The sequence below is a fragment of the Tolypothrix campylonemoides VB511288_2 genome (assembly GCF_045999855.1).
GTDB classification, from domain to species: Bacteria; Cyanobacteriota; Cyanobacteriia; order Cyanobacteriales; family Nostocaceae; genus Scytonema; species Scytonema bouteillei_A.
Genome location: NZ_JBFPMW010000015.1, coordinates 210716 through 268386, shown reverse-complemented (window position 1 = coordinate 268386; position 57671 = coordinate 210716). Strand labels below are relative to the sequence as shown.

Annotated in this window: 47 protein-coding genes and 2 tRNA genes (2 of these 49 running past the window's edge); 30 read left to right on the top strand and 19 right to left on the bottom strand. The window is 42.1% G+C overall.

The features are described from left to right. From AB0756_RS33975 to murI, 3 genes are all read left to right on the top strand, one after another. A protein-coding gene (locus tag AB0756_RS33975; protein WP_038109533.1) for an N-acetylmuramoyl-L-alanine amidase crosses the window boundary here: on the top strand, positions 1–1869 show its 3' portion. 78 nt of this gene lie to the left of the window's left edge; only the last 1869 of its 1947 coding nucleotides appear in the window; its start codon lies off the left edge, out of view; it ends in the stop codon at positions 1867–1869. A gap of 672 nt (positions 1870–2541) precedes the next feature. After that, entirely contained in the window at positions 2542–4575 is a 2034-nt protein-coding gene (locus AB0756_RS33970) for an N-acetylmuramoyl-L-alanine amidase (protein ID WP_038109530.1), read from the top strand. Positions 4576–4953: 378 nt separating this feature from the next. Further along, the gene (gene murI, locus AB0756_RS33965; protein WP_202048637.1) at positions 4954–5793 is read left to right on the top strand and encodes a glutamate racemase; all 840 of its coding nucleotides are present in this window, start codon (positions 4954–4956) and stop codon (positions 5791–5793) included. Between the two features lie 85 nt (positions 5794–5878). Here murI and AB0756_RS33960 read toward each other — a convergent pair whose 3' ends face one another. After that, on the bottom strand, positions 5879–6073 hold the full coding sequence (locus AB0756_RS33960) for a hypothetical protein (RefSeq protein WP_050045312.1): 195 nt from the start codon (positions 6071–6073) through the stop codon (positions 5879–5881). Between the two features lie 1074 nt (positions 6074–7147). Here AB0756_RS33960 and sds point away from each other — a divergent pair. Next, positions 7148–8119, top strand: a complete 972-nt coding sequence (gene sds / locus AB0756_RS33955; RefSeq protein WP_038079800.1) for a solanesyl diphosphate synthase — start codon at positions 7148–7150, stop codon at positions 8117–8119. Positions 8120–8342: 223 nt separating this feature from the next. On the opposite strand, the gene AB0756_RS33950 is transcribed toward sds, so the two are convergent. Beyond that, a complete protein-coding gene (locus AB0756_RS33950) occupies positions 8343–8816 on the bottom strand; it encodes a hypothetical protein (RefSeq protein WP_038079862.1) in 474 nt (157 codons plus the stop codon). 190 nt (positions 8817–9006) lie between these two features. On the opposite strand from AB0756_RS33950, the gene hetZ reads away from it, so the two are divergent. The 3 genes from hetZ to AB0756_RS33935 all read left to right on the top strand — a co-directional run bounded on the left by hetZ (position 9007) and on the right by AB0756_RS33935 (position 13730). Then, positions 9007–10197, top strand: coding sequence for a heterocyst differentiation protein HetZ (gene hetZ, locus AB0756_RS33945; RefSeq protein WP_038079798.1), 1191 nt, complete (start codon positions 9007–9009; stop codon positions 10195–10197). Next, complete coding sequence (locus AB0756_RS33940; protein ID WP_038079796.1) at positions 10190–11173, top strand: hypothetical protein; 984 nt, start codon at positions 10190–10192, stop codon at positions 11171–11173. Before hetZ ends, AB0756_RS33940 begins: the two co-directional genes overlap by 8 nt. A gap of 250 nt (positions 11174–11423) precedes the next feature. Further along, positions 11424–13730, top strand: coding sequence for a transglutaminase TgpA family protein (locus tag AB0756_RS33935; protein ID WP_038079795.1), 2307 nt, complete (start codon positions 11424–11426; stop codon positions 13728–13730). 101 nt (positions 13731–13831) lie between these two features. Here AB0756_RS33935 and AB0756_RS33930 read toward each other — a convergent pair whose 3' ends face one another. Next, positions 13832–14044, bottom strand: coding sequence for a hypothetical protein (locus AB0756_RS33930; RefSeq protein ID WP_038079860.1), 213 nt, complete (start codon positions 14042–14044; stop codon positions 13832–13834). A 341-nt stretch (positions 14045–14385) separates the two neighbouring features. Here AB0756_RS33930 and remA point away from each other — a divergent pair, with 341 nt between their 5' ends. Beyond that, on the top strand, positions 14386–14652 hold the full coding sequence (gene remA, locus AB0756_RS33925; protein WP_038079793.1) for an extracellular matrix/biofilm regulator RemA: 267 nt from the start codon (positions 14386–14388) through the stop codon (positions 14650–14652). A 176-nt stretch (positions 14653–14828) separates the two neighbouring features. Further along, on the top strand, positions 14829–15428 hold the full coding sequence (gene gmk / locus AB0756_RS33920) for a guanylate kinase (protein WP_038079857.1): 600 nt from the start codon (positions 14829–14831) through the stop codon (positions 15426–15428). Between the two features lie 66 nt (positions 15429–15494). Here gmk and AB0756_RS33915 read toward each other — a convergent pair whose 3' ends face one another. From AB0756_RS33915 to AB0756_RS33905, 3 genes are all read right to left on the bottom strand, one after another. Next, positions 15495–16013 carry a photosystem I reaction center protein subunit XI gene (locus AB0756_RS33915; protein WP_038079853.1) on the bottom strand — a complete coding sequence of 173 codons (519 nt, stop codon included), beginning with the start codon at positions 16011–16013 and terminating at the stop codon, positions 15495–15497. A 490-nt stretch (positions 16014–16503) separates the two neighbouring features. Continuing rightward, the gene (locus tag AB0756_RS33910) at positions 16504–16635 is read right to left on the bottom strand and encodes a Photosystem I reaction center subunit IX (protein WP_072040711.1); all 132 of its coding nucleotides are present in this window, start codon (positions 16633–16635) and stop codon (positions 16504–16506) included. Between the two features lie 114 nt (positions 16636–16749). Beyond that, positions 16750–17247, bottom strand: coding sequence for a Photosystem I reaction center subunit III (locus AB0756_RS33905; protein WP_038079791.1), 498 nt, complete (start codon positions 17245–17247; stop codon positions 16750–16752). Between the two features lie 283 nt (positions 17248–17530). Between AB0756_RS33905 and tsaD the strand changes: the two genes are divergently transcribed. Next, positions 17531–18571 carry a tRNA (adenosine(37)-N6)-threonylcarbamoyltransferase complex transferase subunit TsaD gene (tsaD, locus tag AB0756_RS33900; protein WP_038079789.1) on the top strand — a complete coding sequence of 347 codons (1041 nt, stop codon included), beginning with the start codon at positions 17531–17533 and terminating at the stop codon, positions 18569–18571. Between the two features lie 37 nt (positions 18572–18608). Here tsaD and AB0756_RS33895 read toward each other — a convergent pair whose 3' ends face one another. Together AB0756_RS33895 and AB0756_RS33890 are read right to left on the bottom strand one after the other, a co-directional pair. Further along, on the bottom strand, positions 18609–19559 hold the full coding sequence (locus tag AB0756_RS33895) for an alpha/beta fold hydrolase (protein ID WP_050045313.1): 951 nt from the start codon (positions 19557–19559) through the stop codon (positions 18609–18611). A gap of 132 nt (positions 19560–19691) precedes the next feature. Then, the gene (locus tag AB0756_RS33890) at positions 19692–20411 is read right to left on the bottom strand and encodes a hypothetical protein (RefSeq protein WP_038105829.1); all 720 of its coding nucleotides are present in this window, start codon (positions 20409–20411) and stop codon (positions 19692–19694) included. Between the two features lie 427 nt (positions 20412–20838). Here AB0756_RS33890 and AB0756_RS33885 point away from each other — a divergent pair, with 427 nt between their 5' ends. From AB0756_RS33885 to AB0756_RS33860, 6 genes are all read left to right on the top strand, one after another. Next, on the top strand, positions 20839–21390 hold the full coding sequence (locus AB0756_RS33885) for a GNAT family N-acetyltransferase (RefSeq protein WP_038105828.1): 552 nt from the start codon (positions 20839–20841) through the stop codon (positions 21388–21390). Positions 21391–21494: 104 nt separating this feature from the next. Beyond that, positions 21495–21568, top strand: a tRNA-Pro gene (locus tag AB0756_RS33880). 469 nt (positions 21569–22037) lie between these two features. Then, positions 22038–22847, top strand: coding sequence for a Tic22 family protein (locus tag AB0756_RS33875; protein ID WP_050045314.1), 810 nt, complete (start codon positions 22038–22040; stop codon positions 22845–22847). A gap of 27 nt (positions 22848–22874) precedes the next feature. Then, positions 22875–23786, top strand: a complete 912-nt coding sequence (gene prmC, locus AB0756_RS33870; protein WP_038091757.1) for a peptide chain release factor N(5)-glutamine methyltransferase — start codon at positions 22875–22877, stop codon at positions 23784–23786. Positions 23787–23845: 59 nt separating this feature from the next. Next, positions 23846–24475: an L-threonylcarbamoyladenylate synthase gene (locus tag AB0756_RS33865; protein WP_038091769.1), complete on the top strand. Its 630-nt coding sequence runs from the start codon at positions 23846–23848 to the stop codon at positions 24473–24475. Positions 24476–24607: 132 nt separating this feature from the next. Beyond that, entirely contained in the window at positions 24608–25528 is a 921-nt protein-coding gene (locus AB0756_RS33860; protein WP_038091771.1) for a sensor histidine kinase, read from the top strand. Here the strand turns inward: AB0756_RS33860 and AB0756_RS33855 are convergent. From AB0756_RS33855 to AB0756_RS33820, 8 genes are all read right to left on the bottom strand, one after another. Next, complete coding sequence (locus AB0756_RS33855) at positions 25488–25958, bottom strand: GNAT family N-acetyltransferase (protein WP_038091760.1); 471 nt, start codon at positions 25956–25958, stop codon at positions 25488–25490. The genes AB0756_RS33860 and AB0756_RS33855 overlap by 41 nt on opposite strands. Positions 25959–26064: 106 nt before the next feature. Continuing rightward, the gene (locus AB0756_RS33850; protein ID WP_038091764.1) at positions 26065–26439 is read right to left on the bottom strand and encodes a hypothetical protein; all 375 of its coding nucleotides are present in this window, start codon (positions 26437–26439) and stop codon (positions 26065–26067) included. Positions 26440–26781: 342 nt separating this feature from the next. Next, the gene (gene secF / locus AB0756_RS33845; protein WP_038091766.1) at positions 26782–27762 is read right to left on the bottom strand and encodes a protein translocase subunit SecF; all 981 of its coding nucleotides are present in this window, start codon (positions 27760–27762) and stop codon (positions 26782–26784) included. After that, entirely contained in the window at positions 27759–29171 is a 1413-nt protein-coding gene (gene secD / locus AB0756_RS33840) for a protein translocase subunit SecD (protein ID WP_050045315.1), read from the bottom strand. The genes secF and secD overlap by 4 nt, the downstream gene beginning before the upstream one ends. 129 nt (positions 29172–29300) lie before the next feature. Beyond that, complete coding sequence (locus tag AB0756_RS33835) at positions 29301–30284, bottom strand: alpha-ketoacid dehydrogenase subunit beta (RefSeq protein WP_038093425.1); 984 nt, start codon at positions 30282–30284, stop codon at positions 29301–29303. 143 nt (positions 30285–30427) lie between these two features. Further along, complete coding sequence (locus AB0756_RS33830; protein ID WP_038093422.1) at positions 30428–30739, bottom strand: helix-turn-helix domain-containing protein; 312 nt, start codon at positions 30737–30739, stop codon at positions 30428–30430. Positions 30740–31127: 388 nt separating this feature from the next. After that, positions 31128–32111, bottom strand: coding sequence for a porphobilinogen synthase (gene hemB, locus AB0756_RS33825; protein WP_038093417.1), 984 nt, complete (start codon positions 32109–32111; stop codon positions 31128–31130). Positions 32112–32549: 438 nt separating this feature from the next. Next, positions 32550–32891, bottom strand: coding sequence for a DUF4870 domain-containing protein (locus tag AB0756_RS33820; protein WP_038093414.1), 342 nt, complete (start codon positions 32889–32891; stop codon positions 32550–32552). Between the two features lie 258 nt (positions 32892–33149). Here AB0756_RS33820 and prfC point away from each other — a divergent pair, with 258 nt between their 5' ends. Beyond that, on the top strand, positions 33150–34778 hold the full coding sequence (prfC, locus tag AB0756_RS33815) for a peptide chain release factor 3 (protein ID WP_038093411.1): 1629 nt from the start codon (positions 33150–33152) through the stop codon (positions 34776–34778). On the opposite strand, the gene AB0756_RS33810 is transcribed toward prfC, so the two are convergent. Continuing rightward, complete coding sequence (locus tag AB0756_RS33810; protein WP_153021561.1) at positions 34775–34951, bottom strand: hypothetical protein; 177 nt, start codon at positions 34949–34951, stop codon at positions 34775–34777. The two genes, prfC and AB0756_RS33810, sit on opposite strands and share 4 nt — an antisense overlap. A 91-nt stretch (positions 34952–35042) precedes the next feature. Between AB0756_RS33810 and AB0756_RS33805 the strand changes: the two genes are divergently transcribed. The 5 genes from AB0756_RS33805 to AB0756_RS33785 all read left to right on the top strand — a co-directional run bounded on the left by AB0756_RS33805 (position 35043) and on the right by AB0756_RS33785 (position 43571). Further along, complete coding sequence (locus tag AB0756_RS33805; protein WP_050045316.1) at positions 35043–37178, top strand: M48 family metalloprotease; 2136 nt, start codon at positions 35043–35045, stop codon at positions 37176–37178. Between the two features lie 648 nt (positions 37179–37826). Continuing rightward, positions 37827–38342, top strand: coding sequence for an RNA recognition motif domain-containing protein (locus AB0756_RS33800; RefSeq protein WP_038104876.1), 516 nt, complete (start codon positions 37827–37829; stop codon positions 38340–38342). A 1430-nt stretch (positions 38343–39772) separates the two neighbouring features. Continuing rightward, a complete protein-coding gene (locus AB0756_RS33795; protein WP_038104881.1) occupies positions 39773–41074 on the top strand; it encodes a glycosyltransferase family 4 protein in 1302 nt (433 codons plus the stop codon). 760 nt (positions 41075–41834) lie between these two features. Next, positions 41835–42617: a PEP-CTERM sorting domain-containing protein gene (locus AB0756_RS33790; protein WP_038079807.1), complete on the top strand. Its 783-nt coding sequence runs from the start codon at positions 41835–41837 to the stop codon at positions 42615–42617. Positions 42618–42851: 234 nt separating this feature from the next. Continuing rightward, positions 42852–43571: a choice-of-anchor W domain-containing protein gene (locus AB0756_RS33785; RefSeq protein ID WP_038079810.1), complete on the top strand. Its 720-nt coding sequence runs from the start codon at positions 42852–42854 to the stop codon at positions 43569–43571. A 52-nt stretch (positions 43572–43623) separates the two neighbouring features. Here the strand turns inward: AB0756_RS33785 and AB0756_RS33780 are convergent, their stop codons facing one another. After that, positions 43624–44988: a protein kinase domain-containing protein gene (locus tag AB0756_RS33780; protein WP_038079818.1), complete on the bottom strand. Its 1365-nt coding sequence runs from the start codon at positions 44986–44988 to the stop codon at positions 43624–43626. Positions 44989–45292: 304 nt separating this feature from the next. On the opposite strand from AB0756_RS33780, the gene AB0756_RS33775 reads away from it, so the two are divergent. Continuing rightward, entirely contained in the window at positions 45293–47023 is a 1731-nt protein-coding gene (locus AB0756_RS33775) for an Rqc2 family fibronectin-binding protein (RefSeq protein ID WP_038079865.1), read from the top strand. A gap of 345 nt (positions 47024–47368) precedes the next feature. Here AB0756_RS33775 and AB0756_RS33770 read toward each other — a convergent pair whose 3' ends face one another. Continuing rightward, the gene (locus AB0756_RS33770; RefSeq protein WP_038079868.1) at positions 47369–48997 is read right to left on the bottom strand and encodes an iron uptake porin; all 1629 of its coding nucleotides are present in this window, start codon (positions 48995–48997) and stop codon (positions 47369–47371) included. Positions 48998–49539: 542 nt separating this feature from the next. Between AB0756_RS33770 and AB0756_RS33765 the strand changes: the two genes are divergently transcribed. The 7 genes from AB0756_RS33765 to AB0756_RS33735 form a co-directional block, all read left to right on the top strand. Further along, positions 49540–50487 (top strand): metal ABC transporter substrate-binding protein, encoded by a 948-nt coding sequence (locus AB0756_RS33765; RefSeq protein WP_082051627.1) that lies wholly within the window; start codon positions 49540–49542, stop codon positions 50485–50487. Positions 50488–50605: 118 nt separating this feature from the next. Continuing rightward, positions 50606–51385 (top strand): metal ABC transporter ATP-binding protein, encoded by a 780-nt coding sequence (locus AB0756_RS33760; RefSeq protein WP_038079824.1) that lies wholly within the window; start codon positions 50606–50608, stop codon positions 51383–51385. Between the two features lie 70 nt (positions 51386–51455). After that, a complete protein-coding gene (locus AB0756_RS33755; protein WP_038079827.1) occupies positions 51456–52289 on the top strand; it encodes a metal ABC transporter permease in 834 nt (277 codons plus the stop codon). 84 nt (positions 52290–52373) lie between these two features. Further along, positions 52374–52446 (top strand) — tRNA-Phe (locus tag AB0756_RS33750). Between the two features lie 209 nt (positions 52447–52655). Beyond that, positions 52656–52859 (top strand): hypothetical protein, encoded by a 204-nt coding sequence (locus tag AB0756_RS33745; protein WP_038079829.1) that lies wholly within the window; start codon positions 52656–52658, stop codon positions 52857–52859. Between the two features lie 93 nt (positions 52860–52952). Continuing rightward, positions 52953–53618 carry a Uma2 family endonuclease gene (locus AB0756_RS33740; protein ID WP_038079831.1) on the top strand — a complete coding sequence of 222 codons (666 nt, stop codon included), beginning with the start codon at positions 52953–52955 and terminating at the stop codon, positions 53616–53618. A gap of 859 nt (positions 53619–54477) precedes the next feature. Then, on the top strand, positions 54478–57671 hold the 5' portion of the coding sequence (locus tag AB0756_RS33735; RefSeq protein ID WP_038079833.1) for an EAL domain-containing protein. 2974 nt of this gene lie beyond the right edge of the window; 3194 of the gene's 6168 nt are visible here — the first part of the coding sequence; the start codon lies at positions 54478–54480; the stop codon falls past the right edge of the window.

Genomic DNA, 57671 nt, shown 5'->3' with positions numbered 1-57671 from the left:
AAGTTACAGTCTTGGCGTTTTGATGCCAATCAAAATAGATTGGAAATCAATACCGAAGGTGCTGTTCAACCTCAGGCGCAGCTAGTTTTTAACCCCACGCGCTTGGTTATCGATTTGCCAGGAATAGAATTTGGGCGTCCGCAGTTAACTCAGTCAGTGGGTGGTGCTGTTCGCTCTGTTCGGATCGGTCAATTTGATAAAGCAATAACTCGTGTTGTTGTCGAATTGAGTCCGGGTTATACTCTCGATCCAAAGCAAGTGAAATTTGAGGGAAAAACTGCCAGTCGCTGGATAGTACAATTACCAACGCCGCAAACTGAGCAAATAGGAACCTCAAACGAAAGCGAGGAAGTTAAAATCGCAGCTTCAAGAAATGTTTCACCTCCTAGAAACGCTTCATCTGTGAATAACGTTTATAGCGTTGTCACGGTAGACGCGCAAGAAAACAAACCAGAGTTTTCAAAGCAGGTTGTGACTATCCCTGAAGCTACAACTCAAATTCAGAGCTTGCAAGTTACAGGGGATGGTTTATTTGTCCGTACAAATGGAGAAATACCCAAATTTCAAATTATTCGCAGTCGCGATCGCTCTACTATTTTTGTTGATATCCCCAGCGCTACCCTCGCGTCAAATTTTTCACAGCAGGATTCCAAAGCTAACCAGTATGGGATAAACCGCATTGAATTTAACCAACTGCGAACAACCAGACCAACTGTGAGATTGACCTTACGAGTCGATCGAGATAGCCCGGACTGGCGGGTCACTACTAATAATGTTGGTAGTAGTAGTGGTTTGGTACTGTTACCCAATCGTTTTGCGACTAACTCCTCGAGAGAAAATAATTCAAGTAACTTAACTTCTCCAAGAGAGAGTCAATCCATCCCTTTGCCAGCGCTATCAAGCAACGACTCCATTGCGACAATTCAGTCGGTAGATGTTGTTGGTACGCAACTGCTAATTAGAGGCGATCGGACTTTATCATCCGCCAGCACGGGTTGGGATAGGTCATCTGGTTTCTACCGAATTACTATTCCCAATGCTAAGTTAGCTCCTTCCGTCAAAGGTCCAAGCTTTAGTGCTAGCAGCCCCATTTTGCGAGTTCGCTTGCAACAGCAAGACCAAAGGACAGTGGTTGTACTCGTTCAACCCGCATCAGGCGTGCAATTTGGACAGATCGATCGCTCCAACGATCGACAGCTATCTCTGGAACTCGAACGCACCCGTACAGTATTGCCTCCCGTAAATTTACCACCTATCTCGCGCACCAACCCACAACCCCTACCACCGAGATCGATTCCCTCTCCCGTTCAAAGTCCTCGCGTCCCCAAAGGAAAAGTTATTATTGTTGTTGACCCCGGACATGGCGGTCAAGATCCAGGAGCATTAGGTATTGGTGGGATTCAAGAGAAGGACGTTATTTTACCCATCAGCTCGAGAATAGCAGAACTGTTGCAGCAAAAAGGCGTACAAGCAGTATTGACCCGAAATTCGGACTACTTTGTAACTCTCCAAGGACGGGTTGACATGGCAGAAAAGGTAAATGCTGATGTGTTTGTTAGTATCCATGCTAACTCAGCAGGAGCCGGTCGTCCAGATGTGAGTGGTTTGGAAACATATTATTACGATAGCGGTTTAGGTCTAGCTAAAGTTGTTCACAACAGTATTCTCCGCAGTGTCAATGTCAGAGACCGAGGAGTCCGGAAAGCAAGATTCTATGTCCTTAGAAAAAGTTCTATGCCTTCGATTCTTGTGGAAACTGGTTATTTAACCGGTCGTGAGGATGCTGCTAAGCTAGGTAATCGGTTGTACCAAAATCAAATGGCAGAGGCGATCGCTAATGGTATTGTTGAGTACCTCAGGCAGAGATAACAGAATCTAGAAACTCTCTACTTTGTCTAAGAATAAGTTCTCATTGGGCTGTTACCCTAGCACGATTGCAGGCAACAGCCCATATTCTTTTAAATATATTGTGGAAAAAGTGTTTATTTAGACTTCAAACTGGGAATAATGTGTGACATCACACTTAACTTACCTGATGGTGATGGATATGAGTACGGTTATAAGACCCTGGATTGCCAAAAAATCCCATAACTTCTTGCCTTTGTCACCTTAAAGATAGGACTATAAAAAGAAGAAATAGGTAATTGACCCTTTGAGATAAACTTTGTAATGGTAACATTTTCCATAATTTCTAGTGACTGATAGGGGTTTTCGCTAGCTCAACCCAAGCATCTATATTTTTTTAGTTATACGTTAAGTGGGGTCTGTGAGTCCGTACCATATCAGTCAACCGTATCAAGTATATGAAGTGTGAAGTATGAAATATGAGTAAATTCCACCAAAAAATCGAGAATTTGTACCGAGTTATACTACTTTTTTCATTCTTTATCCTTCATCCTTATAAACTTCATCCGCCAAGAATCAAGCGCAAGCTTTACTTCTAAAGTGACTTTCTTCTAATACTGAGCGGTGACGGTGTGAGTCCTTGCCAAAGCTTTGGCATTTTGACAGCTCTTATAAATACGAATCTGGAGAAAAACTGTGAAAATCAACTGGCTGTTACCTGGTGCTATTGCAACAAGTGCTTTGTTCGTAGCTTCGTCGCCAGCGCAAGCAGCAAAACTGCAATCCTGGCGATATGATGTCAATCAAAACCGATTGGAGTTCCGTACTGAAGGACCTGTTCAACCCCAGGCGCAACTCGTCTTTAACCCCACTCGCCTGGTGATCGATTTGCCTGGTGTAGAATTGGGACGCCGACAGCTCGTACAGCAAGTCAATGGTGCTATTCGCCTTATCCGTATAGGACAATTAGACGAACACACAACTCGCCTTGTTGTAGAACTCAGTCCGGGTTATACCCTTGACCCAAAGCAAGTGAAATTTGAGGGGAGAACTCCCAGTAGTTGGTTCGTACAATTACCGACGCCAGAAGCCGAACAAGGAGTTCCTTCTTCATTAAATGTGTATAGTGTTGTCAAGCCTAACCCCAACACAGTACAAAGACAGGAATCAAATGCTAATGTCTACAGCGAACCTATCCCCAGTACGAACGTCGCGCCACTTGCAAGACGAACAATTATTAGCAGTCGTGCTAATAACAGCAATCTTGCTGATGGTATCGCTCAAATTGAGAACTTACGTGTTACGGGCGATGGGTTGTTTGTCCGTACCAGTGGTAGCGTTCCCAAGGTGAAGATGTTCCGCAGCAAGGACAAGAGTGCTATTAATATTGATATTTCTAGCGCTGCTTTATCATCGGATTTTGCAATGCGGGATGTAACTGTTAACAAACACGGTGTTAGACACGTAGAATTTACCGAACTTAGAACTGAGCCACCAGGTGTCCGGATGACGTTATGGGTAGAGAAAGATGGTCCGGACTGGGGTACAAACGTTAACTCTAATGGAAGTTTGGTAATTTTGCCAAACAGTAATGGCGTGAGAGTACTAGAGAACAACGGTAGGGGTGGTGAAGATAGCAACTCAAATCGTTACTCAGACAATAACTTTAGGAACAATGATGATAGCAACCCCAGTCGTTACTCAGACAATAACCCACGTTCTTACGAAAGAGCCAACGACTCACTTTCTACAATTGAATCTATAGAATTAGGTAGTGCTGGCGCACAACTATTTATTAAAGCTGATGGTACTTTAGCTTCTATTGATAGTAACTGGGAAAGATCTTCGGGTTTTTTCCGAATCACGATACCTAATGCTAGATTAGCAACTCCAGTTCAAGGTCCAAATTTGGACGCAAGCAGTCCCATTCTCCGCATCCGACTGCAACAGAAAGATTCCCGTACAGTTGTTGTATACGTTCAACCAGCACCCGGAGTGCGAATTGGACAACTCAATCAACTGACAGAACGAGTTTTGTCCGTACAATTACAGCGTACTCGTTCAATAACTTCTCCCTTTTCTTTGCCTCCTTTAGCAAGACCATCGTATCCACAACCCATGTCTAATGGACCGATGACAATTAATCCAAATTACGGTACACAACCACAAGCACGACGAAGAGCACCCAATGGGCGCGTTGTGATTGTTGTTGACCCAGGACATGGTGGTAAAGATTCTGGTGCTCCCGGTCTTGGCGGATTGCTGGAAAAGAACGTGGTTCTACCTATCAGCCAAAGGGTAGCATCGGTTCTGGAGCAAAACGGGGTACAGGTTGTACTGACGCGCAATTCTGACTACTTTGTGGAACTTCAAGGACGGGTAGACATAGCAGATAGATCTAATGCCGATTTATTTGTTAGCGTTCACTCCAATTCTATTGACGGTCGTCCTGATGTTAATGGTTTAGAAACGTATTACTATGACAGCGGTTACGATCTCGCTCGTGTCGTCCATAATACTATTCTTGAAAGCATTCCAAGCCTTAAAAACAGAGGAGTACGGAAAGCTCGATTTTATGTTTTGAGAAAAAGTTCTATGCCTTCGATTTTAGTGGAAACTGGTTATATGACTGGTGTAGAGGATAATCCCAGGTTGGGAAGTTCCGAATACCAAAATCGCATGGCGGATGCGATCGCTCAAGGTATACTTCGGTACTTGCGACAAAGATAGTGATGAAGGGCTAATGGCTAATGGTGAGACCAGCCCTGAAGGCGGGTTTCCCGCGCCCTGGGGACTGGTGAGACCAGCCCTGCAGGCGGGTTTCCCGCGCCCTGGGGACTGGCGAACCCGAAGGGCGAACAAGGGAGGGCTAATAGCTAATGGCTAATGGCTGGGCTGATGGTGAGTCTAGCCCGTAGGGCTTAGGAAACCAGCGCCCTAGCGACTGACGTATAGCCCTGACGGGCATAGCCTGCTGCGGCATCGCGGAGCGTGCGGTTTGCGCTTAGCGTCTCCGTAAGGAAATACAAGGTTAGCCATTAGCCATTAGCCATTAGCCATTAGCCATTGTATATTTAATCGCAAAACATAAATTAATATTTTTTGCCTGTGCTCAGCTATTCTCATTTTGATAACGAACCCCAACGTGCCTCAATTGGCATTTTTGATAGTGGTGTAGGTGGTTTAACGGTACTGCGACAACTCTACAAGCAACTCCCTAATGAATCAATTATTTATTTCGGGGATACGGCTCGACTTCCTTATGGTATTCGCACACCTGGTGAAATCGTACAGTATGTACGTGACATCTTAGATTGGATGCAACAACAACGAGTGAAGATGGTTGTTATGGCATGTAATACTAGCTCTGCTTTAGCTTTAGAGGAAGTTCAGGACGAATATCCTTTTCCCGTTTTAGGAATTATCCTCCCTGGGGCAAAAGCAGCAGTAGAGTGTGGCAAACGTATAGGGGTAATTGCCACTCCGGCAACTGCCAAAAGTAATGCATATCGACGTGCTATCCTAGAAGTAAATCCCCAAGTTCAAGTCTGGCAAGTAGGTTGTCCGGAGTTTGTGCCCCTTATTGAACAAAATCGCGTTCAAGATCCCTACACTACAGATGTGGCACGCTTATACCTCGAACCACTTATACACCATCAGATTGACACCTTAGTCTACGGTTGCACTCACTATCCCCATCTCGCACCAGTCTTGCGATCGCTTCTTCCATCCCAAATACAATTAGTCGATCCTGCCGTACACGTTGTTGCGGCGTGTGCTCGAGAACTCGATGTGATGGGTTTGAAAAATACCCATTCACCAGTACCGACGCGTTTTGCTGTCAGTGGCTGCCCGCAACAGTTCGCTCAGTCCTGCTTGCAATGGCTCGGGTATACCCCAACTGTTGAAGCAGTCTGTTGGGCTGAAGGGTTGCGAGTTGGAAGTTAGGGGTTAGGGGTTAGGGGACACACGGAAGAAGTACAGACAACTTATGCCACAGTCCCCAGCCTCTCTCTTGACTCTTGAGTCTTAACTAGTGTAGGCTAGTAGCTTCAGTCACATTTGACCTTAGTGTTACGTCCTCTTTGGTTGTTTGAGAAACTCGTGAAGAGTCCACATTAACTGTCTTGTTTCCGGTTCGTTTTGCTAGTGCCAACAAAAGGTAGACTGCTAACAGATAACCAGAAGCTAATATAAAAATCATCATAGGCATTTTTCCGTAAATCATCTTCTCTACCGGGTCGTGTGTCCAAAGGTTATAAACTTAAATAAATAGGTGTAGAATTACAGCCACAAACTACACTTGTAGTGGCTTATTTTTCTACGTAACAAACTTGTCGGTAGAGCTTAATGCTCTCCGAGCAATCAACTTGTAAGGAATTTTTTGCAGACTATACCTACAGCAACAAATAATTGGTTTACTAAAAAGCAAACAAAATCTGTTGTTTCAGCAGTCTACCCAGTCTGCGTTATTTTGTATGCACTTGATGAACGTACTTGCACAGCAAGTACTTTTTCTGTGCTCATGAACTATGACGTTTCCCCTAAAGGAAGCGCATGGCTTTAACCTTGAGGTTTTGGACACGAGGGACTCAACCAACGAATAATTCCCTTGGTCAAAGCCCACGATACTTTATTCACTCACAACACCAGTAGAGGAAAACACCTCTTGGTGATTTTCTCGCCCGGATGGTGAATCTCTCAATAATTTAAAATCCCTAGATTTTAGCGTAACACAACCAACCTGACTTTTTAGCCATTTTTTCTGCTAAATTTAAAATTTTCTAGGTTGAGTTACATACGCTTCCGATATATCATTTGTTACTTACAGTAAGTAGAAGTATAAAAAGTTAATATTATATAATCATAACTGAATTTAACCTTGTTGTCTATATTACTAACAAAAACGTTATAGTAAATTTACTGAAAATTAAATTTTTGATAAAAAACAGGCTTTTTGTCTAATTTAAAAGATTTCTAAAATTTCTTAAAAAAGTATTAAAAATAGCTCATGAGTGCGAAGATATACTCAAATTTTCTTCAGTATGCTTTGCTCCATACGACAACATACGAAAATCTTTTACCTGAGTTTTTTTACCGGACGTTATTACTTTAAGAATTGTAACAATACAATTTCCCACGAGCAATTGCTTGCAACGCATTTTACAGAGACTGAAGACCGGAGACTGAAGTTCAATTTCTTTATCGTTCTATGCCTCTATCTCAAAAAACGACTAGATTATCTTAAAATGAGTAGAAGATATGTAAACTTTCGTAAATTAAAGCCAGAGTCTGCCCATCCATGACCCCAGCCACCTCCCTTTTTTCCCCAGTGGAAGCTGACCTGCTTTTACTAGCAGACAATTTGAAACAGCTAGTTGGAAACGGTCACCCCATCCTTTGTGCAGCCGCCGAACACTTATTTGGAGCTGGGGGAAAGCGTATCAGACCAGCCATTGTTTTACTGATCTCGCGGGCAACCATGCTCCGCCAAGACATTACGCCTCGCCATCGTCGCCTAGCTGAGATTACAGAAATGATTCATACAGCTAGCTTGGTACACGACGATGTGGTTGATGAATCAGAAATGCGACGTAATGTTCCTACAGTTCACAGTTTGTTTGGTAACAGAATTGCTATTTTAGCAGGAGATTTTTTGTTTGCTCAATCTTCTTGGTATCTAGCCAACTTGGACAACCTAGAAGTGGTGAAACTGCTGTCGCAAGTCATTATGGATCTGGCAACTGGTGAAATCCAGCAGGGATTAAGTCGATTTGATAGCAGTATCACTATTGAGACTTATTTGAATAAGAGTTATTACAAAACTGCTTCTTTAATTGCCAATAGTGCTAAAGCTGCAGGGGTTTTGAGCGAAGTTTCTCAAGAAGTTACCGAGCATTTGTATCATTACGGGCGTCACATTGGTTTGGCGTTCCAGATTGTGGATGACATTTTAGATTTCACAAGTTCGGCAGATACTTTGGGCAAACCAGCTTCTTCAGATTTAAAAAGTGGTAATTTAACAGCACCTGTTTTATTTGCGTTAGAAGAACAACCATACTTGGAAGTTTTGATAGAAAGAGAGTTTGCCCAAGAAGGAGATTTAGACCAAGCCCTCTCCTTGATTGAAGATAGTCAGGGTCTACAGCGAGCCAGGGAATTGGCAGCCCATCATGCTCACTCAGCAGTAGAGCACATAGCAGACCTACCTCCCTCTGATTGCCGCCAAGCGTTGATTAAGATGGCTGATTACGTGTTGAGCCGCCTTTATTAGGGACATAACTGGGATTGGGGACAAGGAAGACAAGGAGGACAAGGGAGACAATGAAAACAAGGGAATTGGGAAAAATCCTCAACCCTAAGTCCTCGTCTCCATCTCCCAATTCCGGTGTCCCTCATCCTCAATTTTCAAGACTTAATAACCAAATCATATACATAGACCAAGTCATTGGTTTAGCATGAGAGTATACATGCTAATACCTGATAGCTGATAAAATTTATGCAATGTCCGGAGGAATTTGCATATTCTTTCTGTTCTGTTGAAGCTTCTGCTGAATTAGGTTTTCCAGGTCACTTCGCCTGATTTCTACTCCATTACTGTTAATGTCAGAAGTTTCAAAAAAAACTATACTATCTACGGGTTCCATTGCTACCAGTTGGAACAGAATGTGAGTGACAGGGACGGGTGTAGCTACCAATTGAGGGTCAAGCCCAGCATTTGATTTGCTAGGGACATCCTGTAATGTAGGAAAAGCATAAATTACGCGCTTTTCTAACTGTGGATTTGCGCGGTTGCTTAATGTAGTCAAAACCCAGCTTCCATCCAAATTTTGGACTATGTAGTATTGGGAACGGCGTAATTTCTGGGCGATCGCGCTAAGGACAGGAGCGATTGCTGTGACAAGTTGCGGTGTTACACCATCTTTGGGTGCATTGTCAATCAGCAATTGAATTTGTGCTTGTAAATCCATAATCACCTGTAAACTGCAAGTGGTGGTGTTCATAACATCTATGAAAGCGAACTCAGTGACCACCTGACCAGTGACCATAGCTCATTGTCTACTGTTCGAGGTTGTAAATTGTTCATAAAATTTCTTGACCACATAAAAGCAGGCTTACAGGTTGTACTCAAGTATGTTAGGGTCTTTTTAAAACTTGATTATGAATTCAGCCGCAACCGTAACAATTCAGGGAGTAAGTTCTATCGGCGTGGAGGCGATATATCAACTCCTATTTAAGGAGCTTCAGCAATCAACGAAAGCTTCGGAGCACAACTGTCGTGATGTGTCAACACGAATAGCAGCCGAAGTTAACAGAATTTGCAGTGAGAGCAAACGCATCCAAGCCGCCGGCGCTGTGGAAAACTCCGCGATCGCTCTAGCCAAACACAGGCTGCAACAGTGTCTCAGATACTACGAGTTGGGTTCTAATCGAGGTAGGGTAGAATTACACAGCACCCTAAGTGCGATTATTTATCGCTACATAAATCCCCCTCAAAGGCAATTGAGCTATCAAGGAAGGCTCGTTGTCATTGAAGATTTCTTACAGAGTTTTTACTTAGAATCCTTAAACGCTTTCCGACGAGAAAACCAACTGAGTGCTACCTATCGTCCGCAAACTCTGTTGGAATTGGCAGAGTATATGGCATTCACAGAACGCTATGCCAAAAGGAGGATTCCCTTACCAGGACGCCAGCAACAACTTATTATTCTTCGAGCACAAACATTTTCCCAACAACAACCACCAGAAACTTGTGTTGACATAGAACAAGCCGCAGAGGGAAGCGGGAATGAAGGCGATGGTTCTTGGGAAGACCCAGCCGTGCAGCAGTTGCGAAGTGCAATGGCAACACAGCCAGAACCAGAACCCCAAGAAGATACTTTGCGTTCTGTCGTTGTGACAGAATTGATGAACTACCTAGAAGAAAAACAACAATCAGACTGTGCTGATTACTTTTCCCTCCGCCTGCAAGACTTATCAGCACAGGAAATAGAGTCTATCCTAGGGTTAACACCGAGACAGCGGGATTATTTACAACAACGTTTTAAGTACCACTTAATTCGGTTTGCACTGCTGCATCGCTGGGAATTAGTTCATGAATGGCTAGAAGCCGATTTACGCACTAACTTAGGATTGACACCACAACAGTGGCAAATTTATACAGCAAAACTGGACGATAAGCAAAGGTCTCTATTAGAGTTGAAACAACAGGGAATACCTGATGAAAAGATTGCCAAAACTTTAGGGTTATCAATGGCACAATTGCAAAAACGGTGGTTTAAAATTCTTGAGCATGCTTGGGAAATTCGTAACTCTTTAATATCCGGATCGGGTGCATCTACTCATGAATAGTGACTCAGAATCCTTACAAAACCAGTTGCTTGCTTGGTTATTGGGCGAACCCCAAACAACTGAAGAAGGAAACTTGGCAGATTGTGAGGACGTTAAGGGGGTAAACAATCTAGATGAAACAGCCGCCGCTACCAACGGTGGCGATTTTCGATCGAGACAATTACCCCAAACCTTTCAACTGGGAGAAATTCCTACTGTGCAAGAACGTTTCCAAGCCGTCCTTAAACGTCGGTTACAACTTCAAATTGAAAATCATCCGCCGCTCTTCCCTTGGGAAAACCAACTGACAGACTACCCCGATTATGTAGACAAACCGTCAGTTGATTTAGTTCCGGTTTGGGGGTGGGCGGCACAGCAAGTCAAGCTGAATTTGCCGATTCTGTTACCGGAAAGAGTTTTCCAGATGTTACTGGAAAAGTGCCAAGGATTAGTGTCGTCTTCATTACCATTGGGGACTAAACTGGTTCAAGCGGTGGAAAACCTATTCCCTACAGAGCCTGAGATCGTAAATGACATAGCCGGATTGGTGCTGAGAAGCCCCTATAGATCTGCTGTGGATGCTATAGAGACTATGCCAAATTTAGAAAGTAGCTACTCAGATTTACAGCCCCGCCAACAAATGGCACTGTCATTAATGGCAGCAAAACAGCTGTTAGAAAATTTGACGCTACCTATTTCATCCACCGATCCAGTTGTAGAAAGACAATGGTTAACTAGCGCAGGTGTTCTTACCTTAAGGGTGGAATACCAAACCCAAGGACAAATTAACAAGCTACGGGTTCAAAGCGAGTTACCTGGAGCGGGAGTTTTAAATCTTCAGGGAGAAGCCTCTCAAGCAATGGTAGAGTCTTCAAGTCCGGGATGTGTCAGTGTCGAATTAAATGACATACAACTCAACCAGACTTATACCCTAGAAGTCGAGTTAAAAGAAATAGACACCAGACCGCTTGTTTTTGTAATTGTTCCCACGGCGTAAATCGCTTTTGCCATCGCTAGCACCTGAAATTAATAAAACGCCATTGTGACGAAATGAAAATCCTGGTTTTGAGCAATTCTCTTTTCAACTTAAAGCGTCATTAGGGCGTCTACAGAAAGCTGCTATGAGGAAGACACGAAGAGGAGATACGGTTTGACCGCTCGCTGGTTATTTGTAGCGTCCAAGATTGCCGCTTTGATTACATACCCATAGACTGCTTTCTTGCTTTTAAATGATTAACAAATCCAGGATGAATTGGCGTCTACCTCTTGTCCATCTCTTGCGGCAAAGCATGCAGGAGACGCCATTGGTGGAAGTAGAAAATACAATTACCTTACGGGTGCTAGTGCTAGCGTTGGTAATTGTTGGGATTATCGCTACGGATATTGCTGCAGAGACTAAATTTAGTTTTTGGGCAGTACCCCTATCAGTCGTCGGTGCGATTTGGAGTTACCACCGTCGCCGAGAACGTAACGTCTCGGTGAAGTTTTGTATCGCCATAGGAATGTTGGCAGCACTGGGTGCTTTCTTTGGAAGATTATTTGGGGAGCTAAATGACACGCGTTTGGCTTTGGCGGAGTTATTAATTCAACTCCAAGTACTTCATAGCTTTGATATGCCCCGTCGCAAAGACTTAGGTTATTCAATTGTCATCGGGTTGATTTTGCTTGGTGTCGCCGCAACACTGAGTCAAACTCTAGCATTTGCGCCAGTGCTGCTGTTATTTTTGGCAATTGCTTTGCCGACTTTAGTACTTGACTACCGTTCTCGGCTGGGGTTTCAAAAATCGGTTCCGTTCCCTGGTTCAACCAGGGAACAACAGGAAGCTTCTTCTCTTTTAAATTGGAAATTTCTTTTCTTGAATTTTTTAATTATTGTGGTAGCAGGACTGGGAATTTTTGCTGTTTTACCCAGAGTACCCGGCTATCAACTGCGTATGTTCCCAGTCAGCGCTCCCATTAATGTTAAAGGAGAGTTTACCGGGCGCAGTATTGTTAACCCAGGCTACGTGCGCCGGGGTAATGACCCTAAAAATCAAGGTGCGGCTTCGGGTGGATTGGGAGAAAATCAACCCGGTGCTCCGGGAAAACTAAATGATAGTTTTTATTACGGTTTTAGCAGCCAAATAAACCAAAACCTGCGGGGAGAGATGAAACCCAAAGTTGTGATGCGAGTGCGATCGCAAAGCCCTGGTTTTTGGAGAGTTTTGGGTTTCGACCGCTACACGGGAAAAGGATGGGAAATTTCTCGCACAGAGCAAGTTGAAACAGTCAAGCGTCCTCCGTGGTCTTTTCAAATTTTTCTGCCTAGAGCCATCTTTAGCGGTCAAAGTAAAGATGTAGTACAAACATACACGGTGGTATCGGATTTGCCCAACTTAATTCCGGCAATGGCTCATCCGAAAGAAATCTACTTTCCGACACCAGTAGTCGCGGTAGATAAAGAAGGCGGGTTGCGAGCACCCGTTGAACTATCAGAAGGTCTAACTTACACCGTGGTTTCAGAAGTCCCCCTGCGCGATCGCACTTTGTTGAGAACAACTTCCACCAACTATCCTGAGAGTTTTAAAAAGTACTACCTACAAATACCCGATGGAATTGCCGAAAAAATCAGAAAACACACAGAAGGAATATTAGCCAACTACAATCTAGAGCGGGTGGGCAAATCCCAAAAGGCTTTGGAATCCCCTTATGAAATAGCCCTGTACTTGGCTCAGTATTTAAAGCAACACTATAATTTTCCAAATAATCCCTTTGAGTTACCCTACCTAAGTGAAAAGGAAGACTTGGTAGAAACTTTCTTGTTCAAAAACAAAGGAGGTTACCCAGATCACTTTTCTACAGTACTGACAGTCATGCTGCGTTCCATTGGTATACCAGCGAGGTTAGTAGCGGGATTCAGTCCGGGAGAATTTAATCCATTTACGGGAATGTACGTTGTTCGCAACACCGATGCTTTTGCGATGACGGAAGTTTACTTCCCCAGATATGGCTGGTTCGCTTTTGACCCCATCCCAAATCATCCACTGATTCCCCCTTCTGTGGAAGACACAGAAACATTTGGCGTTCTCCATCAATTTTGGAACTGGGTGGCTGGATGGTTACCAACTCCACTCAAAGGTTTTTTCAACACCATATTTGGAACAATATTTAATTGGATTTCCAAAGCGTTGTCTTGGTTTATCTCATTATTCAGCCAAGGTTGGGCTGGGGCGATCGCGGGATTAACAATAGGAACAGCATTCGCCTTTTGTAGCTGGATGGCATGGCGTTTGTGGAGACAGTGGCGGTATCGTTTGAGACTGAGTAAATTACCGCCCATGGAAAGCCTCTATCAACAAATGCTCAAGTGGGCTACCCAGAAAGGTTTGGGTAAACATCCAGCACAAACACCATTGGAGTTTGCTCGCCTATCATACGACCATCACTCTTCTGGAATTGCGGAAGTTATTGATGAAATTTGCCAAGCTTACGTAAGTTGGCGTTATGGTGGCTATCCGCCTGACTTAAATCGACTGCAACAAAGATGGCGGGAATTAAATAAAACACCTAAGTAATAGTAGGGTGGGCATTGCCCACCACTTTTTTTCTCATTTGTTCACTGTCTCGTTCCCATACTTTGGATGGAAATGTCTACAGGAGTCTTCGACTCCAGAATTTAATTCATCAAACTTTTCAGAAATTCTTGCTTAGCCGCAAAATATCTCTTAACCTCTACAGGTGTTAGAAGTACAACCACCGTTTCAGATCGAATTGGTTGTAACAGAGCGTTTTGACTGCACTGAGAATCATTCACTTTACGATACGTACACTCAGCACTTATACCAGGTATGCGAAAGTAATGGCCTACTTGTAGTTCTTGAAAAGTCATCTGACACATTTAAAGATATTGATACATATCATAACTTTGCTAGTTGGGACAATAGCAATCAAAATTTTTATCATCCATCGTGAAAATTCCCCTTTCCTACTCCTCATTTTCTACATAGGTCTTACATAAGAAGTCAAGTTATTAGCTTGACTCAGTACAGTTTACCTATATCTATAGATAGATTTTTAAGGATGTTCGGGCAGAAATAGCTAAAAAAAGCGTTTCTTCGTTAAAAACTTGAATTGTCTTTAATTTATTCGTTGTAACTCCTGTTTTTTATGGATAACATGGAAAATAGTTCAAATTAAGCTTCTCACACCACGTTTGGCGTCAGTTTTGTTATGGACATTCAGTTAATCAACATCGGTTTCGGCAATATTGTGTCTGCCAACCGAGTCGTTGCCATAGTTAGTCCGGAGTCTGCTCCAATCAAACGAATCATCACAGATGCACGCGATCGGGGCCAACTCGTAGATGCAACGTATGGGCGGCGTACTAGGGCTGTTATTATTACTGATTCAAGTCACGTTATTCTTTCGGCAATTCAACCGGAAACCGTAGCAAATCGCTTCGTGATTACTCGCGAACACCAAACTGTTGATAATTAACAAATGAAGGGTCAGTAACCCTACCCTATTTTGGCAACATCAACAGTACCATGTGGATTAAACTAGTTCTATGTCACTAAGACTACAAATTACGTTAGTTGATAGTCACCCAGCCAGCCCATGAAAGACTAATGACTCTTGAGCTAGGTTTATCGATCAATTCACAGGTTAAGCGGATGATGCAAGTTCTATCCACCAGAAGTGGTGCTACTACCAAAGAATGCCCGCCTGTTGGCAGGCTGATTATTTTGACTGGTCCGAGTGGAGTAGGTAAAGGTACTTTATTGCGAAGTCTCCTACAACGTCATTCGGATCTGCATTATTCCGTATCCGTGACGACGCGTCTTCCTCGTCCTGGAGAAATAGACGGAAAACACTATAACTTCATCAGCCGTGGTGAGTTTGAAAAATTAGTTGCTGCTGGCGAATTACTGGAGTGGGCAGAATATGCTGGGAATTATTACGGCACTCCTCGTGAAACCGTAATTAACCAAACTCGCTCTGGTAAATCTGTCGTATTAGAAATTGAGTTAGAAGGAGCACGACAAGTTCGGGCTTCTTTTAAAGGCGCTCGCAGCATTTTTATTTTGCCGCCCTCAATAGAGGAGTTAGAAAAAAGGATACGCGGTCGCGCTCAAGATTCAGAAGAGGCGATCGCTCGTCGTTTGCGCCGTGCTAAAGAAGAGATTAGCGCTGCGAATGAATTTGATATTCAGATCGTAAATGACGACCTAGAAACCGCAATAAAAGCTGTAGAAGCGGCTATTTTTGGTTAGTAGTTAGTGGTTAGTTGTTAGTTGTTAGTTTTTAACCACCAACCACTAGCCACTAACTATTAACTATTAACCAAACAGACCTTGAATAAGGCCTAAGTTACTAGTCAACAAGTAAGCGACAACCGCGCCACCAATACCACCAATTAAGAAAGCACTAGCAAAGTTGTTCCAGCCTTCTCCCGATTTAAAAGCATCAGGAGGATTGGGTGTGGTAACAGTAACGTGGGGCTGAGGGGGATTGCTGTTGGCATATAGAGATAAAGAACCCGTTGCAATCACAATCAAACCCAGAGTTGCTAGTAAACCAGCTAGGTTAGCATTAGCGGTATCGCGCAGAGGACCCAATTTGGCAAAAGGACCAAAGATCCAGTAACCATGAGCCATACCAATTTCTAACCCCCGTCTGAAAGGAGTGATTCCAGCACGGTATGCAGGTAAGTTGCTGATATACCACTTGGTTAAAGGAGAAGCATTGATTGGTGTTTCCAAGTTGCCTCTCTGAGGATCGCGCCATTCAGGAAAAACTACCTCGCGATTTCTAGCATCGCTTGGACGATTTTTTGATGCATCTACGGCTTGTGCTATATCTGCCATACTTTATGTTTGCCTCTAAATAAAATGATGGCTTTATTTTCAAGTTAATAATAATTGTTAATCTTAGCTAAATTTCATTTTTACTATCTAACTTTATAAAAATTAATTTGTTTTTTTTAATGCTCAAACACTTACACCTTACACAATTTTAAGGTTCTGAATTTTTTATCACAATTCTTTAATTTAAATATACGAGATTGTGATTTAATTTTTGAAATATACGTAGTTGCTTGGACGTACTTTAGAGCTTAACGGGCATTACTCACCCCACAGCCATTAAAATTTTTCATCAACTATTTATGATTTCTATAGAAGTTTAGAAGCTAAAAGCTACAAGTTAGGCTTTAGAAACTATGAGTTTTTAAAGAAAATTTCTTCTTTTGATGAAATTTAGGCAGGGCAAGATGCTAAATTCTAAAAACTCTAGGTTCAATATCTAACTCTTAACTTCTAACTTCTAACTTCTAATTGTTATCGCCTACTACGGCATGGGATGAAAAAGGAGGTCAGGGAAGAAGTAGTTAAACACGATCAACAAAACAGCAGTAAAAATCAAATTGGCAAATAATAAAACTGGTGCCAATGAAAGATATCCAAGAAAATTATTTTGCATGAAATGTTCTCCCAGTAAGTCAATTGATTGAGAATTACTTAGTTAGTCGTTACTGATGACTAGCAGACAAGTGGTTCTACCAACCACTAACCACTAATCACCAACCACTAACTACTAACGTGGTGAAATGGGAATTTCTTCATCCTTGGCTGTTAATTGACCTGAAAGGAATTCTTGCAGTGCAGCTACAGGCCAAGTAAACCCAGAGAGCATGATTGGTAGTGCTTTAGGCACCTCAATCTTGACTTCCCGCCATTCCACATCTCCACCTTCTGCTTTATTTTTCTGTAGATAGGTACGACCTACCCAACCAATCCAACCAGCAATGTAGAGGAAGAGAATGCTAGGAATGAGAAAATCTCCAGCACGATCCAAACGACCATCCACAATCAGGTGAGGAAGACCTTCAGGACCGCACAGGGCTTGAGAATAACGCTCAAAGCGCTTTTCCCCTGATGCAGGGTCAAAATTAGTAGCGCGGGCAGAGTCTACCCGTTCTAAAAACGCGGGCGATTCTTTGCAAGGAACCAAACCAGCCCCTAAGGCGAGCGCTTTAGGAGTAAAGTTGAACCAAACACAAATCGCTAAAACCAGAGCAAACAAGCATCGCATGGAGTTGTTTCCTTTTATTACGAAACAAGAATTTTCTGTACAAAACGAAGCGGCTTGTACAACCTTGATTTGCAAAGTTAGCAAGTCATCACTAGCAAGTCATCATACTCTTGAGCGTGAACCGAGTAAAGTTGAAGTAAATAAAAGTTAAAGCTTCTCAATGGGATGAGAGGTCACAAGCGGGTGGCTCGGGGCTAAAGAAATCTCCTAATCCCCAGTTCCCAATGCCCTCGATCCCCGAAGAGAACTGCCCCAATCCCTACTCTCTAACCCTTATTCCACAATGGCAACTGTTTTAGCAATCGAAACCAGCTGTGATGAAACTGCAGTAGCAATTGTTAAAAATCGTCAAGTTTGTAGTAGTATTATTGCTTCTCAAATCCCAGTGCATCAGCAGTATGGTGGGGTCGTGCCAGAAGTCGCATCCCGCCAACATTTGGATACAATCAATGACGCAATCGCCCAAGCTTTGGAACAAGCGCAACTTGATTGGGATAAAATCGATGGGATCGCCGCTACCTGCGCCCCAGGACTCGTAGGCGCACTATTAGTTGGGTTAACTGCTGCCAAAACCCTAGCAATGGTACATAATAAACCATTTTTAGGAGTCCATCACCTTGAAGGTCACATTTATGCTACTTACTTAAGTGAACCCACATTAGAGCCACCCTTTTTAAGTTTGTTGGTTTCTGGCGGACACACAAGCTTGATTTATGTTCGCGATTGTGGTAAGTATGAAACCTTAGGCGAAACACGCGATGATGCAGCAGGTGAAGCCTTCGATAAAGTTGCACGTTTAATGCACTTGGGGTATCCGGGAGGTCCCGTTATCGATAAATTGGCGAAAGAAGGAAATCCAAAGGCATTTACACTTCCCGAAGGGAAAGTGTCCCTCCCAAGCGGCGGATATCACCCTTATGATGCCAGTTTTAGTGGTTTAAAGACCGCAGTGTTGAGACTCGTACAGCAGTTTGAGAAAGACTCGCAGCCAATACCCGCAGCAGATGTAGCCGCTAGCTTTCAGGAAACAGTAGCGCGATCGCTAACCAAGAGAACTATTGCTTGTGCGTTAGACTACGATCTATCCACGATAGCCATTGGAGGAGGCGTAGCGGCTAACAGTGGTTTGAGAAAGCATTTACAACAAGCCGCAGAAACTCATCAACTGCGCGTGCTATTTCCCCCTCTCAAATTTTGTACAGACAACGCCGCAATGATTGGGTGTGCGGCGGCTGACCATCTCAACAGGGGTCATACCTCAGCCCTAACATTAAACGTCCAGTCCCGACTAGCACTCACGCAAGTTATGGATCTGTATCAATGATGTTAGCCACTAGCTATTAGCCATTAGCCATTAGCCATTAGCCATTAACCATTGACTGCTCGCTACTGACTGTTGAAGTTTGAGTTTTGATTAAAGAGTGAATGTGAGTAGCAACAGCATCCGGCTGTTCCAACATAGCGAGATGACCGCAATGGGGAATTTCAATGACGTTGTCTCCACTATATTGAAACAGCTGGTGGAAACTAGCTAGATGGCGGACATATTTGGGTTCCATCACCTTGTCTTCTTCCCCAGTCAGAAAGTAGACCGGTTGATTTAATTGGGAAACCAGTTGAGGTAAGCGATTAACCTCTTCTTCTGTTGTAGAATCTAGAAGCGATCCCAAAGCAGCTTCTGGATCTGCAGCAACAAAATCAATGACTCGTTGGCGTGCCCAATACCGATCCAAAGGACGTGCTACATTTGCCCTTGTAAATAGCAAATCAATTAAAGGCAATTGACCGAGCCAGCGAGGACGGACTTGTAAAAACTTTTGACCTGCTGAGCGGAACTGTTCAAAAGCTTCTTTAAGATAAATACCACCACCTGAATTAATACAGATAACTCCCTTAACACACTCAGGCATTTCAGATGCCGTCCAAAGGGCAATAGTGCCTCCCAAAGAATGACCAATGAGCCAAGCGCTAGAAATATTCAATTGTTGTAAAAGACCGACTAAATCTTGAGCATACGCTGCAGGGCTGTAAAAAGAATCGAAGGGATTAAAAATATTACCCGTAGATTTAGAGGTCAGATTCAAATAAGCTAGGTCCTGGCTATAATTAGTCTTTAATTTAGACTGGGATTCACCAAAACCCCTTAAATCGTAACAAAGGCATTGGAAAGTATCTGCCAATCGAGAGATGACAGGTTGCCAGTACCCACGGCTATTGAGCCATCCGTGGATAAAAACAAGAGTGTGAGGGTAGGATGTAGGAGCAGTTAGCTCGTATGCGTGTGGAACGCCCAGGATTTCGATGGTTGCCATATCTCTATGGTATCCGTTTCAATTGGGAATTGGGAATTGGGGATGAGGGATGAGGGGTGAGAGAATGGTTATGAGTACTTTCTCCCTTGTTTCCTCTGTCTTGCTTGTCCCCAAGCCTCTGTCGCGAGTCCCTCACCTACCCATCAACCTCTGGCGCACGCCTTCAGCAATTTTGTGACCTAAATATTCTGGGATTAAACTTTCATTGGGTCCGAGCAAGTAGAGAATCAAACGCGTGCGCCCCCGCCAAACAAGTAAATTAGCATTGACTACCAAAAGGTCTTCCTGCCAAATAGCGTACATAACTTTATAAAATAAGCCAGGTTGGTTATCAGCTTCAATCACTAAAGCAGGAAGATGAAAGACTGGATCGACATAGAACTCGGTTTGTACTTGTTCTAAACCAGTATCTAAATTAAATTCCACGGCCAGCATTTCTTCTACCTCAAACCGCCCACCTAATGCTTCTCTGATGGCACGGCACACATTCTCTGACGTTTTTTCGGTAAGCGCTTTGCTACCCCGAGAGACTAACAGTTTGATAAAAACCAACATTGGCGGTCGGATTTGACCGTATAAACTCAGACCATGAATAGTTAATCCGTAAGCAGCTAGTACACCAAAAATATCGCTGAGTAGAAAAGACTGGTTGCGGTAAGCAAAATGTAAGGCACTTTTGCTACCCTCAGGTTTTAACTCTATGACAGCACGTCTGCTTTTATACAAGCGGTAAGCAAGCCGCAAATTTTGTAACTGAATCTCGCTGCTCACAAATTGTTCGTAAAACTGAGGGAACGCTCGGTTAAAGCGTTTTAGAAGTTCTAGTGTAGAAGATTTTAAGCCAGAAGCCATAATTGAGATTTGGGCAGGAGGTGGTGGTATGGGATAGGGGGCAGAGGAAGCAGGGGCTAGGGGTAGGGGGCGGAGGGTATGGTTAAAAATAACATCAGGTATGGTTAAAAATAATTCAATTCCTATTTTTTTCGTTGCTACTCTATATTGCCCATTACCCGTTACCCAGTGCCTATTGCCCGTTGCCCAGTGCTCATTGTTCATTCTTGCATTTTCAGTAATTTCTCCTTAGCCCCACAACATAATGCTAAAGTTGAAAGAGATTAGTGTGAAACACGCACTTGCTAGCTACTGCTATTCAAGATCCTAAAAATACATAATTTATGAGTGTAAGTGGAAGGAGAAAGATTGGTAGTTTGCAGGTAAAGGTGAATCATCACTTTTTCAGTAGAGACCAATTTAGTTATACTACCCGAACCACGTTGGCATGGGTTTTTGGAAAACTTGGTTTAGTACATCAGATACAGCCGCAACATCTAAAACAAACCCCTTTGAGGAGATGAGCACAGACGCTACGGGTAATTCTAGTCCCGGTGGCAAGAGTGAAACTTCTTCGCAAGAGGCTCGCATCGTGTTCAGCACTGAACGAGACATCGACCTGTATGAACTAGAAGAACTCTGTGATTCTGTCGGTTGGTCGCGACGTCCCCTGAGAAAAGTGAAAAAAGCGATTGAGCACAGTTTTCTGGTGGCCACCATGTGGCAGGTGCGAGGAAACAAAAGACGACTTATAGGTTTTGCCCGTGCTACTTCAGACCACGCGTTTAACGCCACGATTTGGGATGTCGTAGTTCATCCGGAGTTTCAAGGCAAAGGATGTGGCAAAGCTCTGATGAAATACGTACTGAAAAAATTAAGGAGTGAAGAAATTAGTAATGTGACTCTTTTTGCCGATCCTCACGTTGTTGATTTTTATCGGACTTTAGGTTTTATGCCCGATCCGGAAGGCATCAAAGGTATGTTTTGGTATCCTCACTAAATTTTAAAAAAAGAACTAGCCAATTCCAGTTAATTTAGCTATAATGGTTAAGGTTAGACAGCCATGATGCTGGAATAAGCAAAAGCATGGCAAATGTTTTTTGTCGGGATGTAGCGCAGCTTGGTAGCGCGCCTGCTTTGGGAGCAGGATGCCGCAGGTTCAAATCCTGTCATCCCGACTGATAGAGTCGTTAAAAAACCCCAGTTTTTTCAAAAAGCTGGGGTTTTTTGTGCAAATCATCAAAAATTAAAATTGAATTTGCTTGAATAGTTCCAACATTTGTGTAAATTGACTTACATAGAGATGCATATTTTTCCAGAAAGATACATTATTTCTACTTAACCTTTACTGGTTAAACTCAGTTGCAGCCAAGCCTACTTGAAAAAGTATTCATATTGTGTAATGATTGTGACATTTTTCCACTATTTGCAATAGGAACGATTTACTATTTATTAGCGTCCCTTTTTTAGGAAAAGCCAATAAAATGGCATTTGGCACCTTGGCGAAAGAGGAAACTGTTCGGTATGAAGTATGAAGTATGAAGTACGAAGCATGAAATTCTATCCTTTAGCCTTCATCCTTGATCTTTTACCCTTCATCTTTTATCAAATTTATTGAGAAACATTTACTGCGAGGAGAAGTTAGTTATGAAATCACTTGTTCGTTGGAGCACAACAGTAACATTAGTAGGGAGTACTCTACTGGCAACAATTTTGAGTGGAGCTGTTCCAGTGCTTGCATTAACAGAACAGCAAATCAAAGAAAAATTAGATCCAGTTCCCGTATTTTTGATTACTAACAACAAAGGCGTACCATTAACTCGCACAGTTCCAGCTAACGCTCAAAACGGACAAAATGCACCGAAAAAAGACGTTGCTGTGACAGACGTTTTTATGAACGGTCAAGAAGCACAAGCTTTTGTCAACCAGCTGCGAAATGCAAAAGGCTCCGATCCGAAAATGGCAGAAATAGTCAAAAGCTTGCAAGTGACACCAGTACCGCTTGGATTAATTTATCAAAGACTGCGCGATGGTGCTAACAAACCAGACCGCCCTGTATTTGCTTTTCAACCAGGAAAACAAGACTTGGAAGGTGCAATGACATTATTGCGTCAAAGCGGTAAAAACGTTCAGCAGTTCCCCAGTGTACCTGTTTTTATTGTGAGATCTCCAGAGAAAGGATACGTATCCGTCAAACGGAAAGCTGACAATAAGGAAATGATTCCTTTGTTTTTAAGTAAGAAAGACGCACAGGGTTTATTGGAACAAGTAAAAGCACAAGTTCCCAAAGCTGATATTCAGGTTGTGGATATAGACAACGTAATTAAAACTTTACGGGAGAAAAATGATGCATGGCTCAGCCAAGTTGCTATAGTTCCCTCTTCTGATAGTATGCAATACGTAGTCACCAAGCAAGGAACAACTAAACCAGCAGCAGCACCGGCACCTAAAAAATAACAACTGATTTTCATCTTAATTTGAGGCATGGCGGATAAACAGTCAGTCGTTACTGGGTTACAGCTTTGGCAGTGGCGTAACACGGCACTAAAAATGGCCGCTGCCTCTGGTGTCCCTAGTGCTGAAGTCGATTGGTTGCTTCAAGAGATCGCTGGGTTAGATCGTTTGGCACTGCTTTTGGAATCCTTCAAAGACAAACCGCAAATTCCCCTAAAGTTATCACTGGAAGATTTAGACAACCTGTGGCAAAAGCGATTAGAGGATCGTCTTCCAGTGCAGTATATTGCTGGAGTAACTCCTTGGCGAAAGTTTAAAATTGCAGTGTCAAATTCGGTTTTGATTCCCAGACCAGAAACAGAATGCTTGATAGATTTGGCGATAACAGCTACAGCCAATCTGCCTCACCTTCAACGAGGGCATTGGGCTGATTTAGGAACCGGTAGTGGAGCGATTGCCATAGGGCTGGCAGATACGTTTAAGAACGCAACAATTCATGCTGTTGATTTCAGCCCTGAAGCATTAGAAGTCGCAATAGCAAATGCTCGAAGCTTGGGTTTTGAGGAATGCATTCGATTTTATCAAGGTTCTTGGTGGAATCCCTTGGAATCTCTTAGAGGTCAGTTTAGTGGAATGGTATCGAACCCACCATACATACCCACTAGTACCATCCCTACTCTGCAACCCGAAGTGACCGACCACGAACCACATCTGGCTTTAGACGGTGGTCTTGACGGCTTAGACAGTATCCGCCATTTAGTAGAAGTTTCGCCCACCTATTTGCAATCTGGTGGAATCTGGCTGATTGAGATGATGGCAGGACAAGCCGATGCTGTCCGAGAAATGTTGCAAAACTGTGGTAAGTATCGCAACATTGAAATTTATAAGGATTTGGCTGGTATCCAAAGATTCGCTCTTGCCTTTAAAAATTATGAATTATGAATTATGAATTATGAATGAGCGAAAATTTTATAATTCATAATTTATCATTCATAATTCAGATGACAATTGTTTCCCTAGATGCTCTCATATCTGGCGCACGTGCCGGAAAACTTGTAAGCTTTCCAACAGATACAGTTCCTGCTTTGGCATGCCTCCCTGAAAAAAGCTCGTTAATTTACGCGGCAAAGCAACGCAGTCGAGAGAAACCTTTAATATTAATGGCTGCTCGCACGGAGGACATTTGGGCATTTACTCAGGGTAGGGATGAAGAGTATCAAGTTTGGCACGAAGTGGCAAAGAAGTATTGGCCTGGGGCACTTACTTTGGTACTGCCAGCTTCAGAACGCGTACCAAAAGTCACGATCTCCAGCAGCAATGAAAATTTTAGTCAGTACACGAATCAATTAAGTAATTCTGTTACAGTAGGAGTGCGGGTTCCAGATAGTGCGATCGCCCGTAAAATTTTGGCGCAAACAGGTCCGCTTGCCACGACGAGTATCAATTTATCAGGTCAGCCTCCTTTACTTACGGTCAGCGAAATAGAAGCTCAGTTTCCCGAGCTTCTATGTCTGGCAGCAACAGAATACGATACGGAAGTAAAAGGAACGGGTCTACCTTCTACTGTCGTTAAATGGACTGGAGAAAATTGGCAGGTCTTACGGCAAGGTGCTATAAAGATAGAATTTTAAAATCCGCGACTGGCGATCGGTAAGCAGTTAAACAACGATCGGTGTTTTTTCATTAATTTCAGGGGTTTCTACGCTATATGTCACTGATTGCTGTTCGCCGGTCACGGATTGCTGTTTACCGTTCGGGTGATTATGAATTGGAGTAACTGGGTATATTTAGCAATAGGAGTAGCACTGGGGTTCGCGATTCGCGGATTGTTAGCAAGGCGAGATCCAACGTCTAGTTCATCTGTGGTATCAGATCCTGGCAATCAAAATGCGCTAGAACTTTTACAACAAATCAAGCAAATGCAGATGGCATATTACATGGCGCGGGAAATGAGCCAGTTTAAAGCAGGATTTTTGGCAAGAACAACCCACGTTTTGCGATCGCCTCTCAACGGATTAATTGGATTGCATCAGTTAATTTTGTCCAACCTTTGTGAAAATCCGGAAGAAGAGAGAGAATTTATTTCCCAAGCTCATGAGAGAGCACTGAAGTTGCTAAAGCTAATAGATGAAATTCTTAACGTTGCTAGAACAGAATATGGCACAAATAAATTAAATATTCAGCCTTTATCACTCGTTGATATTTTACAGCACCTTCATGAAGTCACTTATATGCTGGCGGAGAATCGCAATTATCCCTTACTTATATCCCCACCAGATCCGGAAATTTATGTTTTAGCAGACCCATACTGGTTGCGTTACGTTTTAGTGAATTTGGTAGAAAGCTGTATTGCCCAAATGGAGGAAGGTAGTCTCCGCATTTCTGTTGGGGGTTCTCCTACAGACGATCTCGTTTGCATTTGGCTGGATGTACCAACTCATGCTGTTCCCGTACAAGAACAAGTCGATTTAATTGCAACTGACGAGAAATTTTCCAAACACGAGGAACTTAAGTCTTCTCTGTCGCCAGGAATGAAACTACTACTCAATCAAACACTGGTAGAAGCGATGGCAGGAAAGTTAGAAGTTTCTACCTCTCCCGCAGATTGGAAACCCTTAGATAGCTATACAAGGCTACAAGTCTCTATCCCCCGCGTAATTCCTGAAATTGAACTTCAGTCATAGAAAGAGAAGCCAGATTAGCTCGGTTATGCAAGACCATTGTAGTGGTTGTGTTCTGTTGAAAACCTATTCTTTCATAGAAACGTTGCTGGTGGGTTGTCATCAAATAGACTTTCTCAACTCGATTCATGCGCGGATGACTCAAAATCGTTTCCACTAATTTACTTCCCAGTCCAATACTACGGTACTCTGGATGTATAACTACATCCCAAATAGTCGCACGGTATACACCATCTGAAGTCGCTCTTGTAAAGCCAATGAGTCTTTCTCCGTTCCAAACAGAAATGACGGGGTCACTATTTTCGATGGCCGTAGCTAAATCTTCAATGCTGCGACCTTTTGCCCAAAAAGCTGCGATATCTAACAGTTGCTGTAGCTGGAAAATGTCAATTTCAGACTTGCGATCGCTAAATCGAATCTGAGTGGAATTCATGAATTTTACCGATAGTATAGGTATCTTTTTTATCTTCTATCTCATTTTGGTAGAGATCGGTAAAATTATATCTTAAGAATACTTTAAAAAAATTAATAAATAGATTTTAGCTGCAAACCCATTTCCAGAGTGGATGGCTCGGACCCTGTTGGCGAATTTGGAAAACCTGTTTTTCCAGACGTTGCTTTTCATCCTCAGGCATTCCAAACAAGATATTTCGACTTTGCCAAATCAAGACAGCCAAGGTCATGCCAATACAGAAAGATAAACCTAAAGTCGATAATGGATGATAATAAAGACCATATCGCACTGCAATCCAAGTAAAGTACTGCCGCCACAGGAGCAGTTCTTCACGCAAATTCCACAAACAAACAGGTGCGAGAGTTAGCCATAAAAAGCTAACAAACAACCATCTAGCAGTGACCTGAAGCTGGTGTAATTTTAGCACTTGTTGAGCAAAACCGGGATCGCTATTGTCCATTTCTTGGTTGTTAGTTGTTAGTTGTTGTTGGTTGTTGGTTGTTAGTGGCTACTAACCACTAACCCTCCGTTGTATTTCAGGAGCACAGACGCTCTCGTCGCGCTTTGCGACACACTTCGCGATGCAAAGCTATACCTGTAACGGCTATACGCTAGTCCCCTAGATTGGGAACCCCCTCCCTTGTGTCTTAGGAGCACAGACGCTATGTGCAAGGCACACGCTCCGCGATGCCTTTGGACTATGCCCGTAAGGGCTATACGGGTTTGCCAGTCGCCAGGGCGCGGGAGACCTGCCTGCAGCACTGGTCTCACCGCCTACAGGGGTTAGACTAACCACTAACCACTAACTATCAGCTGAAGCATCGACTGAGTCAGTAGGATTGGTGAGTGCTGATTCGCCATTGCGTTCTCGCCACCAGCACAGAAGAGTACTGGCAATGAAAATGCTGGAATAAGCTCCTGCTGTAAAACCAATGATGAGTGCTAAAGCAAAATTGTGAAGTGTTTCTCCCCCAAAAAGAAAGATAGCAAGTAATGTGAGCAGTACGGTGAGTGTTGTATTGATAGATCTTGCTAAGGTTTGATTGACTGCATCATCCACAATTGCTGCAAAGGAAAGGTTGGGATTAATTTTGAGGGTTTCGCGAATGCGATCGTAAATCACCACAGTATCGTTAACTGAAAAACCTGTAATTGTCAGTAGAGCAACGATAAAAAGGCTATCAGCTTCCGTACCTGCAACCAAACCTAAAATTGAGAAAATCCCGACCGTAATTAGCACGTCATGAAATAAAGCCACGATCGCAAACACGGCATAGTCCCATTGGAAGCGTACAGCCATGTAGATGATAATACCGAGGAAAGATACTACCAGAGCGATAATACCGGATCTAAACAGTTCTTGACCAATAGTAGGACCGACCGTGTCAATTTGATTCTTCTGCGGATCGAAAGCACCAATTTTCTCGCTGATAGCATTCTGTAACTGAGTCCGTTGTTCGGGCGTTAAAGTTTTTGTCCGAATGAGAACACCATTGTCTTTACCCGTTTCCTTATCAGCAATAACTTGGATACTGCTATCACCCAAACCTTGGGCTTTTGCAACGTCCCGAACCACATTAATATCAATAGGTGTAGCGCAGTTAGTGGTTTGAGAGCAATCCCGTTCAAACTGCAAGCGCGTACCACCAACAAAATCGAGACTCGGACGCAGGGGAGAACCAAGTTGCTGCCAAGAAATCACCATTGAGATGATACCGGCAAGAATAATGACGGAAGAAACAATCCACCAAAGCCCTCTTGATTTGTTAATACTGAGTTTCATTGAGCCACCTCTGCCTTATTCGTCACTGGCAGGTTCGGACAAAAAAGTTCCGGTTTCCGCAATGAGGGGAAAGAAATTGCCAAAAACATGAATGTGCGACTGCAGGTGATTGCTGTGAACATACTGACCGCCACTCCTAAAGCCAGAGTTAGGGCAAAGCCTTTAACCAAGCCAGAGCCCAACCAAAACAGTGCTGCACAAGCAATCCATGTCGTGACGTTACTATCTAAGATACTGGAGAATGCACGATAAAAACCGGATTCTACAGAACGATACAAAGATTTACCAGCCCGCAATTCTTCTCGAGTTCGCTCAAAAATTAGGACATTGGCATCAACTGCCATACCAATACTGAGGATAAAGCCGGCAATACCTGGCAATGTTAGTGTGACTCCTAACAGCGCAAAAGCTGCCCAACTTAAAAGAGAATATATTAATAGTGATATGTCCGCGATGACTCCGGGCAGTCGGTAGTACACTATCATAAATATTAATACTAACGACAAACCACCAATACCAGCATAAATACTGCTTTGTATACTGTCTTTACCCAAGGTTGCTCCAACAGTTCGGATTTCACCAATTTCTACGGGTACTGGTAACGAACCACCACGCAGTTGTACCCCCAAATCATTCGCTTGTTGCGGGGTAAACCGACCTGTAATTACAGCCGCACCGCCAGTAATACCAGCTGTAGCAAATTCCGGTCCTACAGTAGGAGCGCTAATAAGTTCATTGTCTAAGAAAATACCAATACTGCGTCCGGTACCTGCCAGTTTTTTCGTCAGATCGGCAAATAATTCTCCACCTTGAGGATCGAAGCGAATGGCAACATTCCAATCATTGCCTTGAGTGGGTTCGCCGTAAGCATCTTTAAGGTATTTCCCAGTTAAAGGTGGCTTTGTACTTTCAAATAATTCTGCAATTGCACTCGTGTTATTTTTTAATTCTTGTTGATTTTTGTCAATAGCAGCTTTGTCTTTGCTCTTTCTCAGTTCATCTTGCTTTGCTTTCAATTGAAATCTAGAACTTTGAAGGGCAAAGAGTTGAGCTTCGGTCTTGGGCTTTTGGGTGCGAAACTCTAGCTGTGCTGTACCTCCCAGCACTCGTTCTGCTTGTTCTGGGTCGTTCACGCCAGGTAGCTGCACTAAAATTTTATTCGTACCTACCGTTTGAATCACGGGTTCGGAAACCCCCAGACCGTTGATACGACCTTCAACAACACTTTTTACAGCAGCCAATTCTCTTTCAGTAATTTGCTGAATTTCTGGTGTTGTTTTCACCTCAATTGTTAGCTGCGAACCTCCGCGCAAGTCTAACCCTAAAGGTACGGGAATAAGTGCTATCACCGCAATAGCGGCAACAACCATAATAGATATCAAGAATAGTAGCGATCGCTGTCTTTGCATACTCTCACTCGCTGCGACAAAGGCTATGATAGCGTTGTTTGAGAGCAAATGGCGATTAGGAATTGGGTATTAGGATTTGAGTCATTTTATACTAACCCAATTTCCAGTTCCCAATTCCCAATCCTCCTCTTAAACGCGTACCGCTACCATTTTCTCGACAGCTTCAACGATTTGTTCTGGTTGAACAATTGTCAACCTTTCTAAAGTCCCGTTGTATGGCGTGGGAATATCTTGAGAAGAAAGTCGCAGTACAGGTGCATCTAATTCATCAAATAGACGGTCATTAATCGAGGCGATTAACTCTGCTGCAACGCCTCCTGTTCTCATGCACTCTTCCACAATAATCACGCGATGTGTTTTTCTTACAGATGCACCAATAGTATCAAAATCTAGTGGTTTAAGTGATATCAAATCGATCACTTCCGGGTCATAACCTTCTTTTTCTAAAGTTTTTACTGCTTGCATCACGTGATGGCGCATCCGCGAATAGGTCAGTATTGTAACATCCTTTCCGCGACGCACAACTTCTGCTTTATCCAAAGGCAGAAAATATTCTTGGTCTGGCAAATCCTCTTTCAAGTTATAAAGCAGAACGTGTTCAAAAAATAACACGGGGTTATCATCGCGAATTGCGGATTTTAAAAGCCCTTTAGCGTTGTATGGTGTGGAGCAGGCTACAATTTTCAACCCAGGAACTGCTTGGAAGTAAGCTTCTAAACGTTGCGAGTGTTCCGCCCCCAACTGTCTTCCCACACCACCGGGTCCGCGAATGACCATTGGGATTTTAAAGTTACCACCAGAGGTATAACGCAACATCCCGGCGTTGTTAGCGATTTGGTTGAAAGCGAGCAGCAAAAAGCCCATGTTCATACCTTCAACAATCGGTCGCAACCCAGTCATTGCTGCACCCACAGCCAAGCCAGTAAAGCTGTTTTCGGCTATGGGAGTATCTAAAAGCCTGAGTTCCCCATACTTTTGGTATAAGTCCTTGGTAACTTTGTAGGAACCGCCGTAGTGACCGACATCTTCCCCAAGAACAAATACAGTTGAATCACGAGCCATTTCTTCATCAATGGCTTCTCGTAAAGCGTTGAAGAATAGTGTTTCTGCCATTGGACTTTTATTGAAACATTGTCTTTAGAATCTTATCGTGCATCTGCTCCTATATTGGTGAGCAAACACACGAGTTAGTCATTTGTTATTTGTCATCAATCGCCAGTCATAAATTATTCCACCTTGTCCGCGTTGTCTCCTTCTCACTGGTCGCTGTATATCAAGCTAGGTGTATCAGACACTTGATTGACTTGACTCATTGAATTTTCTGGAAACCTTCTCGGTCTTCCTGGTTTGCGCTTGTGTCGCTGATTAATAGATTTTTCACTAGCACCGGCGAGTTCTTCAGGCGTGCATTTGAATAGCCGCAGAGCTTCTAGATATTTTTTTGGTGTCATCGTGGGTTCTGTACGTCCTGCTTCCCAATTGCGGACGCTCGTTTCACTGATTGCAAGCCTGAAGGCAACCTCTGCACGACTAAGTCCCGCACGCTCTCTCAGGACTTGCATATCCATACCCCAATGCTCCCTTTTTTACTAAGTACTTATTTAGTAAATCAGTTGACCTATTAAAGCCAACAAAGATTATTTATTAACTATATTATTTTATAATCTATTAGTTGCGTATCTGGCAAACGGGCGATTCTATGTGTATGCTTGCCCAAGACGTTAAAAGAGCGGAATTTATCTCTTTATATAAAGAATAATCGCATACTCCAGCACTCTCAATCGAAAAATTTTACCTTCTAGCAGGAACATCACTATTCCGTGAACCCTTGAAACAAATATGGCAACGGATTTGTAACAGTCATGCGTATGAGCAATCTATAAGCCGATTTGCCCATCCGATATCCGTTATCTCATCCGTTACCAAATGCGTTGCTTAGTTGACTGCTATTATTTGCTATTGTTGCAACCACCGTGCAGCATCTTTAGCATGGTAAGTCAGTATCAAGTCAGCACCAGCACGCTTGAAACCGATTAAAGTCTCCATAACCACACGCTGTTCGTCAATCCAACCATTGAGTGCAGCTGCTTTCACCATGGAATACTCGCCAGAGACGTTATAAGCAGCAACAGGTAAGTTGCTAGCTTCCTTGACTCTCCAAATAATATCCATGTATGCCAAAGCGGGTTTCACCATAAGCATATCAGCACCTTCAGCGATATCTAGGTCAATTTCCTTGAGGGCTTCACGGGCGTTACCGGGGTCCATTTGATAAGTTCTGCGATCGCCAAACTGTGGAGCAGAATCTGCTGCATCGCGGAAAGGACCGTAATAAGCCGAAGCGTACTTAGCAGCATAGGACAGAATTGGTGTGTCTTGGAATCCCGCTTCATCCAAACCACTGCGAATTGCTTGTACAAAGCCATCCATCATTCCAGAAGGAGCAATGATATCCGCACCAGCCTTTGCTTGAGAAACTGCCGTTTTCTTGAGTAATTCTAAAGTCGGGTCATTTAAAACCCGTCCTGTCAAATCGCCCACTTGCAAATAACCGCAGTGACCGTGACTTGTATACTCGCACAAACAGGTGTCAGCAACAACGATCAAATCTGGTACTACTTCTTTAACGGCTGTAGCCGCTTTTTGTACTATTCCGCAATCATGCCATGCACCTGTGGCATCTACGTCTTTATCTGCAGGAATTCCAAACAAAATGATGGCAGGGATGCCCAGATCGTAAACCTCTTTTGCTTCTTCCACAATTTTATCTATCGAAAGTTGGAAGACACCGGGCATAGATTTTACTTCATGAGCAATACCTTCCCCAGGTACGGCAAATAGGGGGTAAATCAGATCGTTTGTGGTTAGTACGGTTTCACGTACCATGCGGCGCAGTTGTGAATGAGCACGCAAACGGCGAGGACGATGAGTTGGAAACATAAAATTTTGTAAACCCGAACTAAAAATTTAATGGATAATGGACACAAAACAAAGCGTCACAAAGGCAAGGTTAAAACGTTCTGTAGTCAGTGACACTACAAAAAGCGCTTAACTTCCTCTGCCCTACTGCTGATGACGTTGTGGGGCAATTTTGTATTTTACAGCTAGGTCCTAAGGCTTAAATATTAAAAGTTCCCTGAATTTCTTAACTAAAAAACTTATTAAAAATTAATAGTTATTTTTTATCCGTTAGCAGCCCTTGGTTTGCAAGTTACCTAAAAGGCAATAAGGATACATTAGGGTTGGCATTGCCAACCCCAAACAGATTTCAAAACCGATAGAATTTACTTACACACAAGACCGGGTACACATATGGTACGAGTCGTGAAAATGATTGGGGAATTAACCGATCGTTATTCGCAGCTAAGGCGGTCACTGTTACACAATTCGGAAGATGAAGGGATAACGGAAAGCTGTTTCAGAATTGCTTAGAACATGGAAAAGCGCCCAAATTGTTAGTCCCCAATGAACTAAAAACCACAAGAATCCAACAAAACCCAGTAACCCAAAGCTGGCAACAACCAAAGCTCCAATTATAATTCCATACAACCATACATTAAGGTGGAAATTGATAGCTTCTTTGGCATTTTCCTTAACAACAGGATCTTGAGTAGCGAACAGGATGATAATAGGCAGACCGATTGAAACAAAGAGAAAGTTGAAGAAAATTGCTCCATGACACAGTGCTGATAAAACCTTTCGCGTATCCGTGTCGTACATTTGTCACTCCCATATAACTACAAATGATAAAGTGTTGAGGTTTGAGTTCTAGTGACAAATAGTGAGTAGACTTGATATTAACGTTGAGGGACAAGCAATGAGTTTTGATGTTTTTATGTATAAATTCTACCCAGTAACCAGAACTCATTGCTCAACACTTATATAAGACCCTATCACAAGCATTGTTGTCTTAATATTAAAACACTCGCTAAAGTTGGAAAAAGTTAAGTTAAGTTAAATTACAAGCATTGAACAGATATGTCAACTGAACTCATGCCCGAACTGCAGACAGCAGTCGAAAGTCGCCGTAACTTTGCAATTATCTCCCACCCCGATGCCGGGAAAACAACACTAACCGAAAAACTTTTGCTGTACGGGGGTGCTATTCACGAAGCAGGCGCAGTCAAAGCAAGGCGAGCACAGCGCAAAGCAACATCAGACTGGATGGCAATGGAACAACAACGGGGTATTTCCATCACCTCTACAGTTTTACAGTTTGAATACCGGAATTGCCAAATTAATTTATTAGATACTCCCGGACACCAAGATTTTAGTGAAGATACTTACCGCACTCTAGCTGCAGCAGATAATGCAGTCATGCTGATTGACGCAGCGAAAGGTTTGGAACCACAAACGAGGAAGTTGTTTGAAGTGTGCAAGATGCGAGGTATCCCTATCTTCACATTTGTGAACAAACTTGACCGTCCTGGAAGAGAAGCATTGGAACTATTGGACGAAATCGAGCAAGAATTGGGCTTGCAGACTTATGCTGTGAACTGGCCCATTGGTATGGGCGATCGCTTCAAAGGTGTTTTTGACCGCCAGCAACAACAAATTCACTTATTTGAGAGAAGCGCCCACGGTAGCCGTGAAGCTATAGATACCGTAGTTGATTTAGGCGATCCAAGAATTGAGGAACTCTTAGAACAAGACCTCTATTACCAACTCAAAAACGATTTAGAACTGTTAGAAGGGGTAGGACCGGAATTAGATTTGGAATTGGTACACAAAGGAAAAATGACACCTGTCTTCTTTGGTAGTGCCATGACCAATTTTGGGGTACAACTATTCCTCAATTCCTTCCTAGAGTATGCCCTAAGACCGGGTTCGCATAACAGTACAGCAGGTGATATTCCGCCCACTTATCCGGAATTTACTGGATTTGTTTTTAAACTGCAAGCAAATATGGACCCGAAACATCGCGATCGCGTTGCCTTCATCCGTGTTTGTACGGGTAAATTTGAAAAAGACATGACCGTTAATCACGCACGTACTGGCAAAACTATCCGCTTGTCCCGCCCGCAAAAATTATTTGCACAAGAAAGAGAATCCATTGATTTTGCCTATGCAGGGGATGTTATTGGCTTGAACAATCCCGGCGTGTTTGCCATAGGAGATACAATTTATACCGGGCAAAAATTGGAATATGAAGGTATTCCGTATTTCTCCCCAGAATTATTTGCGACTCTCCGCAATCCAAACCCTTCTAAATTTAAACAATTTCAAAAAGGTGTTTCCGAGTTGCGGGAAGAAGGGGCTGTACAAATCATGTACTCAGTAGACGAGGCTAAGCGCGACCCAATTTTAGCCGCAGTCGGTCAACTGCAATTTGAAGTTGTGCAATTCCGCTTGCAAAACGAGTATGGAGTAGAAACTTTGTTGGAGTTACTACCTTACTCAGTTGCGCGATGGGTAGAGGGTGGTTGGGAAGCGCTAAACACGATAGGACGCTTGTTTAACACAACAACAGTCAAAGATAGCTTTGGACGCCCGGTATTACTGTTTCGTAATGAATGGAATTGCCATCAATTGCTAGAAGACCATCCTAATTTAAAACTGAGCGCGATCGCACCAGTCTTTTCTACACAGCAAGTGGCTAATGGCTAATGGCTGATGGCTGATGGCTGATGGCTAATGGCTAATGGCTGATGGCTGATGGCTGATGGTTGATGGCTAATGGCTGATGGTTGATGGCTAATGGCTAATGGCTGATGGCTGATGGCTGATGGTTGATGGCTGATGGCTGATGGATAATGAAAACAACTATTAGCAATTAGCAATTAGCCATTAGCAAAAAATAATTTTCTCACCAGCGTTAAAATAGAGTCTTAATCTGGGTATCTTACGATAAGACTAGAGTGAGTAAATTTTATGCCTTCACAATCTGAACCTTCTTTGGAGGCTGGTTTAAACATCCTTAAGCAAGGAAATTATCAGAGTGCGATCGCGACATTGAAAGCAGTCGCAGCGAGGGAAGGTAACAGCAATGCTGGCTTACAAGCGCAGGTAGGATTGGTTGTAGCACACACGCGCAGTGGAAATACCCCAGAAGCACGAACTCTTTGTGAAACTCTCACTCAAAGTCACAATCCTCAAGTACGAGAGTGGGCGCAACGTACTCTAAAACAGCTGACAAAATCCAGTAAAGGACAAGGGGACAATGTAGACAAGGTAGAATTTTCTCCCCCTCTCCCTCTCTCCCCCTCCCCTTCTCTCCCCCTCTCCTCCTCTCCCGCAGTCCCTCCTCCTGTAGCGACTAGGGAACCAACAAAACCACTTACGATCTACTGGAAACAGTCACCAAGAGCGAAGTCTTGGCGACCTTTGCACAAGCTGAATTTAATTCCCTTTTGGTTTCTACAAGCTGGAACATTTATTGCTCTGTTTTGGATAGTGCGGCAATTGTTGATATTTGCGATGCAATTTATCAACAATGCGTTAATGAATTTACCGTATCTTGAACCAATACAACTTTTATACGCAGATCCGACATTTTTGTTACTCTTAACCCTATTTGTTTTAATTGGTTTATCACCTTGGTTGCTTGATAGGCTTTTAACAAACTTTTATGACCAGCGAGAATTTAACAAGGATGCATTAAATAAATACAGCCCGGAAGCTGTTCGGGTACTGCAACGGTACTGTCAACAGCACGGTTGGTTGTTTCCAAAACTGGGGATTTTACCTCTATCTGCTCCCATAGTAATAACGTATGGAAATTTACCGAGGACTGCTCGAATTGTCGTCAGTCAGGGGTTTTTAGAGCAATTAGCTGAGGATGAAATTGCTGCTGTCTACGCACGCACCCTCGGACATATTGCGTATTGGGACTTTGTTGTCATGTCTTTGGTATTACTAGTGACAATTCCTTTCTACCTTCTCTACGGACAAATTGTGATTTGGGGAGATAAGAGGGAAATTAAACTTTTGCAGATCGCTTTGGCTTATGTAGCAAGCTTCGCCTATGGAATTTGGTGTTTGTTAACTGGAACTTCTTTATGGTTATCTCAACTTCGTCATTACTATAGCGATCGCCTTGCTGCTGAAATCACTGGTAACCCTAATGGTCTTGTCCGTGGATTACTTAAAATTGCTCTGGGAATTGCTAGCGATATTCAAAAAAAAGAACAGACTTGTTGGCAATTAGAAAGCTTGAACATAATAGCACCAGTTGGCTATCAACAAAGTATTTGTTTGGGGAGTATTGCTCCTCACACAACTTTTGAATCGATGTTAATGTGGGATACTCTTAACCCCTATCGGTGGTGGTTTATTTTTAACAAAACTCATCCTTTGATAGGCGATCGCTTACAACATTTGATATCAATTGCTCGTCTGTGGCGTTTGGAAACAGAATTAAATATGGAAAACCAAAAGCCTTTAAGGGTCAAGCGCCAATCCTTTCTTTTTCAAATTGCGCCTTTTTTGGGGATTCCAGTAGGTATTGTCTTTGCTCTTTTGATTTGGATAGTCTGGCAAATGGCTTTTGCTCTCAAGTTTTTAAATTTAAAGTGGATATATGACAATACTTCTTATGTGACAGGTTGTTTGCTAATTTGTATTGGGATTGGCATCATAGTGCGGATAAATAGTTTTTTTCCCGATATCGCATCTGTCAACGCACAAACTGGCGATCGACTCCCGGTTTTGCTTGCTAACCCCGCAAGTCTTCCTGTTGATAGTACTCCCGTACATCTTGTTGGTAAGCTTTTAGGGCGTCGGGGTAATAGTAACTTTTTGGGGCAAGATTTAATACTGCAAACGAGCACAAGTCTCGTAAAATTACATCACCTTCCCCAAGTCGGGGAAGAACTTCATACCCAAGATCTAATAGGTCGTCAGATTACCGTCACAGGTTGGCTGAGAAAGGGAGCATTACCTTGGATAGATATTCATACTTTGAGAACTCAAAGTGGCAAAACTGTCAATAGCTATCACCCAATTGGCTCTATAATCCTAGCTATTGCTTTGAACGTTTGGGGAGTTTACGTGCTCTTCAAGGGTTAATATTCAGTTTTCCCCAGTCGCCCATAGCGCAGGGCTCATCAATGACCGATGCTAGTCTATCGTCGAAAAGTGTAAAGAAAAGTTGCAAAATAACTGGAGAAATGTTACATTTATTTACAATAACAGTTGCAATTGGCAAACTTAGCGTCCCTGCTTGGTTACCTGTGTGGCTGTAAAGCGCCAATCTATTCCCTTTTTTTCCCAACACAGCACAAAATCAGCCAGCCAATGGCTGGTTTTTGTTTCAAAAACACAAAATAGTAGAAAACAAAGTGTAATTTATGTTACTATGCGATTATGCAATCGCTGGAAATGTCTATTTTGAACTAGCTACGTGTAGAATACCGTGATAATGTAGGGGATGGTGTTGCATTCTTCGGAATAAAAAGTTAACGAAGAAGTCCAGTGGCAGCTATACTCTGTAAAATTCAAAATTTTTAGACGAAAGGTGTTATTGGCGTTGTGTGCGCTCTCGTATTAAAGAAGCTTGATCTTGGTGAAAAACTGTATTGTATTGCTTAATAGTTTGGAGTAAAAAGGTTGGTTTGTGGCAATGTTAGTGGATAGTATTACTTCACCATTCGCACACCAGCCCCTGTTTTTTGCCTGGTCGCGTTCATTCAAATGTTAAATCTGGAGGTATGTTTCATGTCCGTTCGCCTATACATAGGCAATTTGCCAAAAGAAGAAATAGATCGTCAAGAATTACAAGCAGTATTTGCAGCGGAAGGTGATGCTGTCACAACTAAGCTGATCAAAGATCGCAAAACTGGTAAGTGTCGCGGTTTTGGTTTTCTGACGGTAAATAATGACGAGCAAGCAGACCAAATTATTGAAAAATACAATGGTTTCTTGTTCAAAGAATCTGCTATCAAACTCGAAAAAGCTCTACCTCGTACTAAAGGTGGAGAAGAAGGTGGCGAGGATCAACCAACTGCGACTAAAGCACCAAGTCAAGGTGGAAGCAGCCATGCAGCTCCCATACAAAAAGAAGGTGGTAACCGTAGAGAAAAAAGCTCCAAGAAATCCCGTCGTGGCGGTGGCTCTAAAGAGAATATTCCTACTACATCTGGAAACTCAGATGACACGATTCGTCCAGATCCTCGCTGGGCTAATCAGTTGGAGAAACTCAAGCAAATGCTGGCTGCACAAACTACCAGTTAGTTCTCCCTACAGGCAAATTAAAAATCAGATTTTGGTTTTTAATTTGTATGAAGTCCCTTAGCTGTTTAGCTTTGGGAATCTTTTACCCAACTCACGTGCGATCTGCGCTTCGCAGTAGCGCTTCGCTAGCGTAATTGTTGAAAAAACAGCGATCGCTGGCTGTACTTTGTCTATTGCGAATAGGCTTGCGTTCTGAACCTAGCGTCCAATCCAAGTAGCTACTCAGACGCAGCTTGTTTTGCAAGTTTTCAATGCAGGGCTATTGTGCTTGCTCTATGGGTAGAGTTTATACTCAAGGGTGTGCTGCTGGCTATAAAGCAGTAGAGGGTTGACAGTATTCTTTCAACAGTCGCGGTAGCGAAGCACTGCTGCGAGGCGCAGATCGCACTAACTCAACTTAATTTGGGTCATCCGTTTATTTTTTGTTCTGACTGCTAGTGAGTCAAGGTGGAAAAAGGCATTCGTGCTGCAAGCTCTATCGCCGGATTTACAAGACATATTACGTCTGAAAGTGGTAAAAGACTGATATTTTAAGATATTCTTCCAAAAAGGTTGGTAAAACTTGTTGTGAGTTCTTCCATGCTCGTAAGGTTCCGATTCGCTTCATCACTGTTAGGACTTTTGCTTAGCTCCTCCTTTTGAAGCTACTGTACGCATAAGGTAGGAGAGGGAAAGTCGGTGGAACTCACATTAAATTCACTATAGGGAAAATCGCGGGCTTGTGTATACACTCTACCCTCATTGGAAGATCTTAAGAGTGAGGGAAGAAACTCATTGCAATTCCACAGGCTTATTTCTATTGATTCACTTTTCAGAAAAATAATTTATACTTTTGCCACTTCTTGCTTAAATGTCATCTAACAATGACCTTAGCAAATGTTAAGGTAAACTATTCGTGCAAAAAATAAAGTGTAACATTATACTTTTCTTGAAAAGAAAATCATTTTTTTGCGACTTAAGAAACAGTATCAATTTAGACAAATTGCGATCGCTTAACAGTTGTTTGGAAAAATTCTAAAGTAAGACACAACAATTCTCTCATAAAGATATATTGACATTTTCTCTAAAAAATGCGGTAAATCTATTGTCATATTAGGTGCTTTAAAATACTATTTTTTGGTAATTTTTGCTTAAGAAAAAGCTCTGTACTCATGGCATAAAGTTTAGAAGGAAATTAATAGATGTAATTTCAATTACATCTATTTGAATTACTTATTGACTGTATTAGCTAAAAATATAGCGGTTGAAGTATAAAGAATTTAAATGGAAATACGTAAAAAAAAAATTCTACTTCTGTGAGTAGATGTATAAAAATGTATTGCATCTTAAAATAAAATGAAGAATAATAAAAATTCTATAAACGAGGTTGAAGGCTAGGAGCGAACTCAGATATGCCAGAAACCTTTCGTAAGAAAAAACACCAACAAACTATGAACTCTAGAACTGAGCAACGCATCGCCTTAATTTCAGTCCACGGTGATCCGGCGATTGAAATTGGGAAAGAAGAGGCTGGAGGACAGAACGTTTACGTATGCCAAGTGGGAGAAGCACTGGCTAGATTGGGGTGGCAAGTTGATATGTTTACCCGCAAAATTAGTACAGAGCAAGACACAATAGTTCAACACAGCCCCAATTGTCGAACAATTCGACTAGAGGCTGGAGCTGTTGAATTTGTGCCACGAGATAATCTGTTTGGATACTTGCCAGAATTTGTGGATAACTTCCTAAAATTCCAACAAGACAACAATTACGTGTATCCTCTGGTTCATACAAATTATTGGCTCTCCAGTTGGGTCGGGATGCAGTTGAAGGAGCTCCAAGGGAGCAAACAGGTTCATACCTACCACTCTTTAGGAGTGGTTAAGTACAACACAATAGAAACGATTCCTCTGATAGCCAGTACTCGGTTAGCAGTGGAGAAACAAGTTTTGGAGACAGCAGAACGCATTGTAGCGACGAGCCCGCAAGAGAAAGAACATATGCGAACTCTTGTTTCTACAAAAGGGAGTGTTGATATTATTCCCTGCGGTACTGACATTGGGAGGTTTGGTTGTGTTGACCGACAAGTAGCAAGAGCTGTATTGGGTATTGACCCTGAAGCCAAACTAGTGCTGTATGTAGGTCGTTTCGATCCGCGCAAAGGGATAGAAACTTTGGTGCGTGCGGTGGGTCAATCTCAGTTTCGCTCATCCGACAAGCTTCAACTGATTGTAGGTGGAGGAAGCCGTCCCGGTCATAGTGATGGAATAGAACGCGATCGCATTGAGAGCATTGTTGCTGAGTTAGGTATGAGTGATTTCACCACCTTCCCAGGTCGCCTCAGTCAAGAAATTCTGCCATACTATTACGCGGCTGCTGATGTGTGCGTTGTACCCAGTCATTATGAACCTTTTGGACTGGTAGCGATTGAAGCCATGGCTAGTGGTACACCAGTAGTTGCTAGTGATGTTGGGGGACTGCAATTTACCGTTGTACCAGAACAAACTGGTTTATTAGCAACACCACAAGATGCAGGAGCCTTCTCTGCAGCGATTGATAAAATCCTTGGAAATCCACAGTTGCGAGATAAATGGGGTCAAGGAGGTAGACAGCGAGTAGAAACCAAATTTAGTTGGGATGGAGTTGCATCTCAACTGAGTCAGCTTTACACTCAAATTCTGCAAGCACATCTTGAAAACACTCTGAAAGGAACTTCTGAAAAATCACCACAAGAAGCAATTTTAGTGAGTTAGCGATAAGTTTCGCTTAACGCCTAAAGGCGTATCGCTAATTGCCAGCATAAAAGAACCAAAAGTCTCTAGTCGAGAGTTATGAACAAATCAGTTCCTCTCGACTAGAGACTTTTGAGTGCAAATCATCGTACAGTCCTCACTTTGGAGGAGTAATACTTAACAAAACGTGACGTTCAACATACTTCACACGGGAGCATCCCAATTTTGTAAAGAAATTGGTTTGCTAATAGCTAATGGCTAATGGCTAATGGCTAATGGTCAAAAAGCTATTAACCCTATCTCAGGAGCGGGGTTTGGAGTAAGGTCGATTTTGTCTTCATCAAGCTTACGTATTTTTACTGTTAAAGAGCTGATTGCACATAAAACTAGCTAGTAATTTTATCATTAACTCTCAAAGGTTTAATTGTTCCAAATATCGTAATTTTTACCGAACAAACTTTAAAATATTCCCTTGATTAAATTTTTGGTAAAAAAGAATTTTTTTGTATAGACGTTTCAAGAAATGATGCTTTAGTCTGGGTAAGTAGAAAGTTGAACAAATCTCACTTTAGCTGAGTTTTAATCATTTTTCAATAACACAAAAGAAAAGAGCGACCAAGCAGTAACTGGTTGTTTGCAACTTCAGCATATAGATTCTGAAGTTAGTATCTGGTATTAAAAAAGGGTGCAATCTACTTATTGAAACAATGTTTTCGGTGGATTTAATTTACTTGCAAACACCGAAAAAAGTTTAAAAATGAGACTGATTTAGGAAAATACTATGTTTTTCTTGCCCCAATCTATTAATGACAAAAAATCTCTGATTTTACTGGGATTAGCTACACTAGGTTTATTGTTAGCACCCAATTCAGCCAGTGCTTTTGAATTAGTTAACAAAACTGGTTTTAAAGATTCGGATTTTGAAAACTTGAGACAACAAGGTCAATTTACGGAATTATTTGTAGCTGAAGGTCGAATTGGCGATAATAACCCAAGTGAGGGAATTCATGAAATTGATATTCTTAGAGATACCAAAATCAGTTTTACCCCTGTAGTTAAAGACGGTCGTACTTGGCAGAACAATAGCTTTGTAGACTTTAGTCTGGAATATACAGGAAGCGAAGTAACATATAAAGTTGGCGAAAAAACCTTAAAAACAAATAGTTTTAGCGGTCCAGTCACCGATATATTCCTTCGCACTTTTGCACAGCAAGATAAAATCAGTAAAAATAATAAAAATAACGCGGTTCAACTGACTGACCTTCTGTTTTATGAATCGGCAAACAGTCAAGGTAAGGCAATTGGTAATTTATCCTCTTTTGGTACAGCCACTAGTAGTGACACAGACTATATCCAACTTAGTAAAATATCTGCAGGGTTTAAACTGACTGGTAAAGTGGCTATGAGCTGGGAAGGTGGAATGCTCAGTCAGTCGAATCTCGCCTATCAAATTAAAGTTGGGAATTCTCCAAAAACAACAAGCGTACCTGAACCCGGTACACTTGGTGCGATCGCATTAGCAGCATTTGCGGGGATAGGTTACAAACGACGTAAAAGCAGTTAGTTAATAGCTGAAGCACAATCAACTTGAAATTTACCAACACGGTTTCTTTAAGAAGCCGTGTTTTTGAAATAGAAAAATTTTCATATTTTCATGAAAGAATTAAGTTTTTAGTAAAGGTTTCCAGCATTTGTACCAGTATTAAGAAGTTCTGTTAAAGTTTTATGTAAAAGCGGTGAGGACAGATGTAGTCATCAGTAATTTCTAGGAAACCCTATTTTTTATTGAGGCAAGCAAATGATTCAACGGAAACTGCTCTTGATTTTTGGTCTATTGACCCTTGGACTGTGTACAGTGCCAAACCCAGCAAAAGCCCTAACACTCAGCCAAAACCCTAATTTCACAGATACGGATTTTGAAAATCTCATCAAGCAAGGGCAATTTTCTGAAAAGTTTGTTGCTGAAGGTCGAATTGGAGATCTTGGAGGTCTTGCTACTTATGAACTTAGTATTAATGACGATATTCAGCAAGGCGGTCAGCCTGTTGAGCAACAACAGTATGCTTGGGTTAACAACCAGCCAGTAAACTTCAGTCTGGAATACACGGGTAACAGCGTTAAATATATTGTTGGCGGTCAGACTTTGTCCAGCACGGCTTTTAATGGTCCGGTGAGCGATATTTTCATCCGTACCTTTGCTTCACAGAATAGTGTTGTTAGTTTGAGTGACTTGGTGCTGAATGGTACAAGCCTTGGATCTCTAAATTCTTCTTCTTTGGGTCTTGCTTCAGATGTGGATTACCTAAGAATTAGCGACATTAGCGATCCTTTTGTGCTGACAGGTCAGACAACATTATTTTGGGCTGGTACAACTCCACCAAAGAATTCTCAACTAGCATACCAATTTAAGGTAGGGGGTTCGTCTAAGACCAGCGTACCCGAACCCGGTACAATTGGCGCGATCGCATTGGTCGCATTTGCAGGTTTGGGTTACAGCCGCAAAAAGCCAGCAGCTTAACGAGTGGTAAACTCGTTTCGTTCCAATTCGTAATTCGTAGTTGTACTTTTTATTACGAATTACGAATTATTTGGTTACAAGCTTTATTCTGCTTAATTGGGATTTTAATAATAAATTCAGTTCCCTGACCTAGTAGGGAATTGCAAGTTAAACTACCCTTATGTTTTTCTACTACAATTTGGTAACTGATTGATAACCCCAAACCAGTTCCACTTCCTATTGGCTTAGTTGTAAAAAACGGATCGAAGATTTTTTGTATAACTTCCGGAGCTATTCCAGAACCGTTGTCAGCAATCAGAATCTCTACAATATGTTTTTCTACAATCAATGTACGAATAATAATTGTGGGGATTAAAGATTTAAAATAGAGAGTTAGGGAGCTTATCTTTCTAATCCCTAGTTTCGAGTTCCCTGTTCCTAGTTCCAAAGCATCAATTGCATTTACCAGTATATTCATAAAAACTTGGTTCATTTGATTGACATAACATTCAACCTGGGGGAGTTTTCCGTATTCTTTTATAACTTTAATTTCCGGTCGCTCTACTTTGGCTTTAAGTTTATGATGTAATATCATTAAAGTACTGTTGATTTCCTCATGAATATCAACTGGCTTCATTTCGGCTTCATCTAAGCGAGAAAAGTTACGCAGACCTAACACGATATTCTTGATACGGTTGGTGCCAAGTTTCATGAAATGAAGAATTTTGGGTAAGTCTTCTTTCAGAAAATCTAGATCTATTTCTTGAATTTGATTTTGCAGTGAATACTGTCCAGTGAGGAGTTCAAAAAATGTAACTCCAAGAGAATAAAAATCGCTACGGTAGTCGATTCCTCGGTTCATCCTTCCGGTTTGTTCGGGGGAAATATAAGCTAATGTACCTTCTAAAATATTGGGAGCGAGCGGGTATTGAATTTCTTTTGGAAGTAGGGAGGCAATACTAAAATCTGCTAACTTCACCTCAAAGGTGTTGGGATTAATCAGGATATTTGCAGGTTTAATATCTTTATGAATTACGTGGTTTCGGTGCAGTTGGTGGAGAGTAGAAGCTATTTGAACAGCAATATGGAAAAACTCTTGTAGAGATATGGTATTTGATTCCTTAAAACGATCTAAGTAATCCCGCAAAGAAACACCACCGAAATCTTCCATGACCAAAGCATAGCTGTTATCAAAATTTTCTAAGCTATAGGTTTGGACAATACCTGAAAACTGAAGACTAACTGCGATCGCATATTGATTGCGAAACTGAGCAATTTGAGTAAAACTTGGATGTTTGCTCTGCATCGCTTTAATAATCACTGGTTTTTGGTCATGTTCTCTAATACCCCGGCAAACTAGAGTTTTACTGCCTGCATAAATTTTTTCCAAGATGCTATAGCCAGGAATACTAAAAATTTTGTTTATATGTACAGACATTTGAGCCAAGACTTCCAAGATTCATATCAGCTAGTATTCCCAAAAATATAAATAATCTCGCAAATTATATAGTTAAACTCACACTATTACGGTAGGAATTGCAAGGTAGCTTGAAAAAGAGAGTAGGGCTTGGGGAAGAGAGTTTGTTATGATAGGTTATGAACTTTTTTCATCAGCTACTAAAGTTTTTGCTATTATAGTAAAGTTATATTTTCTTTACACGGACATTTTAAGACTCCATCAGCGAACAGAGCGCTAACAAGTGATAACTGGTAGCTGACAATTGGTGAAACGGGGAATCGTTGTGCAAACTTTTGACTTTACGACTCTTACTGCTGTTTGTAGCGATATCCGCGCTAACTGGCTACCATCTCGCATAGAGCAAGTTTATCAGCGCAACAGCTACACTATTGCGATCGCACTCCGCACGATCAAACAACGGAGTTGGCTGGAAATTTCTTGGCATCCCCAAGCCGCCCGCCTTCACATCGGAGATCCACCACCAAGAATCCCAGATACTTTTACCTTCAGCCAACAACTGATACATCAGTTAGGTGGATTGGCATTAGTCTCCATAGACATAATCGACCCCTGGGAACGTGCTGTTGATTTACAGTTTGCTCGTCGTCCGGGCGAAAGCGCTTTATATCACGTGTATGTTGAAATCATGGGTAAGTACAGTAACGTTATTCTTACCGATGCTAGTAACACAATAATTACTGTTGCCCACCAAGTTAACCAACAACAATCCAGCGTCCGCCCGATTCTTACAGGACAATCCTATGAAAAACCACCCCGACTCACTGCTACCGTACCCAGTTTGACAGAATCTCAGGAACGCTGGCAAGAAAGAGTCAGTTTAATACCAGGAGCTATCAAAAAGCAGTTACTCAAAAACTACCGTGGCGTTTCTCCTTCGCTTATACAGTCAATGTTACAGGTATCCGGTATAGATCCGGAGAGTACAACCGATACCCTAAAATCAGAGGATTGGCAGCGTCTGTTTCAGCGATGGTGCGAATGGTTACAAAGATTGGAGAGCGAGAAATACGAACCTGTTTGGACAGCAGGAGGATACAACGTCCTGGGTTGGGGTGCATTGAAACCAGCTGAAGATATTCAAGAGCTACTCAATCGCTATTATACTGACCAATTCAATTTACAGACATTTTCTCAGCTGCGGCATCAGTTGAATCAAAAACTCAACAACACTTTAGAAAAATTGCGAGTCAAGGCTGCTGCGTTTGAGCACCGCTTACAGCAATCCGAACAAGCAGATGAGTACAGGCAAAAAGCCGATTTGTTAATGGCGCACTTGCATGAATGGCAAGTGGGAATGAAGGAGATTGTCTTACCTGACTTTGAAACTGGTAAACCTATCAAGATTTCCTTAGAACCGGACAAAAATGCAGTGCAAAATGCTCAAAATTTGTACAAACAGCACCAAAAACTCAAACGCGCCCGTACTGCTGTGGAACCGCTATTGATAGAAGTTAAGGCAGAGATTGAGTATTTGGAGCAAGTAGACGCAGCGATTTCTCAAATAGACAGCTACCAAACATCAGAAGATTTACAAGCTTTAGAGGAAATTCGCGAGGAACTGATTCAGCAGCAATATTTAGAAGACTCAGGGTATCGCCGTCGCAGTTCTACAGAATCCGCTAACATCAACTTTCATCATTTCCGCACCCCTAGTGGTTTTGAAGTTTTAATCGGTCGCAACAATCGTCAAAACGACCAGTTAACTTTTCGAGTTGCGAATGACTACGATTTATGGTTTCACGCACAAGAAATTCCGGGGAGTCACCTGCTTTTGCGTTTGGAAGCCGGTGCAGTTCCAGAGGAAAGCGATTTACAGTACGTTGCCAACCTAGCAGCATACTACAGTCGCAGCCGTCAAAGCGACCAAGTGCCAATAGTTTATACTCAACCAAAGTATGTCTACAAGCCCAAGGGAGCAAAACCTGGCATTGCTATCTACAAGCAGGAACGCGTTATTTGGGGACGACCGCAGTTAGCGAACAGCGAACAGTGATTGGAGGAACAACCGGGACAAGGGAGAAAAGGGAGAGTCATTGACGCTCAATACCTAGTGACAAGTAGAGTAATGAAAAATAATAAATTATTTTGATTTAAAAAGTTGATTTATTTTTACAAAGATATGCTTAAATTCTTCTTAAAGATAGAGGCTATTTTTTTATAAATGTGTTGTTTTTTTGATAAATTTCCATTAAAAATCTGTGTTGGCTGTTACAATATTGTGAAGAAAAGTTTCCCGGTGCGCTTTGAGAACGCGCAGTTTGGGTTTAACTCAGGAAACAAGACAACGCAAGAGATATTTATGAGACCAGCTGTGGTAGGCTGGTCTTTTTATATGTGATTAAAAACTCAACGTTGTTCTAATAGCACCAATTACAACATCGTCGTTGTTATTGTTATGGTCTGGTGCTGTCAGCCAAATCACTCCTGGGGTGATGGCTATGTTTTCAGTAACTTGATATTGGTAGAAGGCTTCAATGTGATAGGAAGTATCTCTATCTTTGGAGATTTCGTTGATGCTGGAACCCGTGACTTTTGGTTCCATACCAAAAATGATACCAGCTAAGTTGCCTTTTTTGCCAAGATCGGGAAATCCTAGGGTCACAGCCCAAGTCCAAATATCTAAATCTCCTCGATCGATTCTTCCTCCTTCTGTGGACAAGTTGCGAGCATTTGTGTATCCAACCCAACCTCCTAAGACAAATTTCTCGCTTAAGCCAATGGATGCTTGAAAACCGTAGGAATTACTGGAGAAGGGTACATTTAACTCGTCTGATTCTCCATCTAAGTCAAAGTCAAAGTTGGAGTTGAAGAATGAGATTGGATTTGCGCGAGTACTTCCTGCGCCTAATTCCTGGTTGTAAGCATTAATGTAGGTGAAAGCAAAACTAAAGCGATCGCTTGGTTTAATAGTCAGTTGTGCTAGAGCACTGGAGGGACCGTTAAATATACCATTACCAAGGGATGGATCGTTTGGTGAATTGCCTAAATATCCTAAAGAGACAGATACAGCATCCCCAAACCGTTGGGTGATACCCAAACCCGCGCCTTCTACCTGGTAATAAATTGCGTTCCGCGTACCAAAGGTCGATAAAGCACCTAGAGAACCATCTCCATCAAAGATGTTGATCGTATCCGTGATGTCATCTGCTGCACCTGCGTTAGCAAGAGCAATCACCTCTGTGCTTTTAGTCAGGGGGAATTTGTACCAGAGCGCATCTAGCAAGACATCGCTGTTACCGTCTTCACCTGCAAAGAAGAGGCTACCTTCTGGTGTCCCAAGTTCGGGGTTGACAATATTATTTGCTTGAAGTCTGGTAAACAAAGTGTCGTTTCCCGTGAAGCTAGTGACCAACTCCACGCGTAAGCGCGCCCCAAAGGTTGTATTGTTATCCCTAACGTCTACATCGTTGACTGTATTGCCTCCAAAGACATCAGTGATGGCTGCGACAGCTTCTCCTTGCAGTTTCGTCGTGGTGGAAAATTGATTGGCTTCCAACTCAGCAGTTTTTGCTTCAAGTGCATCTACACGCCCGCGAAGCGTCGCCAGTTCAGCCGCAAATTCCTCTTGCAGTTTTTGTAATGTGGCTAAATCTTGTTTGGTGACTAACTCGGATGTAGCGGTGGCAATGAGTTCGTTGACGCGATCGAGACAAGCATTTAAACCAGCCGCAAATTCGTATCTTGTTAGCGCCCGATTGCCTCTATAAGTCCCATTTGGATATCCAGCAATACAACCGTATCTTTCTACCAACGATTGCAGCGCTTGGAAAGCCCAGTCTGTTGGCTGTACGTCTGATAGCTGAGAAACTGACGTCACCTGTGCCATTGTTTTGTCTTTAGGGCGATTGTCAGTTACGTTGAGATTCTCATTGCTTGGTGTTTCCCCCGCAACGACAGTGGCATTCATGACTAGCATTATGCTCAAAAAGACTGGGCTAGCCAGCAACCATTTCCAAAATTTTGTCATCTCTTCCTCACACACATTTTCGATTAAAACCCACATCTCAAGCTTGGAAAATTTATACCATTTTGGTTTTGGATTGAGAAAGTGGTGTTGAGACTTAATCTCGCATAATTAACCGTGTTTTTTCAAATTGGTATTAGTTTATATGAAAAAGCCTCTCAAATAAGCTGTCGTCATGAATTACTTACATGAAGAGGGATAAAAATCGGTCAGGTAATCTCCAATACCTAATTCCTGATTTTCCACATAGGTTATTACAAACATTGCTACCATGCACGCTCTAGTATATGAAGGCAGAAGAAGGCAGAGGGCAGAAGGCTCAAACGCCTATGAATGAGACTTTTGTCTCAATACTAATGGTATGGTTATTTCCGCTACGCTGTACCAGTTTTTTGGTTTAATAATGAGTATCATTATGTTTTGCAGTACAATCTGTATGTCAATAAATAACAAGAAATCTTGTAAATAACTGTGCGAAGGAGAAAAAAGTGTATCAGCCTCAGAATAGTCCGAAAAAAAGCTTTTTTAGTATAATTGCTTTCTTAATGGTATTTTTAAGTCTTGGGTGTAATGGCTCCGACACAAGGCAGGTAACCAATTCCGAACAGCCTCCACAAACACGGGAAACAGCATCGACTCCATCACCACAATCAAACAAAATCAAAGTTGTAGCTACCTTTTTACCGATTTATTGGTTTACTCAGGCAGTTGCTGGAGATGCAGCAGATGTCAAGATATTAGTGCCACCCGGTACAGAAGTCCATGAATACCAGGCAACACCAGAGAATGTCAAGGAAATTGCTACGGCTAATGTATTGGTAAAAAATGGCATGGGGTTAGAGGGATTTCTGGATAGCACGATCGAGAATGCCCAAAATTCCAAACTTATTCAAGTGGATGCTAGCAAAGGAGTTCAAGCTCTCGATGAAATTTCACCTGTTGTGAAAACTCATAGTGCTCAAGAAGAACACAATCACGACCATGCAGAAGGAAACCCTCATGTATGGTTAGATCCCGTTTTGGCAAAACAGCAAGTTGAAAATATTCGGGATGGTCTTATTGCTGCTGACCCTGCTCGTAAAGCAACTTATGAAGCGAATGCAGCAGCATATATCAAGCAATTAGAGAGTTTGAACGGTGAATTTCAGCAAACTTTACAAAAGACTCCCAATTGTACCTTTGTCACTTTCCATGATGCTTACTCGTACTTAGCTAAACGCTACAATCTAAAGCAAGTTGCTGTTGTGGAAATTCCAGAAGACCAACTCTCACCAACAGACGTACAAAACGCAGTAAAAGCGGTCAAGCAGTATAAAGTGAAAGCGTTGTTTGGCGAACCAGGATCGGATAACAAATTGTTAACGAGTCTTTCTAAAGATTTGAATTTGACTTTGCGTCCTTTGGATTCATTGGAAACGGGAGAAATAGATCCTCAGTACTATTTTCAAGGAATGCGAGCTAATTTAGAAACTTTAAAATCTGCCTGTCAGTAGGTGTTATAAATAATGAGTCAGAAATTACGCGTACTACAGGGTACATTTCATCATAATTTCATAATTTATAACTCATAATGAGAATCTATGATTGTTTCCGGTTAACAACAAATGACGAATGATTAATGATTTTCCTATTTTAAAAGTAGAGGGATTGACGGTTTATCAGGGTAGCTATCTAGCTGTTCGGGATGTTTCTTTGGAAATACACAAGGGAACAAATACAGCTATAGTGGGACCAAATGGTGCCGGTAAAAGTACGCTGGTGCAAGGTATTTTAGATTTAATTCCTAGAAGTGCAGGTAGCATTGAAATATTTGGTCGTCCCATAGCTCGTTTGGGAAATTTGCGCCACCAGTTGGCTTACATGCCGCAAAATTTTATTTTCGATCGCAGCTTTCCTATTTCTGTAGGTGAACTCGTAGAATTGGGATGGGTTTCTAGTTCTTGTTCCAATTTCTTCAATGTCGGAGGTATAAGTCGCCGAAAAAAGGAAAAATCCGCAGCAGTCTCGGAAGCTCTGCGCCGAACTGATGCGTACCACCTGCGCCATCAAGCCATTGGAACTCTCAGTGGCGGTCAATTTAAACGTGTGTTGTTGGCATATTGTTTGGTTGTACCCCGCAAACTCTTGGTTCTGGATGAGGCTTTTGCTGGAGTGGATATTCAAGGTGCAGCAGATTTTTATACGTTGCTTAATGAACTCAAACAAGAAGAAGGTTGGACGGTTTTGCAAGTCTCCCATGATATTGATATGGTCAGCCATTACTGCGATCGCGTTATTTGTTTGAACCAAACCATTGTTTGTACGGGAGTCCCAGAAGTCGCTCTTTCACCACAAAATCTTTTAGCAACTTACGGTCCCGGCTTTAGCCGCTACCGACACAACCATGACTGAATTACGAATTATGAATTATGAATTATGAATTATGAATTTTTGAAGCTACACATAACTTTAGAAATGCCCAATGACAAATTTGAATGACTTGGTGAATTTACTACAGTTTCCCTTCATGCAACGAGCGATCGCAGGTGCGGTGTTGATGGGAATACTTGGCGGTTTGCTTGGTAGTTTTGTCACCTTGCGCCAATTGTCCTTCTTTAGCCATGCGGTAGGTCATGCTGCTTTAGTGGGTGTGGCGTTAGGTGTACTGCTACAGTTAAATCCCACCTGGATGTTACTACCCTTTACTTTACTGTTTGGGTTGGTTGTTCTTTACTTCATCGATCAAACAGATTTGGCTAGCGATAGTGTCCTCAGTATTGTCCTTTCCGGTGCGTTAGCCCTTGGAGTGCTGTTGACTAGTCTAATTAAAGGGTATCGTGGCAATTTAATGAGCATACTGTTCGGCGATATCTTAGCGATTGACATTACTGACCTAGTTTTAACTCTGCTTGTCCTTATAGGAGGTAGTGCATTTCTCTTATTAACTTTGCAGCAGCAAATTCTATTAACTCTTAATCCTGCGGTAGCAAAGGTTCAAGGGGTTCCAGTACAATTGTATCGTTATTGTTTTGTAGTCCTGCTATCACTGGCTGTTGCTGTAGCAATTAAAGCGGTCGGCGTTTTACTCGTGAACGCTTTCTTAGTGATTCCCGCCTCAACAGCCAAATTAATGAGCCATCACTTTAACTGGTTTCTCATTTTGTCCGTGATTGTCGGTTCCACTAGTAGCTTTGGCGGGATTATGGTATCGGGTTTGTTCAACTTTGCTTCCGGACCCAGTATCGTACTCGTACAATTTGTGCTATTTTTAGCGGTTTTCAGCTTGGTTCAGTTTAAGAAAAAATCTACCGCATAATTTTTTCCAAAAGTACTTGTCAAATCATTGAGCCTTCGCTACTATTAATAATCGTGGAAATAAACAAAAACACGAAAGAAATTTGCCGGGATAGCTCAGTTGGTAGAGCAGAGGACTGAAAATCCTCGTGTCACCAGTTCAAATCTGGTTCCTGGCATTACTCAAACAACCCCCGCAAACACTAGGTTTTTGGGGGTTTTGTTTTGAATGGATAAGGAGCTTGTCAAAACTAACATCCAGCGTCTCACCAAAAATAAGCAAATACTTCTGCAACAAGGGCGCAAGAGAAAAACTCAGACAAATGTATAATTTTTAACTTTTGTTAGAAACCTGAAAAATACTGGCTTAGTCAGTAACGATTTGTAGATGCGGACATTTGAAGTTGCGTTAAAAGTTGTACCGCAAATCGGTGATGAGAAAAAGCGTATACCTGAAGAAAAAACTTTGTTAGATTTATGGTTAGTGATGGATGAAATTAAAGCCAAAGTTAGCTATATGCAAACTGAGTTACTGTTAAATTATGGACAGATGAGTTTAGATTTATTTGGGAATCAAGAACCCATCTCCTAACTCCTTCCCGATGCGGGGAGGGGAATAAAATACTCCCCCTCTCTTAGAAACGGAAGGAGGCTCCGATCGAAATTAAACACCCATCATCTTATTATGTATAAATACAATCCCTTACATTGCCTACCTTCATCCGCCGAATTACCTGATTCAAACGACAAACCCGTGGATAGCGAGCTGCAAATCTTAATTCCTAACTTATTATTAGCCATATTAGCAACAATTTGGCAAAATCGTGAAGATTGGTTTTTTGGCATAAACATGGGAATTTATTATGCACCCTCAGAAGATGCTATTGTTCCCGATGGTTTTTTAAGTTTAGGTGTAGAACGATTTGTAGGTGAAAATGGACGTTCTAGTTATGTGTTATGGGAAGAAGATAATATTGCTCCTATATTAGCTTTAGAAATTGTTTCCCAAACCTATAACGGTGAGTACGAAAAGAAAAAAACGGATTACGCTCAATTAGGAATATTGTATTATGTTATTTATGCTCCTACACGACTAAGACGCAGACGCCAACGTTTAGAAGTATACCGTTTAGTTGATGGTGAATATATCTTACAACCTGGAGATAAAATTTGGATGCCAGAAATTGATTTAGGTATCGGGCGTGAAAGAGGAATTTATCAAGGAAGAACGCGTGAATGGCTTTACTGGTATGATGAAGATGGTAATAAATATCCAACACCAGAAGAACAATTGCAAAATATTTTAGCAAGATTACAACAGCAAGGAATTGACCCAAATACGCTAAAATAAATGTCAAAAATTAGAGATAAGCTATTCCATATTTTACTTGCATCAGCTTGAAACCTTTGGCTGGCTTAACTCGCTCTGAAAAATTAGATGTCGAGTAGCTCACCACAAAAATTAATACTCGATCGATACCTTTGCCAATTTCTCAAAAGCCCTACAGACTGGAAGTCTGTGGCTACATAAAGAAAGCCCACCTGCGTGGGCTAAAACCTAAAGCCCGCACAGGGGAGCTTTGTTTGTATAGCCGAGGCAGTGCGTTGCGGTGAATCTAGCCCTGATAGCGTAGCGTGGCGCGAATGCGCCATAGGAGGGTTTCCCTCTACAGGGGACTGGTGAACCCGAAGGGGGGTTCTCCCCGTTGATGCAACTGCTCTGGGTTCCCCCCTTTGAGGCGACTGCTCTGGGTTCCCCCCGTTGAAGCAACTGCTCTGGGTTTCCCCCAACCCCACTTCGTGAGGACCCCAAAGCCCCCCGTTGTAGCGCCTGTCGTTCACTTTTCTAGAGTGAAGGCGTTTTGGCAAAGGTATTGTTGATGATAGCGATTAATATTAAGCAACAAATTTTAGAGTATCTCGAAGTATTACTAGCACAGAGGAGTATCCCAATTTGGATAGCTGTGATTCGTCTGTTAGCAAAATAGGTTCAAGTATCAGCCCGATTTAAAACATCATTCTGGGGATTTTGAATTTTTTTATAAAAAACTGCTGTATTTTTCCAACTTTCCCAAAAATTTCTAACTAAAGCATGACAGTACGCGATTTTACTCTATCGATTTTGTATGAAGAATTAATGTAATATTAATGACATGACTTGTTAACGATCTTGTTTGTGGACGGTATACACATAACATTACAAATCTTCGATGATAGTGATCGCAGGTTATGAAATTACAAAAAAACTTTACGAAAGTAGCAAATCATTAGTTTATCGAGGATGCAGGCTTTCGGATCGATTTCCCGTTATCCTCAAAATACTCAAGCAAGAGTACCCGCCTCCTGAGGAAATTGCTCGTTTTAAACTAGAGTACGAGATTACCCGCCACCTAACCTTGGAGGGTACAGTCAGAGCTTATAGCCTGGAACAATATCGGCATAGTTTGGTAATGACTGTAGAGGATTTTGGTGGGGAAGCTTTGAATTTATTGATGAAGCACCAACAATTTTCCATAGAAACAGCTATTAAACTCGGCATCCAAATCACTGAAATACTAGGTGAAATTCACCTACAGAATGTCATCCATAAAGATATAAATCTCTCAAATATTGTTTTCAATCCGGTTACGGGACAGTTAAAAATTATTGACTTTGGCATTTCTACTATTTTTGCTCGCGAAAATCCCATCCTTACCAGTCCCCACATTTTAGAGGGGACTTTGGCCTATATGTCCCCGGAGCAAACGGGTAGAATGAACAGATCCCTCGACTACCGCAGCGATTTTTACTCTTTAGGTGTCACTCTCTACGAATTGTTTACCCAGCAAAGACCCTTCAATACCACCAACTTGCTGGAGTTAGTACACTGTCATCTTGCCAAACAACCAATACCACCCCACAAGCGCAAACCAGAAATTCCACTTGCCATATCTCAAATCATTCTCAAACTTATGGCAAAAATGGCAGAGGAAAGATACCAAAGTGCTAAAGGTATTAAAACAGATTTAGAAGAATGCCTGAGACAACTTCAGAATTCTGGTACTATCCAACCTTTCCCGCTTGCTAGCACAGATATATCAACTGCGCTGCAAATTCCGCAAAAGCTTTATGGTAGAGAGCAAGAAATTACCATGCTAATTGCGACATTTGAGCAAATTGTGCAAAAGGAGATGAGCGAGAGTTCTCAGCCTTCGATCGCATCCCCTAACAAAACCCAGATGGTGCTGGTATCTGGCTACTCCGGGATTGGCAAATCTGCTCTCGTGCAGGAACTTTATAAGTCCGTAACCCAGCAACAGAGTTATTTTATTGCGGGAAAGTTCGAGCAGTACCAGAGGAATATCCCTTACTTTGCGATCGTGAATGCTTTTGCCGATCTCGTGCGACAACTGTTATCAGAGCAGGAAGAACAGTTATGTCAGTGGCGCGAAAAGCTTTTGGGAGCGTTGCTTCCCAACGCTCAAGTCATTATAGATGTTATTCCTGAGATAGAGCTGATTATTGGTAGACAGCCAGAAGTCCCTGAGTTGGGTTCAGCAGAAGCACAAAACCGTTTCAACCTTGTTTTTCAAAGTTTTATTCGCGTATTTGCTCAGCCCGAACATCCGTTGGTACTGTTTTTAGATGATTTGCAGTGGGCAGATCTAGCCAGTTTAAAATTACTACAACTCTTACTAACAGCAACAGATAGCACTCATCTATTTGCCATTGGGGCTTACCGCGATAATGAGGTCAGTGCAGCCCATCCTTTACTGGTAACCGTAGAGGAAATTAGCCGTAGTGGAGGATCTATTCGGCAAATTGTCCTTTCTCCACTGGAACTATATCATGTGACAATGCTGATTTCTGAAACATTAAGCTGCACTACGGCAGAAGCTCAACCTCTTGCTCAACTTGTCATAGATAAAACAGGTGGCAATCCTTTCTTTGTCAAGGAGTTTCTGAAAACTCTGAATACAGAAAATCTTTTGCAATTTAACATGCAGTTATGCAAATGGCAGTGGAATATCGAGCAGATAAAAACTAGAGAGATTACAAGCAATGTAATAGAACTATTGGCTCTGAAAATTCAACAACTTAAATCCGAAACTCAAAATATTTTAAAATTAGCAGCTTGTATTGGCAATCAGTTTGAAATAGATATTTTGGCAATGGTTTACCATCGCTCGTCTCAAGAAACGGCGATCGTACTTCAAGACGCTGTTGCTATGGGTCTGGTGATGCCTCTCAACAATAATTATAAGTTGCTTGTACTGGGTATTCAAGAACAGGCAGTTGTTGAATGTAAGTTCGTACACGATAGAATTCAGCAAGCCGTCTACTCACTTATACCAGCAAGCGATCGCCAAAAGATTCATTACCAAATTGGACAATTGTTGCTTTTTAATAGCGATTCCCAACAGCAAGAGCAAAGATATTTTGATATTGTCAATCAACTGAATTTAGGGCAAGAATTGATCGAGCAGCAGCAGGACAGAAACAAACTGGCGCAACTCAATTTGATGGTAGGAGAAAAAGCGAAAGCCTCTGCTGCTTATGATTCAGCATTTAGTTACTTGCGAATGGGATTAAGGTTGCTAGCAGAAGACAGTTGGCAACAACAGTACAATCTCACACTAGAATTGTACCAAGCAGCAACTGAAGTTGCTTTTCTTAATAGTGAATTTGAGCGCATGGAACAGTTAGCTCAAAAGACACTACAGCAAGCACGAACGGTATTGCATAAAGTACGAGTTTACGAAGTTAAAATTCAAGCCCTACTCGTACAGGGATATCCAATAGAAGCGCTTAGGATCGCTTTAGAGATACTATCTTTGTTAGAAGTAAACTTTCCAACACCAGCAACTCAAGCAGATGTTGAAAAGGCGCTTACAGAAACTATCGCTCGATTGGCTGATGTCTCTATTGAATCATTAATCAATTTACCCCAAATGACGGAAGCTAGAGTCCTTGCAGCCATGCGAGTGTTATCTAGTGCTATTCCTGCAGCACACGTTAGCACCCCTGAATTATTCCCATTGATTGTCATTAAGCAAGTCAATCTATCGATTGAGTACGGAAATGCAGAGATTTCTCCTTTTCCTTACGCTGTATACGGTTTAATTCTTTGTGGAGTTGATATTGAAGCAGGCTGTCAATTTAGTGATTTGGCTCTAGCATTGTTGGAAAAGCTGAACTACAAACCAATTCGTTGTAGAACGCTCCTACCCGTCCATGCGGGAACCCGCTATTGGAAAACTCATCTGAGAGCAACTCTGAGTCCTTTACAAGACTGCTATCAAGCAGGTATCGAGAACGGAGACTTTGAATTTGCTGGTTATACGGCGCTTCATCATTGCGATCAAGCTTTCTTTGCTGGGGTGTTTCTCGCTGAAATAGAACAATTGGCATCCAATTATATTTA

Bases quoted from the DNA above. Each gene is read 5' to 3' on its own strand.
- AB0756_RS33960 (WP_050045312.1), bottom strand. From the start codon at position 6,073: ATGATTTACGGAAAAATGCCTATGATGATTTTTATATTAGCTTCTGGT.
- sds (WP_038079800.1), top strand. From the start codon at position 7,148: ATGACCCCAGCCACCTCCCTTTTTTCCCCAGTGGAAGCTGACCTGCTT.
- AB0756_RS33950 (WP_038079862.1), bottom strand. From the start codon at position 8,816: ATGGATTTACAAGCACAAATTCAATTGCTGATTGACAATGCACCCAAA.
- hetZ (WP_038079798.1), top strand. From the start codon at position 9,007: ATGAATTCAGCCGCAACCGTAACAATTCAGGGAGTAAGTTCTATCGGC.
- AB0756_RS33940 (WP_038079796.1), top strand. From the start codon at position 10,190: ATGAATAGTGACTCAGAATCCTTACAAAACCAGTTGCTTGCTTGGTTA.
- AB0756_RS33935 (WP_038079795.1), top strand. From the start codon at position 11,424: ATGAATTGGCGTCTACCTCTTGTCCATCTCTTGCGGCAAAGCATGCAG.
- AB0756_RS33930 (WP_038079860.1), bottom strand. From the start codon at position 14,044: ATGACTTTTCAAGAACTACAAGTAGGCCATTACTTTCGCATACCTGGT.
- remA (WP_038079793.1), top strand. From the start codon at position 14,386: ATGGACATTCAGTTAATCAACATCGGTTTCGGCAATATTGTGTCTGCC.
- gmk (WP_038079857.1), top strand. From the start codon at position 14,829: ATGATGCAAGTTCTATCCACCAGAAGTGGTGCTACTACCAAAGAATGC.
- AB0756_RS33910 (WP_072040711.1), bottom strand. From the start codon at position 16,635: ATGCAAAATAATTTTCTTGGATATCTTTCATTGGCACCAGTTTTATTA.
- AB0756_RS33905 (WP_038079791.1), bottom strand. From the start codon at position 17,247: ATGCGATGCTTGTTTGCTCTGGTTTTAGCGATTTGTGTTTGGTTCAAC.
- tsaD (WP_038079789.1), top strand. From the start codon at position 17,531: ATGGCAACTGTTTTAGCAATCGAAACCAGCTGTGATGAAACTGCAGTA.
- AB0756_RS33895 (WP_050045313.1), bottom strand. From the start codon at position 19,559: ATGGCAACCATCGAAATCCTGGGCGTTCCACACGCATACGAGCTAACT.
- AB0756_RS33890 (WP_038105829.1), bottom strand. From the start codon at position 20,411: ATGGCTTCTGGCTTAAAATCTTCTACACTAGAACTTCTAAAACGCTTT.
- AB0756_RS33885 (WP_038105828.1), top strand. From the start codon at position 20,839: ATGGGTTTTTGGAAAACTTGGTTTAGTACATCAGATACAGCCGCAACA.
- AB0756_RS33875 (WP_050045314.1), top strand. From the start codon at position 22,038: ATGAAATCACTTGTTCGTTGGAGCACAACAGTAACATTAGTAGGGAGT.
- prmC (WP_038091757.1), top strand. From the start codon at position 22,875: ATGGCGGATAAACAGTCAGTCGTTACTGGGTTACAGCTTTGGCAGTGG.
- AB0756_RS33865 (WP_038091769.1), top strand. From the start codon at position 23,846: ATGACAATTGTTTCCCTAGATGCTCTCATATCTGGCGCACGTGCCGGA.
- AB0756_RS33860 (WP_038091771.1), top strand. From the start codon at position 24,608: ATGAATTGGAGTAACTGGGTATATTTAGCAATAGGAGTAGCACTGGGG.
- AB0756_RS33855 (WP_038091760.1), bottom strand. From the start codon at position 25,958: ATGAATTCCACTCAGATTCGATTTAGCGATCGCAAGTCTGAAATTGAC.
- AB0756_RS33850 (WP_038091764.1), bottom strand. From the start codon at position 26,439: ATGGACAATAGCGATCCCGGTTTTGCTCAACAAGTGCTAAAATTACAC.
- secF (WP_038091766.1), bottom strand. From the start codon at position 27,762: ATGAAACTCAGTATTAACAAATCAAGAGGGCTTTGGTGGATTGTTTCT.
- secD (WP_050045315.1), bottom strand. From the start codon at position 29,171: ATGCAAAGACAGCGATCGCTACTATTCTTGATATCTATTATGGTTGTT.
- AB0756_RS33835 (WP_038093425.1), bottom strand. From the start codon at position 30,284: ATGGCAGAAACACTATTCTTCAACGCTTTACGAGAAGCCATTGATGAA.
- AB0756_RS33830 (WP_038093422.1), bottom strand. From the start codon at position 30,739: ATGGATATGCAAGTCCTGAGAGAGCGTGCGGGACTTAGTCGTGCAGAG.
- hemB (WP_038093417.1), bottom strand. From the start codon at position 32,111: ATGTTTCCAACTCATCGTCCTCGCCGTTTGCGTGCTCATTCACAACTG.
- AB0756_RS33820 (WP_038093414.1), bottom strand. From the start codon at position 32,891: ATGTACGACACGGATACGCGAAAGGTTTTATCAGCACTGTGTCATGGA.
- prfC (WP_038093411.1), top strand. From the start codon at position 33,150: ATGTCAACTGAACTCATGCCCGAACTGCAGACAGCAGTCGAAAGTCGC.
- AB0756_RS33805 (WP_050045316.1), top strand. From the start codon at position 35,043: ATGCCTTCACAATCTGAACCTTCTTTGGAGGCTGGTTTAAACATCCTT.
- AB0756_RS33800 (WP_038104876.1), top strand. From the start codon at position 37,827: ATGTCCGTTCGCCTATACATAGGCAATTTGCCAAAAGAAGAAATAGAT.
- AB0756_RS33795 (WP_038104881.1), top strand. From the start codon at position 39,773: ATGAACTCTAGAACTGAGCAACGCATCGCCTTAATTTCAGTCCACGGT.
- AB0756_RS33790 (WP_038079807.1), top strand. From the start codon at position 41,835: ATGTTTTTCTTGCCCCAATCTATTAATGACAAAAAATCTCTGATTTTA.
- AB0756_RS33785 (WP_038079810.1), top strand. From the start codon at position 42,852: ATGATTCAACGGAAACTGCTCTTGATTTTTGGTCTATTGACCCTTGGA.
- AB0756_RS33780 (WP_038079818.1), bottom strand. From the start codon at position 44,988: ATGTCTGTACATATAAACAAAATTTTTAGTATTCCTGGCTATAGCATC.
- AB0756_RS33770 (WP_038079868.1), bottom strand. From the start codon at position 48,997: ATGACAAAATTTTGGAAATGGTTGCTGGCTAGCCCAGTCTTTTTGAGC.
- AB0756_RS33765 (WP_082051627.1), top strand. From the start codon at position 49,540: ATGGTATTTTTAAGTCTTGGGTGTAATGGCTCCGACACAAGGCAGGTA.
- AB0756_RS33760 (WP_038079824.1), top strand. From the start codon at position 50,606: ATGATTAATGATTTTCCTATTTTAAAAGTAGAGGGATTGACGGTTTAT.
- AB0756_RS33755 (WP_038079827.1), top strand. From the start codon at position 51,456: ATGACAAATTTGAATGACTTGGTGAATTTACTACAGTTTCCCTTCATG.
- AB0756_RS33745 (WP_038079829.1), top strand. From the start codon at position 52,656: ATGCGGACATTTGAAGTTGCGTTAAAAGTTGTACCGCAAATCGGTGAT.
- AB0756_RS33740 (WP_038079831.1), top strand. From the start codon at position 52,953: ATGTATAAATACAATCCCTTACATTGCCTACCTTCATCCGCCGAATTA.